Origin of the sequence: Salinibacterium sp. UTAS2018 (genome assembly GCF_004118935.1) — a bacterium.
Lineage (GTDB): Bacteria > Actinomycetota > Actinomycetes > Actinomycetales > Microbacteriaceae > Rhodoglobus.
On record NZ_CP035375.1, the window covers coordinates 2233468 to 2289879 of the forward strand.

The 56412-nt window shown below is 62.8% G+C and carries 52 protein-coding genes and 2 tRNA genes (1 of these 54 only partly in view); 30 read left to right on the top strand and 24 right to left on the bottom strand.

Going from position 1 to position 56412, the window contains the following annotated elements:
• From ESZ53_RS10635 to ESZ53_RS10645, 3 genes are all read right to left on the bottom strand, one after another.
• On the bottom strand, positions 1 to 84 hold the 5' end (the start) of the coding sequence (locus tag ESZ53_RS10635; RefSeq protein WP_246837296.1) for an MFS transporter. 1143 nt of this gene lie to the left of the window's left edge; 84 of the gene's 1227 nt are visible here — the first part of the coding sequence; the start codon lies at positions 82 to 84; its stop codon lies beyond the left edge, outside the window.
• 112 nt (positions 85 to 196) lie between these two features.
• Positions 197 to 1579: an alpha-hydroxy acid oxidase gene (locus ESZ53_RS10640; protein ID WP_129072805.1), complete on the bottom strand. Its 1383-nt coding sequence runs from the start codon at positions 1577 to 1579 to the stop codon at positions 197 to 199.
• Positions 1580 to 1587: 8 nt separating this feature from the next.
• The gene (locus ESZ53_RS10645) at positions 1588 to 2232 is read right to left on the bottom strand and encodes a GntR family transcriptional regulator (protein WP_129072806.1); all 645 of its coding nucleotides are present in this window, start codon (positions 2230 to 2232) and stop codon (positions 1588 to 1590) included.
• Positions 2233 to 2350: 118 nt separating this feature from the next.
• Between ESZ53_RS10645 and ESZ53_RS10650 the strand changes: the two genes are divergently transcribed.
• Positions 2351 to 3343 carry a Gfo/Idh/MocA family protein gene (locus tag ESZ53_RS10650; protein WP_129072807.1) on the top strand — a complete coding sequence of 331 codons (993 nt, stop codon included), beginning with the start codon at positions 2351 to 2353 and terminating at the stop codon, positions 3341 to 3343.
• A gap of 163 nt (positions 3344 to 3506) precedes the next feature.
• Here the strand turns inward: ESZ53_RS10650 and ESZ53_RS10655 are convergent, their stop codons facing one another.
• Genes ESZ53_RS10655 through rhaI form a run of 3 tightly spaced genes read right to left on the bottom strand, consistent with a single transcriptional unit; the run spans position 3507 to position 8154 of the window.
• Positions 3507 to 4901, bottom strand: a complete 1395-nt coding sequence (locus ESZ53_RS10655; RefSeq protein WP_129072808.1) for a rhamnulokinase family protein — start codon at positions 4899 to 4901, stop codon at positions 3507 to 3509.
• Positions 4898 to 6934 carry a bifunctional aldolase/short-chain dehydrogenase gene (locus ESZ53_RS10660; RefSeq protein ID WP_129072809.1) on the bottom strand — a complete coding sequence of 679 codons (2037 nt, stop codon included), beginning with the start codon at positions 6932 to 6934 and terminating at the stop codon, positions 4898 to 4900. The genes ESZ53_RS10655 and ESZ53_RS10660 overlap by 4 nt, the downstream gene beginning before the upstream one ends.
• 53 nt (positions 6935 to 6987) lie before the next feature.
• Complete coding sequence (gene rhaI / locus ESZ53_RS10665; protein ID WP_129072810.1) at positions 6988 to 8154, bottom strand: L-rhamnose isomerase; 1167 nt, start codon at positions 8152 to 8154, stop codon at positions 6988 to 6990.
• 208 nt (positions 8155 to 8362) lie between these two features.
• On the opposite strand from rhaI, the gene ESZ53_RS10670 reads away from it, so the two are divergent.
• Complete coding sequence (locus tag ESZ53_RS10670; protein WP_129072811.1) at positions 8363 to 9385, top strand: LacI family DNA-binding transcriptional regulator; 1023 nt, start codon at positions 8363 to 8365, stop codon at positions 9383 to 9385.
• A 29-nt stretch (positions 9386 to 9414) separates the two neighbouring features.
• Here ESZ53_RS10670 and ESZ53_RS10675 read toward each other — a convergent pair whose 3' ends face one another.
• The 4 genes from ESZ53_RS10675 to ESZ53_RS10690 all read right to left on the bottom strand — a co-directional run bounded on the left by ESZ53_RS10675 (position 9415) and on the right by ESZ53_RS10690 (position 13081).
• Positions 9415 to 10623 carry a cytochrome P450 gene (locus ESZ53_RS10675; RefSeq protein ID WP_129072812.1) on the bottom strand — a complete coding sequence of 403 codons (1209 nt, stop codon included), beginning with the start codon at positions 10621 to 10623 and terminating at the stop codon, positions 9415 to 9417.
• The gene (locus ESZ53_RS10680) at positions 10620 to 11852 is read right to left on the bottom strand and encodes an NAD(P)/FAD-dependent oxidoreductase (RefSeq protein ID WP_129072813.1); all 1233 of its coding nucleotides are present in this window, start codon (positions 11850 to 11852) and stop codon (positions 10620 to 10622) included. Before ESZ53_RS10680 ends, ESZ53_RS10675 begins: the two co-directional genes overlap by 4 nt.
• A gap of 3 nt (positions 11853 to 11855) precedes the next feature.
• A complete protein-coding gene (locus ESZ53_RS10685) occupies positions 11856 to 12047 on the bottom strand; it encodes a ferredoxin (protein WP_129072814.1) in 192 nt (63 codons plus the stop codon).
• Between the two features lie 65 nt (positions 12048 to 12112).
• On the bottom strand, positions 12113 to 13081 hold the full coding sequence (locus ESZ53_RS10690; RefSeq protein WP_129072815.1) for a hypothetical protein: 969 nt from the start codon (positions 13079 to 13081) through the stop codon (positions 12113 to 12115).
• A 143-nt stretch (positions 13082 to 13224) separates the two neighbouring features.
• Here ESZ53_RS10690 and ESZ53_RS10695 point away from each other — a divergent pair, with 143 nt between their 5' ends.
• Positions 13225 to 14064, top strand: coding sequence for an AraC family transcriptional regulator (locus tag ESZ53_RS10695; protein ID WP_129072816.1), 840 nt, complete (start codon positions 13225 to 13227; stop codon positions 14062 to 14064).
• A 93-nt stretch (positions 14065 to 14157) separates the two neighbouring features.
• Here the strand turns inward: ESZ53_RS10695 and ESZ53_RS10700 are convergent, their stop codons facing one another.
• The 3 genes from ESZ53_RS10700 to ESZ53_RS10710 form a co-directional block, all read right to left on the bottom strand.
• On the bottom strand, positions 14158 to 14988 hold the full coding sequence (locus tag ESZ53_RS10700) for a carbohydrate ABC transporter permease (RefSeq protein WP_129072817.1): 831 nt from the start codon (positions 14986 to 14988) through the stop codon (positions 14158 to 14160).
• On the bottom strand, positions 14985 to 15920 hold the full coding sequence (locus tag ESZ53_RS10705; protein WP_129072818.1) for a carbohydrate ABC transporter permease: 936 nt from the start codon (positions 15918 to 15920) through the stop codon (positions 14985 to 14987). The genes ESZ53_RS10700 and ESZ53_RS10705 overlap by 4 nt, the downstream gene beginning before the upstream one ends.
• 93 nt (positions 15921 to 16013) lie before the next feature.
• Positions 16014 to 17324 (bottom strand): ABC transporter substrate-binding protein, encoded by a 1311-nt coding sequence (locus ESZ53_RS10710; protein WP_129072819.1) that lies wholly within the window; start codon positions 17322 to 17324, stop codon positions 16014 to 16016.
• A 248-nt stretch (positions 17325 to 17572) separates the two neighbouring features.
• Here ESZ53_RS10710 and ESZ53_RS10715 point away from each other — a divergent pair, with 248 nt between their 5' ends.
• The gene (locus ESZ53_RS10715) at positions 17573 to 20248 is read left to right on the top strand and encodes an alpha-L-rhamnosidase (RefSeq protein WP_129072820.1); all 2676 of its coding nucleotides are present in this window, start codon (positions 17573 to 17575) and stop codon (positions 20246 to 20248) included.
• A 36-nt stretch (positions 20249 to 20284) separates the two neighbouring features.
• Here ESZ53_RS10715 and ESZ53_RS10720 read toward each other — a convergent pair whose 3' ends face one another.
• Positions 20285 to 21202 (bottom strand): NAD(P)-dependent oxidoreductase, encoded by a 918-nt coding sequence (locus ESZ53_RS10720; protein ID WP_129072821.1) that lies wholly within the window; start codon positions 21200 to 21202, stop codon positions 20285 to 20287.
• A gap of 132 nt (positions 21203 to 21334) precedes the next feature.
• Here ESZ53_RS10720 and ESZ53_RS10725 point away from each other — a divergent pair, with 132 nt between their 5' ends.
• A complete protein-coding gene (locus tag ESZ53_RS10725) occupies positions 21335 to 23905 on the top strand; it encodes a LuxR C-terminal-related transcriptional regulator (RefSeq protein ID WP_129072822.1) in 2571 nt (856 codons plus the stop codon).
• A gap of 44 nt (positions 23906 to 23949) precedes the next feature.
• On the opposite strand, the gene ESZ53_RS10730 is transcribed toward ESZ53_RS10725, so the two are convergent.
• Positions 23950 to 24441 (bottom strand): hypothetical protein, encoded by a 492-nt coding sequence (locus tag ESZ53_RS10730; protein WP_129072823.1) that lies wholly within the window; start codon positions 24439 to 24441, stop codon positions 23950 to 23952.
• Between the two features lie 95 nt (positions 24442 to 24536).
• Here ESZ53_RS10730 and ESZ53_RS10735 point away from each other — a divergent pair, with 95 nt between their 5' ends.
• Entirely contained in the window at positions 24537 to 24977 is a 441-nt protein-coding gene (locus ESZ53_RS10735; protein WP_129072824.1) for a nitroreductase family deazaflavin-dependent oxidoreductase, read from the top strand.
• A gap of 37 nt (positions 24978 to 25014) precedes the next feature.
• Here ESZ53_RS10735 and ESZ53_RS10740 read toward each other — a convergent pair whose 3' ends face one another.
• Both ESZ53_RS10740 and ESZ53_RS10745 read right to left on the bottom strand, forming a co-directional pair.
• Positions 25015 to 25389 carry a CrcB family protein gene (locus ESZ53_RS10740; RefSeq protein ID WP_129072825.1) on the bottom strand — a complete coding sequence of 125 codons (375 nt, stop codon included), beginning with the start codon at positions 25387 to 25389 and terminating at the stop codon, positions 25015 to 25017.
• Positions 25386 to 25967 (bottom strand): CrcB family protein, encoded by a 582-nt coding sequence (locus tag ESZ53_RS10745; protein ID WP_129072826.1) that lies wholly within the window; start codon positions 25965 to 25967, stop codon positions 25386 to 25388. The genes ESZ53_RS10740 and ESZ53_RS10745 overlap by 4 nt, the downstream gene beginning before the upstream one ends.
• A 90-nt stretch (positions 25968 to 26057) precedes the next feature.
• Between ESZ53_RS10745 and ESZ53_RS10750 the strand changes: the two genes are divergently transcribed.
• Positions 26058 to 27416, top strand: coding sequence for a TrkH family potassium uptake protein (locus ESZ53_RS10750; RefSeq protein WP_129072827.1), 1359 nt, complete (start codon positions 26058 to 26060; stop codon positions 27414 to 27416).
• The gene (locus ESZ53_RS10755) at positions 27409 to 28107 is read left to right on the top strand and encodes a TrkA family potassium uptake protein (protein WP_246837297.1); all 699 of its coding nucleotides are present in this window, start codon (positions 27409 to 27411) and stop codon (positions 28105 to 28107) included. Before ESZ53_RS10750 ends, ESZ53_RS10755 begins: the two co-directional genes overlap by 8 nt.
• A gap of 73 nt (positions 28108 to 28180) precedes the next feature.
• Here ESZ53_RS10755 and ESZ53_RS10760 read toward each other — a convergent pair whose 3' ends face one another.
• The gene (locus ESZ53_RS10760) at positions 28181 to 28825 is read right to left on the bottom strand and encodes an alpha/beta hydrolase (RefSeq protein ID WP_129072828.1); all 645 of its coding nucleotides are present in this window, start codon (positions 28823 to 28825) and stop codon (positions 28181 to 28183) included.
• Positions 28826 to 28910: 85 nt separating this feature from the next.
• Here ESZ53_RS10760 and ESZ53_RS10765 point away from each other — a divergent pair, with 85 nt between their 5' ends.
• The 3 genes from ESZ53_RS10765 to ESZ53_RS10775 are packed head-to-tail and all read left to right on the top strand — an operon-like array spanning position 28911 to position 32349.
• Positions 28911 to 30578 (top strand): circularly permuted type 2 ATP-grasp protein, encoded by a 1668-nt coding sequence (locus ESZ53_RS10765; protein WP_129072829.1) that lies wholly within the window; start codon positions 28911 to 28913, stop codon positions 30576 to 30578.
• On the top strand, positions 30572 to 31504 hold the full coding sequence (locus tag ESZ53_RS10770; RefSeq protein ID WP_129072830.1) for an alpha-E domain-containing protein: 933 nt from the start codon (positions 30572 to 30574) through the stop codon (positions 31502 to 31504). Before ESZ53_RS10765 ends, ESZ53_RS10770 begins: the two co-directional genes overlap by 7 nt.
• On the top strand, positions 31501 to 32349 hold the full coding sequence (locus ESZ53_RS10775; protein WP_129072831.1) for a transglutaminase family protein: 849 nt from the start codon (positions 31501 to 31503) through the stop codon (positions 32347 to 32349). Before ESZ53_RS10770 ends, ESZ53_RS10775 begins: the two co-directional genes overlap by 4 nt.
• A 62-nt stretch (positions 32350 to 32411) precedes the next feature.
• On the opposite strand, the gene ESZ53_RS10780 is transcribed toward ESZ53_RS10775, so the two are convergent.
• The 3 genes from ESZ53_RS10780 to ESZ53_RS10790 all read right to left on the bottom strand — a co-directional run bounded on the left by ESZ53_RS10780 (position 32412) and on the right by ESZ53_RS10790 (position 34945).
• The gene (locus ESZ53_RS10780) at positions 32412 to 33749 is read right to left on the bottom strand and encodes an MFS transporter (RefSeq protein WP_129072832.1); all 1338 of its coding nucleotides are present in this window, start codon (positions 33747 to 33749) and stop codon (positions 32412 to 32414) included.
• On the bottom strand, positions 33746 to 34162 hold the full coding sequence (locus ESZ53_RS10785; protein WP_129072833.1) for a MarR family winged helix-turn-helix transcriptional regulator: 417 nt from the start codon (positions 34160 to 34162) through the stop codon (positions 33746 to 33748). The genes ESZ53_RS10780 and ESZ53_RS10785 overlap by 4 nt, the downstream gene beginning before the upstream one ends.
• A 66-nt stretch (positions 34163 to 34228) precedes the next feature.
• Complete coding sequence (locus ESZ53_RS10790; RefSeq protein ID WP_129072834.1) at positions 34229 to 34945, bottom strand: hypothetical protein; 717 nt, start codon at positions 34943 to 34945, stop codon at positions 34229 to 34231.
• A 349-nt stretch (positions 34946 to 35294) separates the two neighbouring features.
• Here ESZ53_RS10790 and ESZ53_RS10795 point away from each other — a divergent pair, with 349 nt between their 5' ends.
• The 5 genes from ESZ53_RS10795 to ESZ53_RS10815 are packed head-to-tail and all read left to right on the top strand — an operon-like array spanning position 35295 to position 39629.
• Positions 35295 to 36296, top strand: a complete 1002-nt coding sequence (locus ESZ53_RS10795) for an alpha/beta hydrolase (RefSeq protein ID WP_129072835.1) — start codon at positions 35295 to 35297, stop codon at positions 36294 to 36296.
• A complete protein-coding gene (locus ESZ53_RS10800) occupies positions 36296 to 36757 on the top strand; it encodes an HIT family protein (RefSeq protein WP_129072836.1) in 462 nt (153 codons plus the stop codon). Before ESZ53_RS10795 ends, ESZ53_RS10800 begins: the two co-directional genes overlap by 1 nt.
• 33 nt (positions 36758 to 36790) lie before the next feature.
• Positions 36791 to 37840: a biotin/lipoate A/B protein ligase family protein gene (locus ESZ53_RS10805; protein WP_129072837.1), complete on the top strand. Its 1050-nt coding sequence runs from the start codon at positions 36791 to 36793 to the stop codon at positions 37838 to 37840.
• Positions 37819 to 38877 carry an iron ABC transporter permease gene (locus ESZ53_RS10810; protein ID WP_129072838.1) on the top strand — a complete coding sequence of 353 codons (1059 nt, stop codon included), beginning with the start codon at positions 37819 to 37821 and terminating at the stop codon, positions 38875 to 38877. Before ESZ53_RS10805 ends, ESZ53_RS10810 begins: the two co-directional genes overlap by 22 nt.
• On the top strand, positions 38874 to 39629 hold the full coding sequence (locus tag ESZ53_RS10815; RefSeq protein WP_129072839.1) for a heme ABC transporter ATP-binding protein: 756 nt from the start codon (positions 38874 to 38876) through the stop codon (positions 39627 to 39629). The genes ESZ53_RS10810 and ESZ53_RS10815 overlap by 4 nt, the downstream gene beginning before the upstream one ends.
• 21 nt (positions 39630 to 39650) lie before the next feature.
• On the opposite strand, the gene ESZ53_RS10820 is transcribed toward ESZ53_RS10815, so the two are convergent.
• Entirely contained in the window at positions 39651 to 39935 is a 285-nt protein-coding gene (locus ESZ53_RS10820) for a GNAT family N-acetyltransferase (protein WP_129072840.1), read from the bottom strand.
• 76 nt (positions 39936 to 40011) lie between these two features.
• Between ESZ53_RS10820 and ESZ53_RS10830 the strand changes: the two genes are divergently transcribed.
• Together ESZ53_RS10830 and pheA are read left to right on the top strand one after the other, a co-directional pair.
• Positions 40012 to 40833 (top strand): M15 family metallopeptidase, encoded by an 822-nt coding sequence (locus ESZ53_RS10830; protein WP_168187233.1) that lies wholly within the window; start codon positions 40012 to 40014, stop codon positions 40831 to 40833.
• Positions 40834 to 40858: 25 nt separating this feature from the next.
• Positions 40859 to 41815: a prephenate dehydratase gene (pheA, locus tag ESZ53_RS10835; protein ID WP_129072843.1), complete on the top strand. Its 957-nt coding sequence runs from the start codon at positions 40859 to 40861 to the stop codon at positions 41813 to 41815.
• Between the two features lie 9 nt (positions 41816 to 41824).
• Here pheA and ESZ53_RS10840 read toward each other — a convergent pair whose 3' ends face one another.
• Positions 41825 to 42814, bottom strand: a complete 990-nt coding sequence (locus ESZ53_RS10840; protein WP_129072844.1) for a diacylglycerol kinase family protein — start codon at positions 42812 to 42814, stop codon at positions 41825 to 41827.
• Positions 42815 to 42851: 37 nt separating this feature from the next.
• Here ESZ53_RS10840 and serS point away from each other — a divergent pair, with 37 nt between their 5' ends.
• Entirely contained in the window at positions 42852 to 44117 is a 1266-nt protein-coding gene (gene serS, locus ESZ53_RS10845) for a serine--tRNA ligase (RefSeq protein ID WP_129072845.1), read from the top strand.
• Positions 44114 to 44950 carry an HAD family hydrolase gene (locus tag ESZ53_RS10850; RefSeq protein ID WP_246837298.1) on the top strand — a complete coding sequence of 279 codons (837 nt, stop codon included), beginning with the start codon at positions 44114 to 44116 and terminating at the stop codon, positions 44948 to 44950. The genes serS and ESZ53_RS10850 overlap by 4 nt, the downstream gene beginning before the upstream one ends.
• An 87-nt stretch (positions 44951 to 45037) precedes the next feature.
• Here the strand turns inward: ESZ53_RS10850 and ESZ53_RS10855 are convergent, their stop codons facing one another.
• Complete coding sequence (locus ESZ53_RS10855) at positions 45038 to 46357, bottom strand: aspartate aminotransferase family protein (RefSeq protein ID WP_129072846.1); 1320 nt, start codon at positions 46355 to 46357, stop codon at positions 45038 to 45040.
• A 131-nt stretch (positions 46358 to 46488) separates the two neighbouring features.
• Between ESZ53_RS10855 and ESZ53_RS10860 the strand changes: the two genes are divergently transcribed.
• From ESZ53_RS10860 to ESZ53_RS10905, 10 genes are all read left to right on the top strand, one after another.
• The gene (locus ESZ53_RS10860) at positions 46489 to 48075 is read left to right on the top strand and encodes a PucR family transcriptional regulator (RefSeq protein ID WP_129072847.1); all 1587 of its coding nucleotides are present in this window, start codon (positions 46489 to 46491) and stop codon (positions 48073 to 48075) included.
• A gap of 87 nt (positions 48076 to 48162) precedes the next feature.
• Positions 48163 to 48247, top strand: a tRNA-Ser gene (locus ESZ53_RS10865).
• A 45-nt stretch (positions 48248 to 48292) separates the two neighbouring features.
• Positions 48293 to 49603 (top strand): LCP family protein, encoded by a 1311-nt coding sequence (locus ESZ53_RS10870; protein ID WP_129072848.1) that lies wholly within the window; start codon positions 48293 to 48295, stop codon positions 49601 to 49603.
• Positions 49604 to 49725: 122 nt separating this feature from the next.
• The gene (locus ESZ53_RS10875) at positions 49726 to 50778 is read left to right on the top strand and encodes an acyl-CoA dehydrogenase family protein (protein WP_129072849.1); all 1053 of its coding nucleotides are present in this window, start codon (positions 49726 to 49728) and stop codon (positions 50776 to 50778) included.
• Positions 50775 to 52139: a PIG-L family deacetylase gene (locus ESZ53_RS10880; RefSeq protein ID WP_246837299.1), complete on the top strand. Its 1365-nt coding sequence runs from the start codon at positions 50775 to 50777 to the stop codon at positions 52137 to 52139. The genes ESZ53_RS10875 and ESZ53_RS10880 overlap by 4 nt, the downstream gene beginning before the upstream one ends.
• Complete coding sequence (locus ESZ53_RS10885; RefSeq protein WP_231595096.1) at positions 52136 to 52837, top strand: glycosyltransferase family 2 protein; 702 nt, start codon at positions 52136 to 52138, stop codon at positions 52835 to 52837. The genes ESZ53_RS10880 and ESZ53_RS10885 overlap by 4 nt, the downstream gene beginning before the upstream one ends.
• 152 nt (positions 52838 to 52989) lie before the next feature.
• Positions 52990 to 53078, top strand: a tRNA-Ser gene (locus tag ESZ53_RS10890).
• Between the two features lie 119 nt (positions 53079 to 53197).
• Complete coding sequence (locus tag ESZ53_RS10895; RefSeq protein ID WP_129072851.1) at positions 53198 to 53737, top strand: YaeQ family protein; 540 nt, start codon at positions 53198 to 53200, stop codon at positions 53735 to 53737.
• A 14-nt stretch (positions 53738 to 53751) separates the two neighbouring features.
• The gene (locus tag ESZ53_RS10900; RefSeq protein WP_246837300.1) at positions 53752 to 54312 is read left to right on the top strand and encodes a redoxin domain-containing protein; all 561 of its coding nucleotides are present in this window, start codon (positions 53752 to 53754) and stop codon (positions 54310 to 54312) included.
• Positions 54313 to 54498: 186 nt separating this feature from the next.
• The gene (locus tag ESZ53_RS10905) at positions 54499 to 56409 is read left to right on the top strand and encodes a DUF1800 domain-containing protein (protein ID WP_129072852.1); all 1911 of its coding nucleotides are present in this window, start codon (positions 54499 to 54501) and stop codon (positions 56407 to 56409) included.
• Positions 56410 to 56412 lie beyond the last annotated feature (3 nt).

The window sequence follows — 56412 nt, forward strand, 5'->3', positions numbered from 1 at the left end:
GCCAGCGGCCGTGAGCACCAGCAGTGCTGGCATTCCGGGTGCTCGCCAGACGGGAGTAGGGACATCGACAGAGTTCTGAGTCACGATGCTTAACCCTATGCCCCGCCGGGCTTCAACCGACCTCAGTCAGAAGCTGAAACCCGGCGGGGGAGAGAACTCGCGCGGCAGCCCACCACAGCCCGCGGCACGAGTGGCCTTACTTCTTTACAGCGGCTTTCTTTGTGGCCGGCTTCTTCGCGGCAGCCTTCGTGGGTGCGGCCTTAGCTGCGGCCGCGGCCGAAGCGGATGCAGCAGCCTTGCGCGGCGCAGCACGCTTGGCGGGAACCGCAGCGGCGGCGCTCGGCGCGACGGCACGGGGTGCCAGTCGCTGCAGCTGAGTGACGTGCTTGGGCTCGAGCTCTTCGATGCTCGTGACTTCGAGCAGCTTCATGGTGCGCACGATCTGGTCCGAGAGGATCTCGATGGTGCGGTCGACGCCCTGGCGGCCTCCGGCCATGAGGCCGTAGAGGTAGGCGCGGCCGATGAGGGTGAACTTGGCGCCGAGCGCCATCGAGGCCACGACATCCGCACCGTTCATGATGCCGGTGTCGACCATCACTTCAACGTCGTTGCCGACTTCGCGAGCGACCTCGGGCAGCAGGTGGAACGGGATGGGCGCGCGGTCGAGCTGGCGGCCACCGTGGTTCGAGAGCAGGATGCCGTCAACACCGAGTGCGGCGAGGCGCTTCGAGTCTTCGAGGTTCTGCACTCCCTTGATGACGATCTTGCCCGGCCACATGGCGCGGATGATCTCGAGGTCTTCGTAGTTGATCGACGGATCCATGGCGGAGTCGAGCAGTTCGCCCACGGTGCCGCCGGTGGTCGCGAGCGACGCGAACTCGAGCGGGGGAGTCGTGAGGAAGTCGAACCACCACCACGGGCGGGGGATCGCGTTGAGGATCGTGCCGGCGGTCAGCTGCGGTGGAATCGAGAAGCCGTTGCGCTTATCCCGCAGTCGCGCTCCGGCAACGGGGGTGTCGACCGTGAACATGAGGGTGTCGTACCCGGCAGCGGCCGCGCGCTCGACGAGTCCGTACGAAATCTCGCGCTCGCGCATCACGTACAGCTGGAACCAGTTGCGCCCGTTCGGGTTTTCGGCTTTCACATCTTCAATGGATGTCGTGCCGAGCGTCGAGAGCGTGAAGGGAATGCCTGCTGCCGCTGCTGCGCCCGCGCCCGCAATCTCGCCCTCGGTCTGCATGAGGCGCGTGAATCCCGTGGGGGCGATTCCGAAGGGCATGGCGGAGGTGCCACCGAGAATTTGCGTGGTGGTCGACACGTTCGAGGCATCGCGCAGGATCGACGGGTGAAACTCGATGTCCTCGAACGCCTGGCGCGCCCGGCTCAGCGAGATTTCGCCTTCGGCCGAGCCATCCGTGTAGTCGTAGGCAGCCTTGGGGGTGCGTCGCTTCGCGATGTCTTTGAGGTCGTAGATCGTGAGCGCACCGTCGAGGCGGCGCTTTTTACCGTTGAGCTCGGGGGCCTTGAACTTCATGAGCTTCGCGAGCTCTACGGGGTTCGGAAATTGACGCTTAACCATGAGGTGCCTTAGCTGTCGGTGTCGAGGTCGGTGTCGAGGTGTGTGAGGAGGCGATCGCGCGCCCCCAAAATGTGGTCGCGGGTGAGGCGCTCTGCGGTGGAGGCATCCCCGGCGGTGATGGCATCGAGGATGCCCTGGTGTTGCTCGGCCACCTCGTGAGCGGTAATGAGCTGGGCGGACTGAACCTGCCCAATGCACAGCTCAACTTCACCCATGAGCAGTTCGTGCAGACGGGTGAGGCGAGAGCTGGGCTGACCGGCGACAAGCGCGCGGTGAAACTGGATGTCGTGGTGCGCGAAATCTTCGGTGGCGGTGAGCGCGCGGTGGGCTGCCAGCGCCTCCGCCGGGATCGCGCCGGCTTCGGCTAACGCAGCCATGGCGGCGGTCTCCACGATGGAGCGGGTGTCAAAGAGGTCGAGCACATCGTCATAGCTGAGCTCGGGCACGCGCGCGGCGCGGTGGGCTTCACGGCGCAGGATGCCGTCGGCAACGAGGCGATCAATCGCGAGGCGCGCGGTGGGGCGGGCGACGCCGAAGCGGAGGGCAACGGCCGACTCGGTGATGGCAGAGCCGGGGGCATCGCGCTGAGCAATGATGTCGGCACGAAGTTTTTGGGCGACGGTTTCGGGAAGCACGGCGGCGTTCTCGATCATGGTTGCTCCTTCTGCACTGACGGGGATTGTCAGACAATCTAACAGAATGTAAGACAAAGTGAAATAGCCTCCTGCTACATTGGCGACGTATGTTTTCGTGCGCAACAAAGGAGATGGCATGACGAAGCAAGTGGCATGGGGAATCTTGGGCACCGGGTGGATTGCGACGCTGCAAACCAGTGACCTGAAGGAGCACGGCCACAAGGTCGTCGCGGTCGGATCACGCACTCAAGAATCGGCAGACAAGTTCGCCGCCGAGTACGGCATCCCGACCGCTCACGGCAGCTACGAAGACCTCGTTGCTGACCCCAACGTCGACGCCATCTACGTCGCAACGCCGCACCCCTTCCACGAAGAGCACGCCCTGCTCGCGCTCAACGCCGGTAAGCACGTTCTCGTGGAGAAGGTGTTCACGATGAACGCGGCGCAGGCTGAGAACGTCGTGGCCCGGGCCAACGAACAGAACCTTGTTGTGTTGGAAGCCATGTGGACCCGCTACCTGCCGCACATGGTGCGCATCCGCGAGCTCATCGCCGAGGGCGCACTGGGAACGATTCGCAGCGTGATCGCGGACCACAACCAGAACCTGCCCAGCGATCCGCTGCACCGCATCAACAACCCGCTCTTGGGAGGTGGCGCGCTGCTCGACCTCGGCATCTACCCCGTGTCGTTTGCCTTTGACATTTTGGGGGCACCATCCAGCCTGGTGGCCGTGGCCACTAAGACTGGTACGGATGTCGACCGCCAGACCTCGATGATCTTCAGCTACGGCACCGAAGCTCAAGCAGTGCTGCAGACTACCCTCGACCTGCGCGGCCCCACGCGCGCCGTCATTGTAGGCACCGAAGGCCGCATCGAAATCGATGAGACCTTCTACGCCCCCACGACCTTCACTCGCTTCGACGGCGAGGGTAACCTCGTCGAAGAGTTCGACGGCAGCACCACGGGTCGCGGCATGCAATTCCAGGCCGCCGAACTCGAGCGCCTCGTTGCCGCTGGTGAGCTGACCAACGACATCCTCTCGCCGACCGAGAGCATCGAGATCATGCACACGCTCGACGAAATCCGCCGCCAGATCGGGCTCACGTACCCGATGCTCGACGAGGGCTAACGAGCTCACTCGCGCTAGCGCGGGCTGCCCAGACTTCGCCCGTTAACCAACACAGCGCCAGCCACCGAACTGATCGGTGGCTGGCGCTGTGTTCGTTAAGCGCACACGAGGGCGTTGTGCATGCCGCGGGTAACGCCGGCGTGCACAGCGCCCCTACGGTCTACTACGAACGCGGCAGATACTGCTTCGGCGAGAACGCGGTAGCGACGAGGCTGCGCAAGCTCTCGAGCGAACCTTCGACGAACCCCTGGGCGCGCGCCTGAACGAGCACGTTGCCAATGGCCGTGGCCTCCACGGGGCCGGCGAGCACCGGCATTCCGCTGCGGTCCGCGATCAGCTGGCAGAGCAACTCGTTCTGCGAGCCACCGCCGACGATATGGATAACCGACACCGACTTTCCGGAGAGATCTGAGGCCGTGTGTACGGCATCCACGAAAGCAACGCTGAGGCTTTCGATAATGCTGCGCACAAACTCCACGCGCGACTGCGGAACAGCCACATCGAGTTCGGTGCACCAAGCAGCAATGCGCGCGGGCATTCCCTCGGGAGCAAGGAAGCGTGGGTCGTTCGCGTCGAAGATTGGCACCGTTGTCGTGAGAGCGGATGCCGCCGCCAGCAGTTCGAGAAGGTCGACGCTGGCGTCTTCCTTCTGCCAGTCGCGCACGCACTCGCTCAGCAGCCACAGGCCCATGACGTTGTGCAGGTAGCGCACGCGTCCGTCGACGCCGCCCTCGTTGGTGAAGTTCGCGGCTCGGCTAGCTTCGGTGAGCACGGGGGAGTTCAGCTCAACGCCCACGAGCCCCCACGTTCCGCACGAGATATACGCGAAGTCGTCGTTCGTTGCCGGGACCGCGACGACAGCGGATGCCGTGTCATGCGATCCAACAGCGACCACATCGGCACGGATGCCGAGCTCGTCGCGCACCGGCCCCAGGGTCGTGCCGGGAGTAACCAACTCAGGGAAGAGGCTGCGGGAGTATCCGAGCTTCTCGATGAGCGCGTCATCCCACTGGCCGGTCGCCAGATTCAGCAGCCCCGTCGTCGACGCGTTGGTCTGCTCGGCAACCTGTCGCCCCGTCAACCAGTAGTTGATCAGGTCGGGGACGAGCAAGAAACCATCGGCATCGGCAAGGTTCTGCTCGGCCGCGAACTGGTACAGCGTATTAAAGGGGAGGAACTGCAGGCCGTTCGAGGCATAGAGCTCAGCGTGATCAGCGATCGTGTGCACGCGCTCCACGCCTGCGGCCGTGCGGTCATCGCGGTAATGGAACGGGGGAGCAATCATCTGCCCGCCCGCCATCAACGCATAGTCGACCGCCCACGAGTCCACTCCGATGCTCGACAGTTGCGGTTCTTCGCGAATAGCAGCCGCCAAACCGGCGAGCACGCTCGAGTAGAGCGCATCAATGTCCCAGTGCAAACCGTCTTCACGGCGCACCGGACCATTGGGAAAGCGCGCTACCGGGCGAACGCTGAGCTCGTTGTGACCCACGAGGCCGAGCATGACTCGGCCACTGGTCGCACCGAGATCAACCGCAGCGACCACTCCCGCATTCATCGGAGGAAGGCTGCCGCAACACCAGCATCAACGGGGATGTGGAGACCGGTGGTGTGGCTGAGGTCGGGGCCCGTGAGCACCGATACAGCGTTGGCGACGTTCTCGGGCAGAACCTCACGCTTGAGGATCGTGCGCTGAGCGTAGAACTTGCCGAGGTCTTCTTCTTCAACGCCGTAGGTTTTGGCGCGGTTGGCGCCCCACCCTGCAGCGAAGATTCCGGAGCCGCGCACAACGCCGTCGGGGTTGATGCCGTTGACCTTCACGCCGTGCTCGCCGAGCTCGACTGCCAGCAGTCGCACCTGGTGAGCTTGGTCGGCCTTCGTGGCCGAGTACGCAATGTTGTTCGGGCCAGCAAAGACCGAGTTCTTCGACGAGATGTAGATGACGTCGCCGCCCATGGCCTGGTCGATGAGCACTGGCGCGGTGGCCTTCGACACCAGGAACGAACCCTTGGCCATGATGTCGTGCTGGAAGTCCCAATCCTTCTCGGTCGTCTCCAGCAGGGGCTTCGAGAGCGAAACTCCGGCATTGTTCACGACGATGTCGAGCCCGCCAAAGGCGAGTACGGCATCCTGCACCATGCGGTCGATCGCTTCGGCGTCGGTCACATTGACCTTCAGGCCGATCGCGACATCCGTGTTTCCGATCTCGGCAGCAGCGGCCTGAGCCTTCTCAAGGTCGAGGTCGGCAATGACGACGCAGGCGCCATCCGCAGCGAGGCGGGTAGCGATGGCCTTGCCGATACCGGATGCTGCGCCGGTCACGAGCGCAACGCGGGTGGCGTGCGACTTGGGCTTCGGCATCCGCTGCAGCTTGGCTTCTTCGAGTGCCCAGTATTCGATGTTGAACTTCTCAGCATCGCTGATGGGAGCGTAAGTGGAGAGGGCTTCGGCGCCGCGCATCACGTTGATGGCGTTGACGTAGAACTCGCCAGCAACGCGGGCGGTCTGCTTGTTGGCGCCGTAGCTGAACATGCCAACACCGGGAACGAGAACGATGAGCGGGTCAGCGCCGCGGATCGCGGGGGAGTCGGCGGTGGCGTGCTTGTCGTAGTACGCGGTGTAGTCCTTGCGGTACTCCTCGTGGAGTTCCTTGAGGCGCTCGATGCTCTTCTCGATCGAGGCGTCCGCGGGAAGGTCGAGCAGCAAGGGCTTGACCTTCGTGCGCAAGAAGTGGTCGGGGCAGCTCGTGCCGAGGGCGGCAAGCTTCGGAGCGTTGGCCGAAGCCAGGAAGTCGAGAACGACATCCGCGTCAGTGAAGTGGCCGACCATGGGGCGGTCGTGGCTGGCGATGCCGCGGATGGTGGCAGCGAGGGCGGCGGCCTTGGCGCGGCGCTCGTTTTCGGGCAGCGCAGCGTTGGCGGCTACTGCCTCGCCGAACGGGGCATCCTTACCCTCGGCGGCAATGAAGTCTTCGGCGGTCTTAACGATCCAGAGGCTGTTGGCTTCTGCTTCGTCGCTTGTGTCACCCCACGCGGTGATGCCGTGGCCGCCGAGGATGCAGCCGATTGCTTGGGGGTTTGCCTCCTTGATAGCGGCAATGTCGAGGCCGAGTTGGAAGCCGGGGCGACGCCACGGCACCCAGACAACTTTGTCGCCAAACGCCTTCGTCGTGAGTTCTTCGCCGTCTTTCGCGGTCGCGATGGCGATACCGGAGTCGGGGTGCAGGTGGTCAACGTGGGCGGCATCGACGAGGCCGTGCATGGCGGTGTCGATGGAGGGCGCGGCGCCACCCTTGCCGTGCAGTGTGAAATCGAACGCGGCAACCATTTCATCTTCGCGGTCGATGCCGGGATAGACGTTGGTCATCGAGCGCAGTCGGTCGAGGCGCAGCACGGCGAGGCCGGCTTCCTGAAGCGTGCCGAGGTCTCCGCCGGATCCCTTGACCCACATGAGCTCGATCGGCTCTCCGGTAACGGGATCCGTTTCGGTGCCCTTTGCCGACGTGTTGCCGCCGGCGTAGTTGGTAACGCGCGGGTCAGAACCGAGGCGGTTCGACCGTGCGATGAGCTCAGCGGCAGTGGGGTTCGTCATGAGAGATTCCTAAGAGGTCAGTGAAGTGAGAGGGCTGAGGAAGACCGCGAGGGCTAGGCTCCCCACCCAGCCTGAACGCCACCCACGCGTTCTTCAGCGATCTTCTGCTGGTAACCAGATGCCGCATAGGCGGCCATCGGGTCGGCCGGCAGGCCGCGCGACTCGCGCCACGCAGCGAGGTCAGCGCGCACGTCGGTGTAGAAGGCATCCATCAGAATTCCGTTGGCGCCGAGAACATCGCCGGCATCCTGGGCCGCGGTAAGCGCTGCCGAGTCGACGAGAAGCGCACGCGCCGTCATCTCCTGCACGTTGAGCACCGAGCGCATTTGACCGGGAATCTTGTCTTCGACGTTGTGGCACTGGTCGAGCATGAAGGCCACACCGCTGTCGGCGCCGTAACCGCCACCACGAACAACTTCGTAAATGATGCGGAACAACTGGAACGGGTCGGCGGCACCCACAATGAGGTCGTCATCGGCGTAGAAGCGTGAGTTGAAGTCGAACGAGCCGAGCTTGCCGACTCGCAGCAGCTGCATGACGATGAACTCGATGTTGGTACCGGGGGCATGGTGACCGGTGTCGAGGCACACGAGGGCACGCTCGCCGAGGGCAGTGACCTGCGCGAAGCTTGTTCCCCAGTCGGGAACATCCATGTGGTAAAACGAGGGCTCGAAGAACTTATATTCGAGCACCAGACGCTGCTCGTCGCTGAGGCGGGCGTAGATCTGCTCGAGCGAATCGGCGAGGCGATCTTGACGACCGCGGATGTCGGCCTGGCCGGGGTAGTTCGAGCCATCAGCGACCCAGATCTTGAGGTCACGTGAGCCAGTCTGATTCATCACATCGATGCACTCGAAGTGGTGATCGATGGCCTTTTGGCGAATTGTGGGGTCGACGTTGGTGAGCGAGCCGAACTTGTAGTCGTCTTCTTGGAAGGTGTTGGAGTTCACTGTTCCGAGGTCGACACCGTGGTCCTGGGCGAAGCTGCGGAGGGCGCTGTAGTCCTCAACCTTGTCCCACGGGATGTGCAGAGCCACGGTCGGCGACAGTGCCGTGTACTTGTTGACCTGGGCGGCATCCGCGATCTTCTCTTCGGGGGTGCGGGGAGTGCCGGGGGTACCGAAAACCTTGAACCGGGTTCCCGCGTTGCCGAAGGCCCACGAGGGGAGTTCGATGGCCTGCTCTTCGAGGCGGGATGCGATTGAACTGAAGCTGGTCACTGCTGGGTCCTTTGTTCTGCGGAGTGCCGCGTCTCGCCCTCCGATGCGGAGAACGAGACGCCTCACTCATCAACTCGTCATTGAATCGTTTTAAGTCGTTCCCACGAGAATACGTTCTTTTGCCTCATTCCGTCAAGAACTGGCGAATCGTGGCACAATTGAACGATTCAATAAAATGGGGCGATTTCGCCCTCAGGAATGGGATTCAATGAGTACCGTTAGCGTCAAAGATGTCGCTCAGCACGCAGGCGTTTCCGTCGGAACGGTCTCGAACGTCATGAACCATCCGGCCAAGGTCGCGCCGGCCACCGTCAAGAAGGTGCAGCGGGCCATCGAGGCCCTCGGGTTCGTTCGCAACGACGCCGCCCGCCAACTGCGCGATGGCCACAGCAAAACGGTAGGCCTCGTCGTCCTCGACGTGCGCAACCCCTTTTTCACGGATGTCGCTCGCGGTGCCGAAACCCGCGCTGGTAAAGAGGGACTTTCGATCATCTTGGGCAACAGCGACGAAGACCCTTCGCGCGAGCTCGCCTATCTCGACCTCTTTGAACAGCAACGTTCCCACGGCGTCCTGATCTCGCCGATCGGTGAGATCACGCCACGGTTGACGGCGCTGCGTGATCGCGGCATTCCTGCCGTTCTTGTCGACCGGGCAAGCCCCGACCGCAGCTTCAGTTCGGTCACAGTGGATGACGTGGCAGGCGGACGAATGGCCGTGAAGCATTTGATCGCCGAGGGCCGAACGCGCATAGTGTTCGTCGGTGGCCCGCTCTCGATCCACCAAGTCGCCGACCGTCTCGAGGGCGCGCGTCTGGCCGTGCGCGAACATGATGACGTCACCCTTGAAGTGATTGACCTTGAGTCGCTCAGTGTCATCGCGGGCCGTAAGGCGGGAGCGAGTATCGCAGCGCGTACCGAACGGCCCGACGCCGTTTTCGCCGCCAATGACTTGGTAGCCATGGGCGTTTTGCAAGCGCTCATGCTCCAGGGGTCGGATGTGCGGGTTCCCGAAGACATCGCCCTTATCGGCTACGACGACATCGACTTTGCCTCGGCTGCCGTGGTCCCGCTGTCGTCGATCCGTCAACCAGCAGGCATGATCGGGCACACCGCGCTAGAGATTTTGCTGGAAGAAGTCGAAGCGCCCGACATGGCCGCGCGCCACGTCGTCTTCCAGCCGGAGCTGGTTGTACGCCGCTCCACCTCAGCAAGCGCTATCGACTCGATGTAGCCGCGGCGCGGGATGATCGGGGCCGAACGCTACCAGGTGACGTTAACCGGTGGCGCTTCGTAGGTGGGCAGGTATGACGCGAGCGGGTAGGGTGACTCGAACTCGGCATCGATCAGCGTGAGGTCGGGCACGCGCGTCAAGAGCTGTGTGAGTGCTTCGGTAATCTGCACGCGCGCGAACTGCTGCCCGACACAACCGTGGGGGCCGTGACTGAAGCCGAGGTGGCCGGCAGAGTCGCGCGTGATGTCGAAGGTCGAGGGGTCGTCGAACCGCTCCGGGTCACGGTTAGCGCCCACCGGGGAAACCGTCACGGATTGCCCCTTCGGGATCGTCACGCCCTGAATTTCCATGTCCTCAAGTGCTGTCCGGCTGAAGACGGTGAGGAACATCGTGTTGTAGCGCACGAGCTCTTCAATTGCGCCCGGCAGAAGTTCGGGTTCGCGCTTGAGCAGTTCCCACTGTTCCGGGTGCTTCAAGAGTGTCAAGACCGACATCGAGATCATGTACGCCACAGAGTCGCGACCGGAGACGGACAGCACCCACGCGAGTCCTTCTACTTCGGCAGCAGTGAGGTCAGAGGCGATGAGGTCGCTAAAGACGTTGTCGCCGGGGGAGAGGCGGACGAGTTCGAGAAGTTCGCGGATGACATCGAACTTGCGCTGCGTCGTGGTCGGCTTAGCGAAGGTATCGCCGAAGAGTTGCACGTGGCTGTCGGGGACACCGAGAACGAGGCAGTGGCTCCGCACCGAGATGGGGGCGGCGAGGTCGTTGGTCACATTGCCGGGGTTGGGGCCGGCAAGGAAGGCGTCGAGTGTTTCGGTGACGAAACCGCGCACCGCTTCACGACGTCCGCGGGCGGCCTTCACCGAGAAGCGAGCGGTGACCGAACGGCGGATGCGACGGTGCTGGTCTCCATCGAGAGAGAGGATGTCGGCGACGGCCAGGGCATCCTTCGCTCGCTGATCGACGTCGTGGACTTCGCCCTCGGGTGGTCCTAGGAGAAAGCGGCGAGGGTTCTGCGTAAAGCGCGGATCTTCGAGCACTGCCTGCGCCATCCCGAACTGGGTGACGAGCAGGCCTTCGTGGTCATCGGCGAAACGAATCGGCGTGGCCGGGCCATTCTCGCGGAATTCGGCGAGAGCCGGGGTGGGAACGTGCGGGTTGCCGTCGAGCGGAAGTGCCGAGGAGCGCCCGGTGAAGGGGCATACTCCGGCGGCGGCAGCGGGGGTGGTTGTCATGACTGTCCTCCTAGAGGGGCGGTCGAAGGTGTGGTGGTTGTCGCTGGGGCGGGAGTGCCCGAGAGGGTGGCATCGACGGCTGGCCTGGCCTGCCGAAAGTCGCGGGACATGTTGCTGGCGACGACTCCGTGGGGGAGCCCATCGAGCATGCTGAGGGCTACGAAGTCTCCGCTTTCGCGGTCGCCGTGCGTCGTGACGAGTTCGGCCTCTGCGGGGAATCGCCCGTAGGCCTGAAAACGGACGCCGTAGAGCTCGCTCCAAAAGAAAGGAACCGGGGGTTCAGCCTTCTCGCCCGTAGCGATGTGGCGTGCAACGGCTTGACTGTGTTGGAGCGCTGTCAGTTGGTGCTCGTCAGGGAGCCAGCGGCCGGTGCGAGAGTCGTGCCAGGCGGCGACGTCGCCGACGGCATAGATGTTTTCCGCGCACTGTCCGTGCGAGTCACAGTTCAGTGCTGGGGAGGTGGTGAGGCCGCTCGATTCGAGCCACTCCACATTCGGGATGGCGCCAACAGCGGCGACAACGGTGTCAGCGTCGAGCTGCTCACCCGAGGTTAGAGTCACGTGGGCCGTCGTGCCGTCGTGCGTGATCGAGGCGACGCCCTCAGCTAAACGCAACTCAACATCATTCTGCGCGTGAAGTCGTTCGAGACGTTGTGTCAACAGATCGCGAACCGAACCCAACGTCAGGGCCCCGGAGCGGCCGACGATTGTCACGGCGCACCCCTTCTTGCGAGCCGCCGCGGCGATTTCTGAACCGAGAACTCCGGAGCCAATGACAACGACGGAGCGGGAGTTTTCGAGGCGTTCGCGAAGCAGCACCGAGTCTTCGCGAGTGCGCAACGTGAGCGCTACGTGGTCTGGGTCGACGCTGGCCGGTAGCTGGCGAGCCCGGGCACCGGTGGCGATCACAAGCGCGCCGTAAGAAATGTCGCCGCGGCTCGTGGAGACACTGCGCTCGGCCGTGTTCAGCGCGTGAGCGGTCACGTCAGTGTGGAGGTCGATGCTGGCACGCTCCGCTGCACCGTCGGTGAAGATATCTGCCTTCTCCGATTCCCATTCCCCGAGCAATACGTGCTTCGAGAGCGGAGGGCGATTGTAGGGTGCTGAGGTCTCGTTGCCGAGCACGGTGATCGAGCCCGTAAAGCCTTCGTGGCGCAACGACTCTGCTGTGGCGCATCCGGCGGTCGAGGCGCCGATAATCAGCACATCAGGGTGCGACTTCAGTTCCACGATTTACTCGTGAATGGTGATCGCGCGTGCGGGGCACAGCGCGGCGGAGCGTCGAGCGGCGGCGTAGCGAGATTCGTCAGGCTCAGCGTTGAGCAGCAACACGATTCCGTCGTCGTCCTGGTCGAAAAGGTCTTCTGCCGTGAGAACGCACTGGCCGGCACCGACGCAAGCAGCGGCATCAATTTCGATTTTCATGGGAACTCCTGTGTTCGGTTTCGTGCTGAGGTGCAGTGAGGGTGCTGTGGTTGAGGGCGCGGTGGTTAGGGGGTGCCGACGATGTCGTGCCCGAGCAAGATAGTGCGCCCGCCGATGATCCATTCGGTCAGAACAACGCCGTCCTTGGTCGTGGCAATACCGTGTGGGCTATTGATCTGGCCGGGGATGACTGCCGGGCGCAGCAGGTTGTCGCTGTCGCCTTCGTTCGGCCAGGCGCCAACGCGCTCGCGAGGGGAGCGGTTCAGCAGATCCGTCACGGTGTCGTCGGATGCCACAGCGATCAGGCCGCCGAACAGCTCGGTGACAATAAGACGGTTGTCATACACGGTGATTGAGCTCGGGCTCGTGATGAGGGGGCTGCGCAGCTCGCGAACGTACGCGCCGGTGAGGTCGAACCAGACCAAGCGTTCATTCGAGCGGTCGGCGACGACCACGAGGGTCTCGTCGCCGCGATCTTCGAGCGCGATACCGTGCGGGCAATCGAAGGCTTGGCCAGAGGCTGAGCCATCGATCGTCAGGGTAATGCGACCGTCTTCGAGGCGGTGCACCAGCGAGTGACCGTAGCCATCCGCCACCCAGAGCACGGAACCGGCCGGATCGGTGATGCCGCGCTCCACAGCGAGAGCGGTGGGTCGCCAGCCGACGACGTGCGCTGTCGTGCGGTCGTCGGGGCCGACATCCGTCAGTTCCTTCGCGTCGACGTCAAAGAGGAAGAGCCCGCCGCCGTCAGCCTCGACGCCGATGTCGGCGAGCCAGACTGCAGAGCTAGAAGCACCGGGGTCGGTGGCCATGCCGTGGTAGATGCCTGCGCCACAGGGGAGCGTGGTCACGGAGCCGTCGGGCGTGATCACGCTGACGTGTGCGCTGCCCGGAGTCGACACGACAATGCGGCCGTCTGCCAGCACTGCGGCGCCGGAATGCGACCACTCGGCGATCTGCGTGAGTTCAGGAGCAATTTCTCGCCAGCCGTTGCTCGACGCATCGGTGGTGCTGGTCGTGTGCAATGCCGACATCGTTGTCTACCCTTCAGGGCTGAATCCAGCCAAGTTCAATACTTCGATTTGATCGCACATCGCGCACAACTGTTAGCAACCGCTGGTCACGGACTAGCATTTTTCGCGCTTAGTTGTGGGCGCGATGCTTTAGAGTTGCACGCATGGACCGCTACGCGCTCACGGGAGTTCTCGGCGCCGATTCCCGCCGAATCGGGGCAGAATCCGTTGATGTGCCCGAGACGATCGAGCCACATGCTCACGATTTCGTCGAAATCGCCCTCGTCGTGAGCGGCCACGGCACGCACATCTCGCGCACGGGAACGGATGACGCGGTTGCGGGTTCGGTGTTCCTTGTGCGGCCGGGAAGCTGGCATTCGTTCGAGCCCATCACCACCATGACGGTGGTGAATGTGTACTTCGATGAGCGAGTGCTTTTCGAGCACTTGCCGTGGCTCTTTACTGATGCCACCTCGTCGCGGCGCCTGCTTTCAGCCGGCACCTCAAGTTGGACCGCACCGGCCGGTGTCTTCGGCGATGCCGTGGCCTGGGCGACATCGCTCGAGCAACGCCCGCAGGCGCCTTTCATGATCAGCGTGGGCCTGTTGACCTGCATCATGGCGGTGCTCACCGACTTCGGGGATCCGGATCGGGTGGAGCAGGTGGCGACCTCGTCGAGTGACCTGGTGTGGAGTGCCGTGGCACAGATCGTTGCTGATCCGGCCCACGAGTGGTCTGTGCCTGCCGTGGCCGCGGCGGCTAATCTCTCGCCCTCCCACTTCACGCGAATCTTTCGGCGTGAGCTGGGAACGTCTCCCGCACGCTTCGTCGCGCAGGTGCGGCTCGAGCGCGCGGCTCTGCTACTCGTGTCGACCGATCTGGCGGTTGCGCGCGTGGGGGAGCAAGCCGGGATCGACGACGCGAACTACTTTGCTCGCATCTTTCGCAGTGCCTACGGCATCAGCCCCAAGGAGTACCGGGCGGGAATCCACCTTCTCGACTGATCGACGTCAGTGCAGATTAACCACGTCAGTGCAGCTTAACGACGTATGGGTGCCGCCCCGAAGGACAGCACCCATACGTGGTGGTTATGCGGATTAGCCCTTGACGGCGCCACTCGTCATACCGGCCACGATCTGCCGCTGGAAGAAGATGTACATAATCAGGGGTGGGATCGTGATGAGAAGAATGTTCGTAAACAGCAGGTTCCACTGAGTATTGAACTGGCTCTGGAAGTTGTAGAGCGTCAGCTGCACGGTGGCGTTTTCGTCACCGGGCAAGAAGTACAACGGGTTCTGGAAATCGTTGAAGACGAAGACTGCCTGCACCACGATCACCGTGACGATGACGCTCCGCAGCAGGGGGAACGCAACCTGGAAGAAGAGCCGGATGGGCCCTGCTCCGTCGATGGTCGCCGCTTCGTCGAGTTCACGAGGGATGGCGGCAATGAAGGCACGGAACATCAGCACGGAGAACGAGAGTCCGAATGTGACCTCAATGAGGATCAAACCGGGGAGCGTTCCGAAGAGCTCGAGGCCCTGCAGCACCCAGATGGTCGGCACGACGGCCGGCGGGATGATGAGCCCAGCGAGAACCATGAGGTTGATCGCGGGGTTCCAGCGTGACTGGCGTCGCTGGAGTACCCAGCCCACCATGGCGGAAAACAGCACCATGAGGGTGACGCTTGCCACTGTCAGCACGGTGGAGTTGATGAACGCCGTGATGAGCATGAAGTCGCGAGTTTGGATGACCTCCACGATGTTCTCGAAGAGAGCGAACTGCTCCGGCCAGGAAAACTCGAGGGCTGCAGACTCTTGGCGGGTCTTTGATGCCGTGATCAGGATGAAGGTGAACGGCACGAGGAACACGATGACCGACGCGATGATTGCGAGGGTTCCGGTCAAGATCGAGCGGGTACGACGTTTCATTGGTCTGCCTCCTTACGGTTGAGGAACCAGAAGATGGGCACAATGATCGCGGTGACGACAACGAAGAGCACCACGTTTCCGGCGCTCGAGAGGCCGTAGAACCCCGCTTGGTATTGCTTGAAGATCACCGAGGCAATCACGTCGCTGGTGAAGCCAGGGCCGCCACGCGTCATCGCCCAAATGAGGTCGAACGATCGCAATCCACCGATGAGGGAGAGGATGACGACGGTCACCATGGCGGGGCGAACCAGCGGCAGTGTGATGTGCCAAAAATTCTGGAAGGGGCTCGCACCATCTGTGGTGGCCGCTTCGAAGTACTCATCCGGGATAGCGACGATTCCGGCGATGAAGATCAGAGTCGCGAGTCCGACGCCGCGCCAGACTTCAACGAAAGCGACGGAGAGCAGGGCGTAGCTGGGGTCGGTGAGCCAGCCTGGGCCGTCGACGCCGATGCCGGCAAGGGCCGTGTTGATGAGTCCGTCGAAGGGATCCATGAGCACGCGGAAGGTGATGCCGACGCCGACAACTGAGACCAGCACGGGGAAGAAGACGACTGAGCGAAGGAAGGTGCGGCCCATGATCTGGCTGGAAAGCAACACAGCCAGCAGCAGGCCGAAGACGACTTTCAGCCCCGAGGTGATGAACCCGAAGATGAAGGTGTTCACGAACCCTTGAATGAGCATGGGCTCACGGAAGAACTGGGCGAAGTTGTCAAAGCCGATGAACTCGATGTCGAAAAGTGACCAGCGAGTAAGGCTGAAGTAGAAGCTAGCGATCGTGGGAACCACAAACAGCGTGAAGAAGAGCACGGCCGCCGGGATGTAGAACCACATCGGGTACTGGCTCTTCTGGCGGCTTTTGCGGGGTTTTTCGGGAAGGCGCCCCGGTCGTTTCGACTGGCGCGCGAGCCGCCGCTCGGTGGTTATGGCCATGATGTCTCCGTTGACTGTGATGGATGAATGCGGGGGCCGACTCGAAGTCGAGTCGACCCCCGCGATTGTTTCAGCGTATTGCCGAAGTGCTGGTTACCAGCCTTCGAGTCCGAGCTGCTGTGCCTGCTTGGTGACGTCCTGGTCGTAGAGCGATGCGCCCTCGGCGGCGGAACGGATGCCCGAACCTACCTCAACGGTGATCTGCGGCAGCGACGGTCCCTTGACGGGAGAGAGGAACTCGAGAGCTGCTGCGGTTCCGCCTTCGGTCTCGAAGTAGGGGAGCAGGTCGGCGGTGGCGTTCGGAACGTCATCGGGAAGCACGCAACCTTCGATGAAGTACGGTCCGGTTGCTCCGACGGCGTCAGACTGCACGTCGCAGGCCTCTACCGTTGCGATGAATGCCATGAAGCTCTTGACTTCGTCGGGGTGCTCGGTGTCGGCGGGAGCGTAAATGCCGTTTGCGAGCCACGTGGTGAGACCGTTTGACGGGCCATCTCCCGGCTGGGCGAAGAATCCGATGTCGTCAGCCTGGTCGGGGTAGAGCTCAACGATGGTTGAGACTGCGAAGCTCAGCATGGGGTAATGAGCACCCTCACCCTGAGCAAGCATGCGCAGTCCGTCATCGAGGGTCGACGAGGCGAAGTCTTCGTTGAGGTAGCCGGCTTCGTAAACTTCTTGGAGACGCTCGAAGCCACGGATGGCTACGTCGTCGTCGGCGTAGTTCACCTTGTTGGCGGTGTAGTCGTCTGCCCAGTTGGGCTCTTCTGCGAGAACGTTGTAGAAGTCGCCGAGAACGAAGAGCTGTGAAGTCCACGCGTCGGTGTAGGTCTGGACGACGGCGTCGTAGCCAGCGTTCGAGATGGCTTCGTTGTTGTCCATGAACTCATCCCACGTGACGGGGACTTCGAGGCCGAGTTCGGCGTAGATGGCCTCGTTGTAGAGAATTCCGCCACCCATTCCGGTTCCGGCGGGAACAGCGTAGACACCGTTCGGCGTGCTGACGCCGTCAATGAAGGTTGACGTGACGGCGTCCATGAAGGGCTCGTCTGCGATGTTAAGCAGCGTCTGGTCGGGGTTGAGCGCCTGCATGAGCGAACCCGAGTTGTACCAGAACAGGTCCGTCATTTCGCCGGTAGCAAGTCGCGTCTTGATGAGGTTGTCGCCCTCTTCGCCACCGGGACGAGTCTGAACGTCGATCTCGATGTCGGGGTTCTGAGCGGTGAATGCTTCGGCGAGCGCCTCTACCGTTGCAATGTTGGCGTCGGTGTTGTCGACGAGCAGCGAAAGTTCAACTTTCCCGTCTGTCGTTGCTCCGCCGGTTGAGCAGCCGGCGATCGTGAGCGAAATTGCTGCTCCAGTCACGAGTGCCGCCATGAGCTTGCTGCGCTTTTTGAATGCGTTCATTTGCTTTACCTCCTTGTAAAGTCGGAATGTTTCTTGGTGCTACATAATTGAATCGGTTCAACGTCCTGAAAGAATACGGGCGAATCCCGAGGCTGTCAATCGGAGTCGATAAATATGAGAATCTATGAGCTTCCGCGGCCCCGATAATCCTTCCCCGCGTGACAAAAAACCCGTAATAAACGTATTTTAATTGAAACGTTTTATGTAGGCTGGAACTCACAACGACGTAAACGAAAGGGCCCCCACCTGTGGCATTCCTACCGACTTTTGATAAGTCTGATGATCGACTTCGGGCAACGCACCTGCGGACCCAGTACACCGACGACCTGATCGGCGTACCGCGAACGGGGCTGCGCTTGACCTGGTCGCTCGAAGGCGAACAAGCTGCGGCGGTACTCGGGTACCAAATTTCCTGGCGCAACGGCAACGGCAACGGCAACGACACCGAAGAGTTGGTGACCGACCCGACCGAGGGTGCAGGGACATCCGGAGTTCTCGCTCCCGGGGGAGACCTTCCCGCTGCGGGGGTGCGTCACTTTCGCGTTCGCGTTGCAACAGCCGCCGGCTGGACCGCGTGGAGCAGCGAGCTCGCCGTCGAAGCAGGCGTTGACACTCTCAGCGCGGCCGTCATTAGCGTGCCAGCCCCACTTGCCGGCGTCTCGCCGTACTTCCGCCGCTCGCTCACGCTGGCCAGCAAGCCCGTGCGGGCGCGGTTGCGCGTGAGTTCGCTCGGCGTTCACGAACTCGCAATCAACGGCACTCGCGTCGGAGAAGAGCACCTCTCTCCAGGCTGGACCGCCTACCAAGAACGCATCGTTGTCGCGACGCACGACGTCACCGCTTTACTCACGGAAGGCGAGAACGTGCTCGGCGCGATGCTCGGCGACGGGTGGTACCGCGGCCGCCTCGGCTGGCGCGACCGCGACGCGATCTACGGCACCGAGTTGGGCCTCATCGCTCAGCTCGAGGTGGAGTTCGCCGATGGCAGCCGTGAGGAGTTCCGCACCGATGACTCGTGGCGAGCATCCACGGGCGAGGTCACGGCGTCGAGCATTTATGACGGCACCGACATCGACTTCTCGTTGGAGCCCACCGGCTGGAGCAGCCCCGGATTCGACGACAGCGCGTGGAGCGCCGTGCAGGTTCTGGATGTCGACCCGGCACTCTTCGTTCCCCGCATTGCGCCCCCGATCCGCACCATCGCCGAATTTTCGATGACCACGGTCTCCACCGGAGAACGCACCGTGCTCGACGGCAGCCAGAACATCGCGGGCTGGGTGCGCTTGGTGGTTCGCGGCAAGAAGGGCGATACCGTCACGGTTCGCCATGCAGAGGTGCTCGAGCCCGACGGCGCTCTGCACGTTGCGGCGCTCCGCTCGGCGAAGGCAACAGACACCTACGTGCTCGACCGCGACGGCGGGCACACGCTCGAACCGCGCTTCACCTTCCACGGTTTCCGGTACGCGGATGTGCTGGGTAATGTTGAGATCGTCAGTGCGGTCGGCATCGCCATCAGCTCCGATACCCCGCGCCGCGGCCACTTCGAGAGCTCACACACCGCGCTGAACCGCTTGCACGAGAATGTGCTCTGGTCGCAGCGAGACAACTTCGTTTCAGTTCCGACCGACTGTCCCCAGCGCGATGAGCGCATGGGGTGGACGGGTGACGCCCAAGCCTTCGCCATGACCGCCAACACTATCTTCGACACCGAAAGCTTTTGGCGCTCCTGGCTTCTCGACCTTGAGATTGATCAGGATGATGACGGTGCGGTCGCTGCCGTGGTGCCCAACATGCTCATCGACTCCGACTTCCTTCTCGATGGCGTTCCGACGTCGATCATGGGGCGTGCTGGGTGGGGCGATGCGGCGACAATCGTGCCGTGGTCGATCTACGAGTCCTACGGTTCGACCGAAGTTCTCGAGCAGCAGCTCTCGAGCATGCGCCGCTGGGTGGAGTACTTGGCCAACTGGGCGGGCGACGGCATCGTGCTGTCGACCGAGTTCCAGTTCGGTGACTGGCTCGACCCTGATGCCCCGGGCGACCGTCCGTGGGAAGCCAAGGTCTCGGCGGACTTCGTGGCGAACGCGTTTTACGCGCACTCGGCTCGACTGCTTGCTCGCTCTGAGCGCTTGGTCGGTGACGCGGACGAAGCCACGCGGATTGACGCGCTCGCTGATGCCGTTGCGGCCGAGACGTGGAAGCGCTGGGGAACCGACGCGCGCAACAGCGCCGCCGGACTTGCGATGGCCATTGAGTTCACGATTGCGCCCGTTGCTGAGCATGAGACTCTCGGAAACGAGCTCGCTCAGCTCGTGCGGGACACCGCCGGTCGCATCACGACCGGCTTCCTCGGCACTCCATTGGTCTTGCCGGCGCTGACGCGCACGGGCCACAACGACGAAGCATTCCTCATGCTGCTGCGCCGCGATGCTCCGTCGTGGTTGTACCAGGTCGACCGCGGAGCCACGACGATTTGGGAACGCTGGGATGCCATCCAGCCCGATGGTTCGATCCATCAGGGCGACATGGACACGGGCGACTCGATGATCTCGTTCAACCACTATGCGTATGGCGCAGTAATTGACTGGGTTTACCGCACGGTGGCCGGCATCGCTCCCGACGCAGAGCGCCCCGGTTACGAACTCGTGCATGTCGCTCCGCGCCCGGCAGTGGGAATCGACTGGGCACGAGCCTCTGTCGAATCGCGCGCCGGTGAAGTTGCCATCGACTGGCGTCTCGAGAACGATTCGCTGCTGGCTACGGTCACGCTTCCCATGGGAAGCACCGGCCTACTGGATGCCCCAGTCGGCGATTCATCGGTGATCACCGTCGACGGCGTCACGGTAGAGAACGGCGTCTCGTTAAGTGCCGGAACTCACGCCATCGTTGTCACTCAGCCGGTGATTGCTCAGCCCGCTAGCTAGTAGTACGGAGTGGTCGGGCGTTAGCGGGGTAGACCGCTAGCGCCCGTCAACCACCACGTGCGCGAGGGGCTCGCCGGCTACTAGGCGGCGGGCCTGCTCGCGCATGACGGCATCTACTCGGGCGTGCATCGCTGAGGTTGCCCCGCCGATGTGCGGCGTGATGGTCACACCAGGGATCGACCAGAGCGGGTGGTCGCTGGGTAGCGGCTCAGGGTTGGTGACGTCGAGCGCTGCTCGAACATGACCCGCGGATGCCGCAGCAACGAGCGCGTCGGTATCGACGATTTTGCCTCGAGACACATTCACGAGCAGCGCGCCGGGTTTCATGGCGTCTAAGAAGGCGGCATCGACGAGCCCCGTGGTGGCTTCGTTGAGGGGCACGGCAATAGCGACGATGTCGGCGCGGGCCAGCAAAGCGGGCAGTGCATCCATCGACTGCACGGCTCCGCGTTCGTCACTGCGATTGGTGCGGGCGACGCGCACAACGTTGGCCTCGAAGGGTGCCAGCTTGTCGGCGATCTGGTTTCCCACGCCGCCAGCTCCGACAATCACGACGGTCTTGCCGGCGACACCGGGCTGTTCGTGTTGGCTCCAGGTGCCGGTCTGCTGGTTCGCAAAGTGCTCGGGAAAACCGCGCTGTTCCGAGATCATCATGCCGACGGCGAGTTCCGCGGTGGAAGATTCGTGCACTCCCACAGCGTTGCAATAGGTGATGCCCGCGGGCAGGCGGCCCTGCACGCCGTCGTACCCGAGCGATTGCGATTGAAGCGCGGCGACGTCTAGGCCGGCAAACCCTCTCAGGCCGCCGGAGGCACCCAGGTAGCCCAGAAGGGCCAAGTCAATGTGCCGTGGCGGTGCGCCATCGGCGAGAGCCCACACAATCACATCAACGTCGGACAGTTGCGGCGCCAATCGGTCGAACGTCTGCTGGTCGGGAAGAGCGATAGTGATCATGGCGCAGGTCTCCTGAACAAGGCGGTGGGCAACAGCGTATCCAGCATGCCTCACGCAATCGTTATTTAGTCCGCAACACCCGGCCGCTATGCTGGCGGCGACGTCGACTATTGCGTGCAGGAGGGGGACATTATGGCTCGCTGGCCCGTTCTCCCTCGCGAAAGTGAGCGGGATGCTGTGCTCGCGGCCCTTCGCGGCCCGCATTCGCGGTCGGTCATGTTGCGGGGCCCGAGCGGCGTCGGTAAGACAACATTGGGCGCCCACATCTCACACGCACTGCGCGCCGACGGACGAACCGTGATCCCCATAATCGGTCTCGCTGAGCTGGCGGAGGTGCCGCTCGGGGCCCTCGCTCCCGTACTGGCCAGCGCCGGCAGGCACGATATCGAAAGCGTGAGCGATCGGGTGCAAGCGCTCGTCGGGGTGGTGGGGGAGAACCCGCACAAGTTCGTCCTCGTCATCGATGACGCTCCGCTCCTGGATGCCGTCTCGGCCGGTGTGCTCTACCAACTGGTGCGAGTCTTCGGCGTCACGACGCTGCTCACCGCTCGCGACTCGCACGAGGTCGACGGCCCCATCGCTCGCCTGCTTCACGAAAATCTGATCGACATTGTCGAGCTTGAGGGTCTGAGTCTCGAGCACAGCCAGTCGATCCTCCAACAGTATTTAGGGGGCACCGTGCGCCCAGAGAGCCTTCGCGCCCTGTTCGAGGCGAGCCGCGGAAACCCACTGATGCTGCGGGAACTGATCTTTGCGGCGGGGCGAGCGGGCGGCATCCGCACCGGCGATTTTGGTGTTGAAGTCTCGGTGGCCACGCTGCCGAAGCATGTGCGCGCCACCATTGCAGACCGCGTGGAGCAACTCGCTCCCGCTCCGCGCCGATTGGCGCAACTGATCGCGATCGCGCAACCGATCCCTCGCTCGGTGATCGCTGCCGACGAAATCGACGCACTGGCTCATCTCACCAGCGAGGGCATCGCCGAGGATGCCGGCACCGAGACCACGCCGCTTGTGCGCCTGGCTCACCCGCTGTTTGCCGAGGCGCTCACGATCGATCTCGAACAGGCCGCGCGTGCCGAGCTTGTGAAGGACGTCGCCGGGCGACTGATGCCGATGCACGATCAGCAACTGCGCTTCACCGCGACCGTGTTGCTGACCACCACCGATGCCGAAATCAGCAACGACGATCTGGATTGGGCGGCCAGCTACGCGCATGCGGCTGGCGACCATGCGGTGGCGGCTTCGCTCGCGGAACGGGCTCAGCTCACCGAACGCCGTTTTGCGCCCGAACTCGTTCTCGCGAGTGCCCTCTCGGCGCTGGCCGAATCTGAGCGCTCATCGGTTGTTTTTGAGTCCGCTATCGCCTTGTCACGGGACGAGGAACAGCGTGCCATCGCTCTGGCCCGCTGGGGACAGCACATGGTTTATCGTCTCTCCCGACCCTCGGATGCCGTCGATCGCGTGACGTGTGAGCTGTCGAGAATGGATCCGGGCGCCCAAGCCGTGCTGCGACCGGAACTCGCGAAATGGCAGCTCATGACCGGAGACGCTCATGCCCTGACCGAGGTCGCGGGCCCGGTATCGCCCGACGGCGGACTCGGCGCCGTGAACGCCGGGCTCACGGCCGCCATGATCGCGACAATGGCCGGCAATCCGGCCGACGCGTTTGCGGCAATTCTGCAGACCCGCCCCTTGGCCGACGCCTACCGGTTCGAAGCTCCCTTTGCCGGTTCGCTGCTCGACCTTTCCGAGTTCTTGGCGCTCGTTGCTGATGCTGAAATTGGCCGTGCTCGTGATTTCGCAACTCAGCGCCGTCTCGACCGCTTTGCCGACTCTGCGGGAGTGTGGTCGTATGCGCTGGCCATCGTGCGCCTGCACGAAGGGCGCGTCGGTGATGCCCAAACTCTCGCTTCGCTCGCGGTCGAACAGCTCAAGTGGCGTGACTTCACCGGGCTCTTGGGCACCGCCGTAGCCCTTCACGCCACCGTCGACGCGCAACTGGGCGATCCCGAAACGGCACGCGAATTGCTCTCCGAGGTTTCCCCCGAACAGGCGGGCGACGCCAAAGTCATTCTGCAGCGCGCGGAGTGTGAGGCCTGGTTGCTCGCCGCCGAAGGCCGCCATGACGAGGCCGCGGGCGTCATCGTCGCGGCCGTCGCCGAGGCGATCATGCTCGGTCACTTCCTGCTGAGTGCCCTCACACTGACCGTGGCGATCCGGGTCGGGCATCCGGCTGCCGCGCTCGAACAACTGCAACTGCTGACGCAACTATCGCCGTCACCGCTGATTGCCCGCATCCGGGAATGGACCGAAGCGGCAGCGGCAGCGGATGTTGCCCGCCTCTGTAAACTCGCGCCTGCTCTTGCTGCCTCGGGAGTGGCTGCGCTCGCGGTCGACGGCCTTCTCGAAGGTGCGCGTGTCGCGGCCAAGGCAGACCGCCGCGAGTGGGAGCGTAAAGCCACGCTGCTCGCCCGCCGCCTGGCCGCCGACATGGATCGCGTACCGGGCGAGGTACCCGCCGACGAGCTCACCGAGCGGGAGTGGACAATCGCTCGAGCCGCTGCCGGTCGAAGGCGAAGTCGCGAAATTGGCGAAGACCTCGGGCTTTCCGTTCGCACCGTTGATAACCACTTAGCCCGCATCTATCGCAAGCTGGGCGTCAAGGGTCGGGTGGAACTCGAAGAGTTTCTTTTTGAGCTGTAGTTGCGGCGATCACTCAAAGGATGCGCCGCAACTGGCGCTAGTTCCTACTCATCGACGCCCGTCAGAATCATGTTCACGAGAGTTCCATCTTCTTCGTTCGTGCCCCACGAGTACTGAACGATCCAGCTGTCGCTCTCGAGGCCGTACATGACCCCCTCGTCTCCCAGCGAGAATTCAGAGATCATTTCAAAGCCACTCGAGACGAGCGCTTCGTAGCCTGCCTCGGCTGCCGCGTCGGAGTCCACCTGAATCGTGGCGCTGTAGCCATCGTCGATGCCGAGCGAGAAGAGGATGTTGCCATCGGGGGCGGGAACTTCTGCCGGCCACGACTTGGGCAACGATCCTCCGGAACCATCCCCATCAACGTCGACGTCTACTCCCGTAGCGCCCTCAATCGCGTTCTCCACGGTGTCCTCGATGAGGTTATCGGTGAAGCTCTCGAGGGGGTTGGCGAAGCAACCGGAGAGGGAAAGGCTGAGGCCGGCCGCGATTGCGATGGCGGTTGCGCTTGTCAGCGCGCGCTGTGAGGTAATCATGTAACCAGTAAAGCCCTCACACCCACGCGAGCGCGTGAGTAGAAACTACCTATCTCTGAGTAATGTCTTCAGGCGCCGGAAGGTAACGTGGAAGCATGCCGCTAACAGGAGAATACGAACCCAGCACGTCGGAGTGGGCCCGCAACCAGGCCGACGTTTTCGAAGCCAGCAATGGCCACGAAGGCAACCTCATGAGAGACATGCCGATCATCGTGCTGACCACGGTTGGTGCCAAGTCTGGCAAGTTGCGCAAGACCGCGCTCATGCGGGTGGAACACGACGGCCGCTATGCCGTTGTTGCTTCCTTGGGCGGGGCTCCCAAGCATCCGGTCTGGTTCTACAACATCGTTTCCAACCCGCATGTCGAACTGCACGATGTGGGCTTCAAGGGCGATTTCGAGGCGCGAGAAGTGACCGGCGACGAAAAGGCGCTCTGGTGGGAGCGCGCGGTTGCGGCCTATCCCGATTACGAGGATTACCAAGCCAAGACTGAGCGCGAGATTCCCGTCTTCGTGTTGGAGCCGATCAGCGCCTAAGCGAGCGGCTGGGTGCTGCGCTCTGACTCAGCTGCAGCTACAGCGCCCGCCCGAGCATGAGTCCGAGCGCCGCCATCAGCACGGCGACGGCAAGCATGCCGAACGAGTTGAGAATCGCGAGCCACACGCGACTCTCTTGCAGCAGCCGCAGAGTCTGAAAGCTCGTCGTGCTGAACGCGGTGAAGCCACCCACCATGCCGACGCCAGCGTAGAGGCCAAGCTCTTCGGGCACGAAGTGGCCCGCTGTCATCCCCGTGATGAGGCCGAACAGAAACGACCCGGTGATGTTGATGATCGACATCGCCACGGGATAGTTGGTGCGGATGCGGCGGTGCACGAATGCATTCACGGCCAGGCGCAGGGCGGCGCCGAGCCCGCCCGCAACGGTGATGAAGAGCGCTCCGATAATCATCGAACCAACCGTTCGTGCTGGCGAATAATGCGGAACCAACTCTTCGATGTGAAGACGCCCAGCCACACGGCTCCCGCTCCGGCAATGAGCGTTGCGCTGCCATAAGCAACGGCGAGCAGCACATGATGGCGTTCCGAGACGATCACAATGTCGATCGCGAGCTGCGCGTAGCTGGTCAGGGCGCCCAAGAAGCCAACGGCGGTGAGGAGGCGGATGACGCGCATCCGTCTCGATTCTTGGCGTTCGGCCAAGGTTTGAAGCAGTAACCCGAGCAGAAACGGCCCCGCCACGTTCACGATGATCGTGCCGAGCGAGAGCGTCTCCCAGATCGGGGTTGTCTGCGCGATGATGAATCGCACTGCCGCACCGAGACCGCCGCCGAGAGCAGCCAGCGCGAGATGCCGGGGGCGGATGCGGATCATCTCGGGCATGCCCACGACGGTGCGAGTGATCTCGATGTCGCTGTTCATCGGCAAGCGAGCCCGCAGGCGACGTCGCCAGCGGGGGAAGTGCCACGGGCGGCGCACGGGCGCTCGAAGCTCCTCGGCCTGCGTCCGGTCGTCCGGGGCGTGGGGCACGGTGAGATCTCCGGTCGTTGCGGTGGTTGATGTTAAGCGTAGCGAAAGAAAACCGTACGACTTTGCCCGAAACAGGCGTACTGTATCCCGGTGCACAACATCCTTCGCGGGACAGGGAGCAAGCGAAAACTGGTTCACCCAGCGCAGCTCACTCTTCTCGGGTTTTTGATTGGTATCGCAGCGGGCACAACCCTGCTGGCGCTACCCATTTCGCGTACCGGTCCGGGTGGCGCAACCCTCGTGGAGGCGTTCTTCACCGCGGTCTCCGCGATGTGTGTGACCGGCCACGTGATCGTCGATACGTCGACCTACTGGACGGGCTTTGGCCAGGTCGTCATCATGGTGCTGATCCAGGTCGGCGGCTTCGGCGTCATGACCTTCGCCTCCATCATCGGTATCGCGGTTGTGCGAAGACTGTCGCTGCGTTCGCGCATTACGGCCGCCGCCGAAACCAAAAACGTGGGCTTTGGAGACGTGCGCAGCCTCGTTCTTGGTGTGCTCAAGATTTCGCTCGTCATCGAGGGCGTCGGCGCACTCATCCTCTTCTTCTGGTTTTTGCTGCGCTATGGCTACAGCGTGGGGGAGGCGGCGTGGTTTGCACTCTTCCACGCGGTGTCGTCGTTCAACAACGCGGGCTTTGCGCTCTTCAGCGACAACATGATCTCGTTCGTTGACGACCCGGTGGTCTCACTCACACTGTGCGCCGAGATCATCCTGGGCGGCCTCGGCTTTCCCGTGATCGTTCAACTGCTGCGCTTTGGGGGTAACCGCCTCAAGTGGAGCATGAACACGCGCATCGTTCTCGCGGCGACTCCGCTGCTGCTGGTCGCTGGCGCCGCCTACATCACCCTCATCGAATGGAACAACCCCGCCACCCTCGGCCCGCTCGACTGGCCTGCCAAGCTTTTGGCGGGCTTCTTTCAGTCGGTCCAAACTCGCACCGCTGGCTTCAACAGCGTCGATATCGGCGCCATGAGTGAAGCAACACAGTTCGGGATGACCGCGCTCATGTTCATCGGCGGCGGCCCCGCCGGCACTGCCGGCGGCATCAAGGTGACGACCTTCGCGGTGCTGTTCTTCATCCTCCTTGCGGAGGTCCGCGGAGACGGCGTCGTGAATGTCTTCGGCAAGCGACTGTCGCGCGCCGTGCACCGCCAGGCGATCGCGGTGGTCTTGCTCTCGGTCGGCGTCGTCGCGACATCCACCGTCACGATCATGCTGCTCTCCGGGTTGCCGTTGAGCCCCGTGCTGTTCGAAACAGTATCGGCCTTCGGCACCGTCGGTCTCTCGGAGGGCATCACGCCCGAGCTGCCCGTGGCCGCGCAACTTATCTTGGCCGTGCTCATGTTCGTGGGCCGCCTTGGCCCCATCGGTTTTGCTACCGCGCTCGCTCTGCGTGAGCGCGCTGTCCTGTATGAACTTCCCAAAGAAAGGCCGATCATTGGCTAAATTGCGTATGTTCTCTGGTTCGGATGCCGCTACCGTGGCCGCAGCAGATTCTGTGGCGGTCATCGGGTTGGGGCGTTTCGGTCGCGCTCTGGCGCTGGAGCTGATGGCTAACGGCACCGAGGTGCTCGGCATCGATCTGGATGAGTCGATCGTGCAAGAACTCAACGGGCAACTCACTCACGTGGTCGCCGCTGACTCTACCCGCGAGGAGGTGCTGCAGCAGTTGGCGGTGCCCGAGTTCGATCGTGTGGTCGTGGCGATCGGCAGTGACATTCAGGCGAGCATCCTGACGACGTCGTTGCTGTTGCGATACAACGTGGCGCACGTCTGGGCCAAGGCCGTCAGCGATGCCCACGGCACGATTCTCGAGCAGCTCGGCGTGGGGCACGTGATCTACCCCGAGAAGGAAATGGGGCGTCGCGTTGCTCACCTCGTGCGGGGATCGATGCAGGACTACCTCGAGATCGGCGATAACTTCTCACTCGTCAAGATGGCGCCGCCCGCCGCGATTATCGGCAAGACACTGGGGGAGTCGCGGGTGCGATCAACGGCGGGAGTCACGGTTACGGCTGTTCGCCCGCTCGGCGGCACCTGGACCTACACCGACGAGAAAACCGTCATTGCCGCCGACGACACCATTCTCGTTTCGGGCCCGACCAACAAGGCCGAAGCCTTCAGCTTGCGCCGCTAGAGCGCGACGCAGCGTTTGCGCCGCTAGGCGCGGGGTTCCGGACGCAGCAGCAGAGCAGCACAGCGGCCTCTCGCTAGCGCAGCGAGCTCAACCAGATTTCGCAGAGTGCCTGCCACGCTTCCGCCGGCGTTCCCTCGGCGAGGCCAAGCCCGTGCTTGCCGTCGGAGAACACGTGCAGTTCGTGGCGTACGCCCGCCGCCGCCAACGCTGCGGCAAGCGGGTAGGAGTGTTCTCCGACCGGAACCGGCGCGTCAGCAGCCGTATGCCAGATGAACATGGGTGGAGTAGCGGGCGTCACCAACAACTCAATCGAGGTGTCTTGGCGGAGGTAGTCGTTGGCATCCAGCCCGATGAGTTCTTCGCGAGACCCGGCGTGCGTGGGTGTCACCATGCTGACCACGGGGTAGCCGAGCACGGCGAAGTCGGGGCGTTCGTTGTCTTGTGCGACGGGCGCGACGGCGGCGTGGCCGGCCAAATGGCCGCCGGCGGAGAAGCCCAAAACGCCCACGAGCGGGGCCCCTAGCGCACGTTCCTTCGCAATTTCAGACTGAATTGCCAGCAACGGGGCGGGATGCTTCGTGCTCACGGGGTACTCCACGACGCGAGCATTCCAACCGATTGAGCGCAACCAGGCAGCAACCGGCTCGCCTTCGTGGGGTGCGAGGTGCGAATACCCTCCACCGGGGAGAACGAGAATTGTGGGGAGGTGTGCAGCCATTACTTAACTGTAAATTGTGCAAGACATTTCGGTGGAATCAACGCACGTGCGAGCGAAAATGCTTCAATCGGCCTAGTGTCTGTACATGGCAGATTTGTTTGACGGATACACATCAAGCGCCTCCAAACGCACCGGACCAGCCGCGTGGGATGAGATGTTCTCTGCCGATAGCGAGATACGTCGCCCCTACCGCGAGATCCATGACGCGCTGGCGCAAATGACGCAGGAAGAACTGCGCGGACGTACTGAAGCACTCGCCGACAGTTACCTCGCCCAGGGCGTTACCTTCGACTTCGCTGGCGAAGAGAGACCCTTTCCTCTGGATGCAGTTCCCAGAGTTATTGACCTCTCCGAGTGGAAACAGGTGGAGTCGGGAATCAAGCAGCGCGTTCGAGCGCTCGAGGCATTCCTGGCCGACATTTACGGGCCCCAGAATGCGATCAAAGATGGTGTGATTCCGGCTCGGATGATCACCTCATCCAGCCACTTCCATCGTCAAGCGGCGGGAATCGACCCCGCGAATGGCGTTCGCATTCAGGTCAGCGGTATCGACCTCATCCGCGACGAAGTGGGTGCGTGGCGCGTTCTCGAAGACAACGTGCGCGTGCCCAGTGGTGTGAGTTACGTGATCTCGAACCGTCGAGTCATGGCCCAAACGCTTCCCGAGTTGTTTGTCTCGATGCGGGTTCGCCCCGTCGGCGACTACCCCCACAAGCTGCTGCAGGCTCTGCGTGCCAGTGCGCCGGGCGGCGTGGATGAACCCAACGTCGTTGTGCTCACTCCGGGTGTCTACAACTCGGCGTACTTCGAGCACACGCTGCTCGCTCGTCTCATGGGCGTTGAGCTCGTGGAGGGTCGAGACCTGTTCTGCTCCGGCGGTCGAGTCTGGATGCGCACCACGGCCGGTCCCACCAGGGTCGACGTGATTTACCGCCGGGTTGACGATGAGTTCCTCGACCCGCTGCAGTTCCGTGCCGACTCCATGTTGGGTAGCCCCGGCATGATGCTCGCGGCTCGCCTCGGAAATGTGACGATCGCCAACGCGGTCGGAAACGGCGTCGCCGACGACAAGCTCGTCTACACGTACCTGCCTGATCTCATTGAGTACTACCTCGGCGAGAAGGCGATCATCCCCAACGTCGACACCTGGCGTCTTGAAGATCCGGGGGCGCTCGAAGAAGTGCTCGACCGGCTCGATGAGCTCGTCGTGAAGCCTGTGGATGGCTCCGGCGGTAAGGGACTGGTCATCGGCCCCGCCGCAACGAAGCCAGAGTTGGAGACACTGCGCAAGCAGCTTCTCAAAGACCCGCGGGGCTGGATCGCGCAGCCCGTGGTTCAGCTTTCGACAATCCCCACCGTGATTGATGACGGCATGCGCCCGCGTCACGCCGACCTTCGCCCCTTCGCCGTCAACGACGGAAATGATGTCTGGGTGCTGCCGGGTGGTCTCACTCGCGTCGCGCTGCCCGAGGGCCAGCTCGTCGTCAACAGCTCGCAAGGTGGCGGCTCGAAAGACACGTGGGTGGTGGGCCGCGAGAAGGTCGCCGAATCCGACAGCACCGTGCAGGGGCTCGTCGAGCGTCAGGCCGATACGGAGGCGATCTCCGTCATCACGCCCGAGATGTTGCTCGAAGCGGGTATTCACGAGGACCACGCTGAAGATCAAGACAGCACGCGAACGCTCACTCAGCGTCAACGTCAAGAAGAGCAACAACAGCAGAGTGTCGACACCGAGGGAGGTCAATCATGCTGAGCCGCATCGCAGAATCACTGTTTTGGATCGGTCGCTACATTGAGCGCGCCGACGGTACCGCACGCATCCTCGATGTTCACCTTCAGCTGCTTCTCGAAGATCCCTGGATTGAAGAGGATGACGCCTGCCGTGCGCTCCTGAGCGTGATGGGTAGTGAGGCCCCGGCCGACGTCACGCTCACTCGCGGTGACGTGCTCTCGATCCTCGCGGTCGACCGCACCGAACCGGCCTCGATCGCCTATTCGCTCGGCGCCGCTCGAGAGAACGCACGTCGTGCTCGCGAGATCGTGTCGACCGAACTGTGGGAGTGCCTCAACACCACCCAGACGCGGATGCCGCGCCGCATTTCTGGAGACAAAGTCGCCGACTTCTTCTCTTGGGTGCGCGAGCGCTCCGCTCTTGCCGTCGGCATCGTGGAGTCCGCGACGAGCCGGGACGAAGCCTGGCAGTTCTTCACCCTCGGTCGCAGCCTCGAGCGTGCGGACATGACCGCACGACTCTTGGCGACGCGAAGCCTCACCGAAGCGAGTGGTCCGTCGTGGACCACGATTCTGCGGTCGTGTGGCGCGTACGAGCCGTACTTGCGCACCTACCGCGGTGTGCCGAGCGCGAGCAATGCCGCCGAATTCTTGTTGCTCGATCGACTGTTCCCACGCAGCATCCTCTTCTCCGTTTCTCGGGCCGAGGACTGCATGCGTGAGCTTGAGCCTCACCGCATGAACCGTGTCGGCGTGAACGATAATGCGCAGCGTCTGCTGGGCAAGATTCGCAGTGAGCTTGAGTACCGGCCGATCGCCGAAATTTTGGATGACCTGCCTCACCACATGGATCGAGTGCAGGCAGCAACGAGTGCGGCTTCGGAGGCAGTGCGTCATCGCTACTTCCCCACGAATGCCGCTCCCGAGTGGGTTGGAGAGGTCTCATGAAGCGTCTACGGATCGTCCATTCCACCGGTTTCAGTTACGGCGGAGAAGTTACGGCGTCGTACAACGAGGCCCGAATGCTGCCCGCCAGCGTCGAGAGTCAACTGGTGCTGTTCTCCAACCTCGACATTCTGCCGCTCTCGAGTCAGAGCAACTATGTCGACTACTGGGGTTCGCGGGTTGCCTCGTTCGAGGTGCTGACGGGCCACAAAGAGTTGTCACTGACGGCCACGAGCCTCGTTGAGGTTCATGAGCGCGAGCACGAGTCGGAGTGCATGTCGTGGGCCGACCTGCATGCGGCCGCCGAGCTCTCAATGGATGCGGTTGAAAACCTCAGCCAGACGCGTCGCACCGAGCCGCCGAAAGAGGTCGTCGCACTCGCGAAAGATATTGCCGCGAAGTCGGATGACGCGTGCGAGAGCGCGCTCGAAATCTCAAAGGCCATCGGTAACGCCATCGAGTACATGAGCGGCGTCACGGGAGTGGCAACGACTGCGACAGAAGCGTGGACCGGGGGCAAGGGTGTCTGCCAAGACATCGCTCACCTGGCGCTCGGCGCTCTGCGTTCGGTCGGCATCCCGGCTCGCTACGTGTCTGGTTACCTTCACCCCAAACCGGATGCCGCTATCGGCGAGAAGGTTACGGGCGAATCCCATGCGTGGATCGAGTGGTTCTGCGCTGGGCAGTGGCGCGGCTATGACCCCACGAACCTCATCGACATTGGCGATCGTCATGTGCTGGTGGGTCGCGGTCGCGACTACAACGACGTGCCGCCGCTCCGTGGTGTGTACGCGGGGCCGTTCGGTTCAAAGCTGTTCGTGAGCGTGGAGATCACTCGCGAGGCCTAAGCGGCCATAAGCGATAACGACAGAGAGGGGCGGATGCTGCGAGCATCCGCCCCTCTCTGCGCTTAGCTCGTGCGGCGCGTGGTGGTCTCGACGATCGCGATCTCTTGCGTCGCGAGTTCGCGCTCTTCGTCGGGCGTGGGCTCCGGCGGGAAGCGCAAGCGCAGGCGGAAGCGGCTTTCGGGAACGCGGCCGACCCGCATCCCGCGACTGTAGAACAACCAGATGAGCGCGGCGGCTGCAGCGAGTAGCCCCGAAAGGGAGCCGATGCCGAGGGCCCAGCGAGCGCCGAGTTCGTTGGCGGCCCAGCCGACGATGGGGGCGCCGATCGGGGTGCCGCCGGCGAAGATCGCGAGGTAGAGCGCCATGACCCGGCCGCGCATAATCGGTGTTGTTGAAGTCTGCACGTAGGCGTTGGCGGTTGTCATCATCGTCAGCGAGGAGACGCCGACGATCGTGAGGGCGGCGCCGAAAGTCCAGTAGCTGGGGGCAAGAGCGGCGATCATGCACGCGATGCCGAAGAACGCTGAGCCGACCACCACGACGCCCAGGCGGGCGCGCTCGCGGCGAGCAGCCAAGAGCGAGCCGACGATTGCGCCGACGGCCATCATCGACGAGAGCAAGCCGAACTCGGCGGCGCCCTTGCCGAACTCGGTGGTCGCCATGGTGGAGATGAAGACCGGGAAGTTGAACCCGAAGGTTCCGACCAAGAAGACCATGACAAGCACGATCAGGATGTCTGGCCGATTGCGAACGTAGCGCAGCCCATCCCGAATTTGGCCTTTCGCTCGCCCAAGCTTGGCCACCGGGTAAAGCTGGTTGCGGCGGATGAACCACAGCGAGGCGAGAACGCCTGCAAATGAGGCGGCGTTCACGAGGAACACGGGTCCGGAGCCGATCGCCGCTACGAGCACCCCGGCGATGGCGGGGCCGATGAGGCGTGCGCTCTGGAACGACATGGAGTTGAGAGCGACCGCGTTCGGCAGGTCTTTGTCGCTCACGAGTTCCGAGACGAAGGCCTGGCGAACGGGCGCATCGATCGCGGTAGCCACACCAAGAAGGAGCGCGAAGACGTAGACATGCCAGAGTTCGACGTAGCCCGAGATCACGAGGATACCGAGGCCGAGCGCGAGGATGAACTGGCTGAACTGCGTCCAGAGCAACACGACGCGGCGGTCGAAGCGGTCGGCGATGATTCCCGCGATGGGCATGAGCAGCAGCAGGGGGCCGAACTGCAGTGCCATCGTGAACCCGAGAGCGGCGGCATCGTGGTCGGTCAGTTCGGTGAGAACGATCCAGTCCTGGGCGGTGCGCTGCATCCACGCGCCGGTGTTGGAGACGATCGCGCCAATGGTCCAGAGCCGGTAGTTGAAGAAGCGAAGCGAGCGGAACATTGCGCTCACGAATTGGCCAACTTCAGGAGAACGGGAATGGCGGCGTGGAGGGCGGCGTGCTCGTCGGCCGAGAGGGTCGAGAGTTCGGCAGCGAACCATTCGGCGCGGCGCTGGCGAGTCTTGTCGACCAGCTCGATGCCGGCATCCGTCGCTTCAATAAGCACTTTGCGGCCATCGTCGGGCGAGCTGGAGCGCGTGATGAGGCCGTCGTCGCTGAGGCAGTTCACGGTGCGATTCATCGAGGGCGGGGTGACGCGTTCGTGCTCGGCGAGGGCGGCAAGCGTGCTGCCGCCGTGTTGGCTGAGCACGTAGAGAACGGAGAGTTGGCTGTCGCTGAGGGTGTCGTCGTGGCGTTGCTGCCGGATGCGACGGGCGATGCGCATAAACGCGATGCGGAGTTCGTCGTCAAGTTTGTCAGGCATATTCGTTAGCCTAGCAAATTAGTCTTGCTAACGACTTTCATGCTCCTGGAATGAGCCAGTGGAAATTTAGATCCAATTGTCCCGGGCATTCACTGACGTGAGCGTGAGGAGAATCTGGCCTCGGTAATCCGCTCTTTCAGAGCTGTACACGAGGTCGGTGACAGCGAGTTTAAGTCGCCTCATCACCTCGAGCGCTGCTTCCGGGGAGTGCCCAGCGATCCACGGACCGTGCAACTCGCAGTAAAGGATGAGTGCCAACGTGAGGGCTGATCGCTCGCTGAGCCCAAGCGGGGCAGCTTCCTTTCCTAAATCGAGGTAGGAGTTGATCTCTTCGCTCAGCTCGGCTCGCACGCGAATTCCTTCGGGCGTCAGGAGATCCCGTGTGATGAACGCGCCACCTTGTGTCAGGAGCCCCGCAGCGGTTAGGCGTTCGTGGAGCTTTCCCGTCGGCATGGAGTCCAACAAAGACTCTGTGAGCCGAGGTTTGCTTTGTTTGTGCAGCGCCTGCCACAGCGGCAGGAGGAGAGGATTGCGCGGCTCGTTGAGGCCCACGCGCGCCGTGGAGGTGCGACGCCTGTTCTGAATTCGGGGGAATTCTATGTTCTCGATCACAATGGATTCGTCATCCGCGAGCTCCATAAGCATTGCAGCGGCCTCTGTGCGCTCCGGACGTCCAGCGCAGGTTTTGTTCTGCCGAAGTCGTTCACCGGTGACCGCTGCGTAACACGCCACCAGCGAGACGGACTCGGCGAGGCTCAGATCGTGCGGCGCAGGAGTAGCCATGTGATTCCTTTGGGGTGCAAGCGTCGAGGAGTCGAGCAATCTCCACGTTAGCCGATCGTGGAGATCTCCTTCGGGGAGGCCGCGAGGGTTATCCGTTGCTGTAGTGGATTCTCTCCGCTTGGAGAACAGCGGCTATCGTTTCGCGGCTCTGGGGCGGATACCATTCCCAGCGAATAACGGGGTGGAGCCCTTGCTCACCGGTATAGCTCGGTGCGCCGTTCCGAAGAACATCGATGAACGCGCCGGTTGATGGGTCGCTCACCTCCGCGCGTGCAGCGTCGCAGCGACTAATTTTGCACTGCCTCTCTTCAGCGCACCGCCGTAGAATGGCAGCAGCAAGGAGGCCCATATGCCCACGTTTACGGCGCCACGAACTGACCACTCCTACGTTGACGCGCACGGAGTCACGATTCACTACTACGTGTGGGAATCACCGAAAGCCCACGCAGTGCTGCAGCTCACGCACGGACTAGGTGATCACGCCCGCCGCTACGAGCACGTCGCGCAAGCCCTCATCGCTGCCGGCTACACGGTCTACGCCGATGACCACCGCGGCCACGGTGCCACAGGTCTCGACCAGAACGCGGGCGATGCCAGCAAGCTGGGCAAGCTCGGCAAGGGTGGGCTGCGGGCGGCTACTGAAAACATCCGCGAACTCTCGGCCATCATCCGCCGCGATCACCCCACACTTCCCCTCGCGCTCCTCGGCCACTCGTGGGGCTCGCTCATGGTGCAAGACGTGCTCAACGCGCACTCCGACGAGTACGAAGTCGCGATCCTCACGGGCACCGCGCACCGCACCTTCGCCCACATGAACAGTGGCAACCTCAACGCCAAGCACAAGAACCTCGGCACCACCGGCTACGAGTGGCTCAGCCGCGATCCCCAGGTTGCTGAAGACTTTGTGAACGACCCGCTGACGTTCTACGCGGATGCCCTCAAGCTCTTCGGCCCCGTCGACGGAATGCGCCTCATGGGCCGCCCGGCGAAGCACTTCGCCCGCGACATCCCGCTGCTCATCATGATCGGCGACGAAGATTCGCTCGGCGGCGAGGCAAGCATTGAGGCGCTCGCTTCTGACTACGTCGTGCGCTCCAAGCTCACCGACATCGAAGCGATCGTCTACCCGGGCGCACGCCACGAGATCTTCAACGAGACCAACAAAGACGAAGTGATCGCCGACCTCGTGGCGTGGCTCGATGCGCGGCTCAAGCCCGTGCATCCGGATGCTCCGCTGCCGCCCGCAGCTCAGAACGAGGCTACTCAGCCCGGCTCAGCGAAGTCTGACGCAGCACCGAGCGACGCAGCACCATCCAAACCAGCACCATCCAAACCAGCACCATCCAAATAATGGCGTCAATTTTCACCGAGATTCTCAACGGTCGCTCGCCGGGGCGCTTCATCTGGGCGGATGACCGTGTCTTTGCCATTCTCACGATCGAGCCCCGCAAGCCGGGGCACATCCTTGTGATTCCGCGCATCGAAGTGGATCGCTGGAGCGACCTCGACGAAGAACTCGCGCTGCACATCTTCCGCGTCGGCCGCCTGATCGGTTTGGCTCAGCGTGACGAATGGGATGCCGATCGTGTCGGGCTCATGTTCGAGGGCTACCGGGTTCCGCACGCACACTTGCACGTCTGGCCGTCGTGGAACGTGTACGAATACAGCCACACCGGCATCAATCGCGATCCCGGTACCGAGGCGCTCGACGAAGCTTTTCAGCGTTTGCGCGGCCGGATGATCGACCACGGGCATGGGGAGTTTGTGCCTCCGCTCGACTGGTCAATTCCGCAGCCCGACGCAGGCCAGTAGGCTGGATTGAGTACAACTAGACAGGGGTAAGCGATGCACGGCGAATTCAAGGTGCCCGGCGGAAAACTCGTAGTGGTCGATCTCGATGTTGTCGACGACGCCATCACTAACTTTCGTCTTGCTGGTGACTTCTTCTTAGAGCCGGATGAGGCCCTCGAAGATATCAACGCCGCCGTCGAAGGCCTGCCGGCCAACTCAGACGCGAAGACCATCACGACCGCGATTCAGCGGTCGCTGCCCGAGGGCACCGTGATGCTCGGCTTCTCTGCCGAATCAGTAGCCACCACCATCCGTCGCGCCCTGCAGCGTGCCACGACGTGGAAAGACTACGACTGGCAGATCGTCACCGGCCCGCCCCTCGAGCCCCGGATGCAAATGGCGATGGATCAGGTGCTCTCCGAAGAGGTCGCCTCCGGTCGCCGCAAGCCCACTCTGCGCATCTGGGAGTGGAATAAGCCCGCCGTCGTGATCGGCAGCTTTCAGTCGCTGCGTAACGAGGTCGACCTCGAGAACGCCAAGAAGTACGGCTTCGAGGTGGTGCGACGCATCTCCGGTGGAGGCGCGATGTTCATGGAAGCCGGCACCGTCATCACGTACTCCATCTATGTTCCGGTCGAGCTCGTACAGGGCATGACCTTCGCTGACTCCTACGCCTTCCTCGACGAGTGGGTCATCATCGCCCTCAAATCTCTGGGCATCGACGCGAGCTACCAGCCGCTCAATGACATCGCGAGCCCCACCGGCAAGATCGGTGGAGCCGCCCAAAAGCGCCTCGGCGCGGGAGCCGTCCTGCACCACGTCACCATGAGCTACGACATGGACGGCGAAAAGATGGTTCAGGTCTTGCGCATCGGTCGCGAGAAGATGAGCGACAAGGGCACCAAGTCGGCCTCAAAGCGGGTCGACCCTCTGCGCAGCCAGACCGGCATGGAGCGCGCCGACATCATCGACACCATGGTTGAGACCTTCCGTGGGCTCCATGGCCTTGCCGAGAGTGAACTGACGAGCGACGAGATTGCGCGCGCTGAAGAACTCGTTGCCGAGAAGTTCGGTACCGAAGAGTGGTTGCAGCGCGTTCCGTGAAACACACCCTTCGCGGCGTGACCCTCACGCTCACTCTGGCCGCGCTGCTGCTCGGCGGCATCGTGGCGTCGGCAGTGCTCGGGCAACTACCCGTAAGCCCGGCCGAAGTGGGCGGGTCGTTGCTGCGCGCTCTCGGCATCCAGAACGAATGGGCGCCGACAGATTCGATCGTGGAATCCACGCTCTGGGTCGTGCGCTTTCCCCGCATCGCGATGGCGCTGGTCGTCGGGGCGGCGCTCGCCGTGGCGGGTGCTGTGATGCAGGCAATCTTCGGTAACCCGCTGGCCGAACCCGGCGTCGTGGGAGTCTCATCCGGTGCTGCGCTCGGTGCTGCAATCGCCATCGTCGTGGGCGTAGCCGCTCTCGGCGACGGCGCGATTGCCCTCTTCGCGTTCGTCGGTGGTCTTCTCGCCACTCTGCTCGTCTACTTCGTGTCGCGCGCCAACGGCCGCACGGAAGTCGTCACGCTCTTGCTCACGGGTATTGCCGTCAACGCCTTTGCCGGCGCGGGCTTAGCCTTTCTGCTGTTCGTCGCCGACTCGGGCAGCCGGGAACAGATCGTGTTCTGGCAGCTGGGCTCGCTGAATGGATCGCGGTGGAGCGAAGTGCTCATCGTCGCCCTCGTGACCGCCGTGGGCCTCACGGCTGCGATCGTGCTCGCTCGCCCCTTCGACCTTCTGGCGCTGGGGGAGCGCAACGCCCGCCACCTCGGCGTCAATGTGGAACGCCTTCGCATCGTCTCGATCGTGATCGTCGCGCTACTCACCGGCGTGGCCGTGGCCTTCGTCGGCATCATCGCCTTCGTTGGTCTTGTGGTGCCGCACGCCATGCGCATGGCGATCGGCCCGGCCCACCGCCCGCTCATCGTTGCGAGTGCCATCGGCGGTGGCGTGCTGCTCGTGCTCTCCGACCTGCTCGCCCGCTCGGTGGTGGCCGGTGGCGACCTGCCGATCGGCTTGCTCACTTCGCTCGTCGGTGGCCCGTTCTTCTTCTACTTGCTCTTCCGCCAACGTCGTCAGAGCGGAGGCTGGGCATGATTAGCGCGCGCAATATTGGCGTGCGGCTCGGTGGCCGCGCGATTCTTGATGACGTCAGCCTCGACGTGGCTCCCGGCGAAGTGCTTGCGCTTGTCGGCCCGAACGGTGCCGGAAAGTCCACGCTGCTCGCGGTGTTGAGCGGCGATCGAAAGCCCGACAGCGGCATCGTGACCATCGACGGCCGCGACGTGGGCGGCATCCGCCACGGCGAGCTCGCTCGACTGCGTGCCGTGCTTACGCAAGAGAACAGTGTGAGTTTTCCGTTCCGTGTCTCCGAGGTTGTGGCGATGGGGCGTAGCCCCTGGGCGCGCGAACTTGAGGGTCGCGACGATGTGGCCGTCGTCAACGAAGCTTTGGAAGTGACGGATGTCGCTCACCTGGGTGACCGTCGCTACACGACGCTCTCGGGTGGTGAAAAGGCGCGCGTCTCGCTCGCGCGCGTGCTCGCTCAGCACACCCCGGTCGTGTTCTTGGACGAGCCGACAGCCGCCCTCGACCTCCGTCATCAAGAAGATGTCATGCGCGTCGCGCGCTCGATCGCTCAGGATGGCCGGGCCGTCGTCGTTGTTCTTCACGACTTGAGTTTGGCCGGCGCCTACTCCGACCGGCTCGCGCTCATCGCGCATGGCACGCTCGACGCCATCGGCACTCCCCGCGAGGTGCTCACCGCCGAGCGAGTCGAGCGGGTGTACGGCCTCGCGGTCGACCTGCACGACGTGGGTGGGCATCCGGTCGTCGTCCCTCGCCGCTGACGGCGCTGCGTGCGGCGGCTGTTAACGACTCAGCAGGTCGCGGTACTCAGGGTTGTCGGTGATGAACTTGTCGATGAACTCACACTTGGCTACGACGCGGCAGTCGCTTTCGGCCCGCACCAGATTGAGCGCACCCCGAGCAAGATCAGCGCCGAGGCCCTGACCGCGGTGCTTGGGGTCGATTTCGGTGTGAACGAAAACGATCTGATCATCGCGCAGCTGGTAATCAGCAAGGCCCACCTGAACACCATCAACGAGCAACTCGTAGCGGTTCATCGCGGGGTCGTTGATAACTTCGCTGGCCATAGGACAAGACTACTCGTGGGCGTTCACTTGGGGATGCGTTCCGTGGCGTTCCTGAGCGGGGGAATAGTATCGACGGGTGTCTGATTCTGTGCCCCCCATCACCTCTGCCGGTTCCAACCGCCGCTTGATCATCATCTCGGCTATCGGGCTGGTATTGATTGTTATTGCGCTAATTGTGTCGATTGTGGCCCTCGAGCCCACGCCCGAAGCGGCCGTAACAGCCACCCCGACGGTGTCGTCCACGCCGACCCCGACTCCGACACCGACCCCCACGCCTACTCCGACACCGACCTTCGACAAGAATCAGTTCTCCATCGACGAGGCGAGCAGCCTCTGGGTCGTGGCGAACAAGCTGCGTCCGCTCAACCCCGACACCTACGAACCTGAGCTCGTCTTCGTCGATGTTCCCTACGCCAATGAGCCGTACTTACGACCGGAAGCCGCGGCTGCCGTCGTCGACATGTTCGCCGCCTACCAAAACGACACGGGACTGCAAATGCAATCGCAGAGCTCGTACCGAAGTTATTGGTCGCAAGAGAGCGTGTACGCCGGCTGGGTCGCGCAGTATGGCCAAGAGGGCGCGGACCTCACGAGCGCGCGCCCGGGGCACAGCGAGCACCAAACGGGGCTCTCCATTGACATCAGCGCGTTGCCCGCCTACTGCTCTCTCGAGCAGTGCTTCGGAGATACCCCGCAGGGTCGGTGGCTCGATGAGAACGGGTGGAAGTACGGCTTCACCGTTCGCTACCCCGAGGGTAAAACCGACATCACCGGTTACGAGTACGAACCGTGGCACTTGCGTTTCGTCGGTAAGGCGCTCGCCGCTGAACTGCACAGCACGGGCATCCAGACTCTCGAAGAGTTCTTCGGGCTGCCCGCCGCACCGAACTACGGCTAGGCGCTCGCCCCTCTAAACTCGTGACATGACTTCGACGCCGCGCCCTGACTCCGTGAGCTACAGCTACCTCGGGCCGGCCGGAACGTTTACGGAGGCCGCACTCAAGCAAGTGCCCGAAGCGGTCGGCGCGCACTGGAAGAGTGTCAACAATGTCGGAGAGGCGCTCGACGATGTGACGAGCGGCCGCAGCATCGCGGCAATGATCGCCATCGAGAACTCGATCGATGGCGGAGTCAGTGCTACTCAAGATGCGCTCACCACGACCCCTGATATCCGCATCCTTGGCGAGTATTTGGTGCCCGTGAATTTCGTTCTCGTGGCCAGGCCAGGCACCACGCTCGCCGACGTGACAACCGTCAACGCGCATCCGGTGGCCTATGGGCAGACGCGACGCTGGCTCGACGCCCAGTTGCCTCAGCACGGCTACATCCCCGCCAGTTCTAATGTCTCGGCCGCGGCCTCGCTGCTAGAGAACTCTGTTGCGGATGCCGCCGTTGCCCCGCCCGGGATCACCGAGCACTATCCGCTCGAAGTGCTCGCGGAAAACATCGCGAACAACACAACTTCGGTGACGCGTTTTGTTCTGGTCTCCTCGAGTACCGAACTCCCCGCCCCCACCGGCGCAGACAAGACGAGCGTGATCGTCGAACTTCCCGACAATGCCCCCGGCCGATTGCTGGAGATGCTGGAGCAGTTCGCCACCCGCGGTGTGAACATGAGCCTGATCGAATCCCGCCCCATCGGCGACGAGCTCGGTCGCTACCGTTTCGTCATCGACCTTGAGGGTCACATTCTCGATGAGCGCGTTGCAGACGCTCTCTTGGGTCTCAAGCGTTTCAGCCCCAAGGTCATCTTCTTGGGAAGCTACCCGCGTGCTGACAAGCTCGCGACGATGGTCACCCCGCGGTATGGAAATGACGTGTTCGTTGAGGCGCGAGACTGGCTGCGCGGGATTGTCACGAATGAGCCGAGCGCGAGCTAACGAGCCGCCCTATTTCGTGCGCGACTTGGATACGCGCACGATGAGCGCGAGCGGGTCGACCCAGGTGTGCACTGACTTGGCGAGACCGAACTCGTCGCCGTCGAGCTGAAACTCCTCGGGGTTGTCGACGATCATGTTGAGGTCGCTGCCCTTGGCATAGCGCACGTCGCGCACGTCTTTCGAGAGGTCGATGATGCGGCGACCCATGACGCTCTTGCGCAGCACGCCGTTTTCCCACGCGATCTTGTTCCAGATATTGAGCCAGCCGAAGCGGCCGCGGGGCACCAACGCCGCCATGTCGAGGATGCCGTCATCCGGTTGGGCATCGGGCATCAGTAGCAGACCACCCGGCAGCGAGCCGCAGTTGCCGATGATCACGGTATGCGCGCTGAGGGAACGGTTCGGCGCGCCATCCACGCTGTAGCGCAGTTTCACGGGGTGCAGCTCAGGGATCGAGCGGGCAATGCCGTCGACGTAGGCGAGCCAGCCCACAGCTTTCTTGAGCTTGGTGCTCGTGTTCTTGATCATCTTCGCATCAAGACCAAGGCCGGCCATCACGAGAAAGGCATGCTCTTCGTGGTTTCCGTTGTCGCGAACGATGTTGACGATGCCGAGGTCGATCGCGCGGTCGTAGCCGTTGAAGGCGATGTCCACGCTGTCGTGCATGTTGCCGGCAGGGAGATCGAGGTTGCGGGCGAGCAGGTTGCCCGTGCCTGCCGGGATGAGTCCCATGGAAACACCGCTGCCGCGCAAGGCCTCGGCAACCGCACGAACAGTTCCATCGCCGCCAGCTGCAATCACCATGGAAGCGCCGCGACGGATGGCGCTACCCGTGACACCTTGACCCGCATCCACCTCGGTCGTAGAGAACCACAGCGGGGTAGCCCAGTCAGCGGCTTTCGCTGCTGCGTTTACCAATTTGGTGAGCTTGGCAAGATCGACCTTGATGGGGTTATAAACCACCGCCACTTTGGGCTTGGAGTTTCGAGGCGAGGGCACAGATAAACGCTACGCCATGAATCGGTAGGCTGTACTGGTGATTGACCCCCAAATTCTCCGAGAAAACCCCGACGCCGTGCGGCAATCGCAGCTCGCTCGCGGGGCGTCCGTTCAGCTCGTCGACGACGCTATCGCCGCCGACCACAACCGCCGTGCCCGCATCGGCGAGTTCGAGGCGTTACGTGCTGAGCAAAACAGCTTCGGCAAGAAGGTTGCTCAGGCTCCAGCAGATGAGAAGAAGGCCCTGGTGGCGCAAGCCCAAGAGCTGTCAGCTCAGGTCAAGCTGGCCCAGCAGGCGTCGACCGAGGCCGAAGTTGAATTCACTCGCATCGTCGGGTCGCTCGGCAACATCGCCGTCGAAGGCGTTCCCGTCGGTGGCGAGGATGACTGGGAACTCGTGCGCGAAGTGGGCACGCCCGCGACGTTCGACTTTGAGCCCCGTGACCATGCCGACCTCGGCGAGCTGCTCGGTGCTATCGACATCCCCCGCGGAGTGAAGGTTGCGGGCAGCCGCTTCTACTTCCTTAAGGGCGTCGGCGCGCGACTCGAACTGGGCCTCATGAACATGGCGCTCGATCGCGCTATCGCTGGCGACTTCATCCCGCTCATCACTCCCACCCTCGTGCGCCCCGAAATGATGGCCGGCACCGGGTTCTTGGGGGAGCACGCCGACGAGATTTATCATCTGCCTGCCGACGACCTGTACCTCACCGGTACCAGTGAAGTTGCGCTCGCCGGGTACCACTCCGATGAGATTCTTGATCTCTCGAAGGGCCCGCTACGGTACGCCGGTTGGTCGACCTGCTACCGCCGCGAAGCGGGTTCGGCTGGTAAAGACAACCGTGGCATTCTGCGCGTTCACCAGTTCAACAAGCTCGAGATGTTCAGTTACGTGCTGCCCGAGAATGCCCAGGCTGAGCACGAGCGCCTGCTGTCGTTCCAAGAGTCAATGCTGCAGGCGTGCGAGCTCAGCTACCGTGTGATCGATGTTGCCGGTGGCGACCTCGGTTCCAGCGCTGCCCGCAAGTACGACATCGAGGCGTGGGTTCCGACCCAGGGCACGTACCGCGAGCTCACGTCCACCTCGAACTGCACGACGTATCAGGCACGTCGACTCGACATCCGGTATCGCACCGAGTCGGGAAAGACAGCCCCTGTCGCCACCCTCAACGGAACCTTGGCTACCACGCGCTGGTTGGTTGCCATCCTCGAAACTCACCAACAGCCCGACGGGGCAGTCGTGGTGCCAGAAGCACTGCGGCCCTACCTCGGTGGGCTCGAAATTTTGGAGCCACTCGCGTGACAATCGCCGCACAGGATGACCGCTGGATGATCGCACTCGACATCGACGGCACTCTGCTGCTCGAGTCGGGGGAGATGAACGCCGCCGTAATCGAGGCTGTTGCCGCAGTGCGGGATGCCGGTCACGAGATCATGCTGGCCACCGGTCGCTCGGTTGCGATGACCTTGCCGATCTTGCGCAAGCTAGGGCTCACCCCTCAGTACGTGGTCTGCTCGAACGGCGCGATTACGCTCAAGCGTGATCCGCTGGCTGAGGGCGGATACGCCCGCGAGTTCGTCGAGATGTTCAATCCCAAAGACGTTCTTACGAGCATCAAGCAGCATTTGGCGTCGGCCAACTATGCGGTCGAAGATTCCACGGGCAAGTTCTTTGTCGACGGCAAATTTCCGGATGGCGCGCTCGGCGCAGTCATCGAAGATGTGTCGTTCGATGAACTCACCAAGGTGCAGGCCACCCGTGTTGTCGTCATCTCTCCCCAGCATCAGGTTGACGACTTTCTGGCCGTCGTCGAGAAGATGGGGCTCCACAAGGTCAGCTACAACGTCGGGTGGACAGCCTGGCTCGACATCGCGCCCGATGGCGTCAACAAGTCAACGGCGCTCGAAAATGTGCGCTCGCGCCTCGGCATCCCGCGCTCGCGCGTGTTCGCCATGGGTGATGGCCGCAACGACATCGACATGCTCGAGTGGGCAGCCTCGCGCGGTCGCGGCGTAGCCATGGGGCAGGCTCCGGATGACGTGCTCACGGTCGCCAATCAGGTCACCGAAAGCGACGTCAACGACGGCGCCGCGCTCGCCCTCACCGCTCTTCTGAAATCACTTCCCGCTTCGTAGTAAGCAGGCCTACGTCTTACAACAAAGGGGTGCGACCGAGCTTGTGGCTCGGGCGCACCCCTTCGTCGTTAACGGCGGTGACGCGGGCTAGAGCTCGCTGAGCGCTTCGTCGTAGATGGCCATGGCGCGGGCAACTTCTTCTGGCGTCACAACGGCCGGTGGCACGACGTGGATGCGGTTGTCGGCGATGAAGGGCAGCAGTCCGCGCGCGATGAGCGCACCCTTGACCTTGCCCATGTCGGCAGCGCTGAGTGGTTCGCGGGTCTCGCGGTTGGCGACGAGCTCGAGCGCCCAGAAGACGCCGCTTCCGCGGACGTCGCCGATGCAGTCGTGCTTCTCGGCGAGCGCGGCGAGGCCGGGTGCGATGTGGTCGCGACCGATCATGGCGGCGTTCTCCACGATGCCTTCCTCTTCCATCGCGGTGATGGAAGCGACGATGGAGGCGGCAGCGATGGGGTGGCCCGAGTACGTGAGGCCGCCGGGGAAGACGCGCTCGTCGAAGGTGGCCGCAATCTCGTCAGAGATGACGACACCGCCCACGGGGATGTAGCCCGAGTTGACGCCCTTGGCGAAGGTAATGAGGTCGGGCTTCACGTCGAAGGCTTCGAACGCGAACCAGTGCCCGGTGCGGCCGAAGCCGACCATGACCTCATCCAGGATGAGCAGGATGCCGTACTTGTCGGCGATCGCGCGAACACCAGCCATGTAGCCGGGCGGCGGGGTCAGCACGCCGGCGGTGCCGGGGATGCTCTCAAGCAGAATGGCGGCGATCGACTCAGCGCCCTCTGCCTGGATAGTGCGCTCGAGGTGGTGCAGGGCGCGCTCTGATTCTTGTTCGGGGGAGTCCGACCAGAATTCGGAGCGGTACTCGTAGGGGCCGAACACGTGCACGTGGGCACGAGCGTACTCGTTGGGGATGCGGCGCCAGTCGCCGGTAGCGACGACGGCCGATCCGGTGTTGCCGTGGTACGAGCGGTAGCGCGAGATGATCTTGTCGCGGCCGGTGTGCAGGCGAGCCATCCGCATGGCGTTTTCGTTGGCATCCGCTCCACCGTTGGTGAAGAAGACCTTGTTCATGCCCTCGGGCGCGTGGTCGGTAATTTTGCGGGCTGCTTCACCGCGGATGTTGATGGCGTGCGCGGGAGCAACGGTGGCCATGATGTCGGCCTGTGCCTTGATGCCCGCAATCACGGCGGGGTGCTGGTGCCCAATATTGATGTTCACGAGCTGGCTCGAGAAGTCGAGGTACTCGTTGCCTTCGTTGTCCCACACGGTGCTGCCGAGGCCGCCTTCAAGCACGAGGGGCTTCAGCGCGCCCTGCGCAGACCAGGAATGGAACACGTGGGCACGGTCGAGCGCGACGGTGTCGGCGTTGCTGGGCAGGGGCGATGCGGGCGCAGAGTTCATGAGGCACCTTTCAAGACGGAACGAATGTCTCCACTATCGTCCGCGCAGAACTACGTGTGGTTGCCAATTTGTATAAAAAACTGTCATTTGTTCGACATAATGTGAGAGCGTGACGATGAGGGGATATCCGGATGCTTCCAACGCTTGAGTGGCTCCTCACTAAACGCACCCTGCGGCTGAGTCTCGTTGCCGCCTCAGCGGATCTCACCGACGCGGTCGCGGTCACGGCGGGCACCGCTCTCGCTGACCGAATGGCAACCCCGATCTCGTGGGTTCACAGCTCAGATCTCGACGACCCGACTCCCTTCTTGAGCGCCGGCAATGTGCTCCTCACAGACGGCGCGCAGTTCGGATTTGCTGCCGCAACGGAGACCTACGACTACAACTCTTATGTGCGCCGCCTCGTCGACGCTGGCATCGTGGGCCTCGGCTTCGCCACGCACTTTCTTCATCAGGGCATGCCACCGGGGCTTGCCGTCGCATGTGCGCGGGCGGGGCTGCCGCTCATCGATGTGCCTGACAGGGTTCCCTTTATTGCCGTCATTCGTGAGGTGGCCGATCAGATTGCGGCCGAGCGCAGTCGTCGCATGGAATGGTCGATCGCCGCCCACAAAGCGATCTCCTATGCTGCGCTCAAGCCCACCGGATTACGGTCGACCCTGATCGAACTCGAGCGTCAGCTCTCCTGCTGGGTCGGTCTCTTTGACGCAACCGGGCATCCGGTGCCGGTGCCGGGGCAACAGCGCTCGGGTGACCGATTCGCCGAACCGGTGCGGGATGAAGTGGCGCGGGCGCTGCGCAAGGGCAGCCGGTCATCCACGGCTCTCACTCTCGATGCGGGCCAGGTCACGATTCAGACCCTCGGCCAGAGCGGTGCTCTGCGCGGCGCCCTTGCTCTGGGGCGCGGTGTGCCTCTCGATCGCGCCGAGAATGAGTTGGTCACGAGCGTCATCGCTATGGCAACGCTCGCCCTCGAACAGAACCGCGCTCTCGACGCGACACGGGGGCACTTGAGGTCGTCGCTCGTGGAGCTGATGCTTGAGGGCAGGGTAACTGCCGCCCGCTCGATCGCTACCGAGGTGTGGGGTGGTTTGCCCACCGAGCCGCTAAGCGTCTTCGCGCTCGCTCGCCACACCCAGAGTCACTTCATTCTCGATGCTCTCGACGTGTGGGCCCTCGATGCTGACGGCCACGGATTCTTCGCTGTGCGCGGCGAGGTAATCGTCGTGCTGGTCGACGGTGCCAGCGACTCACGTACGGCGATCTCGGCTCTCCACGCGCTCGAAGAGCTCGTCGACGACCACCACCTCGTGGCGGGTAGTGCGCACGCCGCCAATTACTCCGAACTTGCTACGGCTGTCGGGCAAGCATCTACCGCGTTACAGGCCCGCGGCAAGCAACCTGGCCTTACCGCGTTCGCTGCGATCGCCGATTCCGGGATGCTCGGGGTGCTGCATGCAGCGGGTGCTGAGCGAGTGGCGCATCGAGTGCTCACGCCACTCACCGATCTCGAGCCCGAGCACTCGGCAGCCCTCGTTCAGACGCTGCGCTCCTGGTTCGCGCACGATTGCTCGTGGGGCGCGACCGCCGCAAGTCTGGGCGTGCACCGGCACACCGTGCGGTCGCGCATCGACCAGGCGGGCAGCATCCTGAATCTCAATCTCGAGTCTTTCGAAGGGCGACTCGAGCTCTGGGCGGCACTGAGGTTGAGCGTCTAGGGCACGTACCCCCATTTCGCGCGTTCTGGCCTTCTTTTCAGGTACACCCTGCGGGCATCCGTTACACTCTGAACTTGCGTCACGCAAGGAGGGCTGTCCGAGCGGCCGATGGAGCCAGTCTTGAAAACTGGTGGGCAGAAATGTCTCGTGGGTTCGAATCCCACGCCCTCCGCTCCGCGTGCCATGGCTAGTTTCCGGTAAATGAAAGGGGAGTGCGATGAGTGAACTTCGTCCGCGCTCAGAGTTGCGTTCGCGCTCTGTCGACCGCACTGACCCCAAGCAGAAGCCTGAAGTTGAAGGTCTGGCACGCCACGGCCGGTTGAAGAAACCGGGGCCGTGGGGTTCAATCGCCAAGATTGTGGCGGCTTCTCTTGCCGTCGTCTTGGTAAGCGGTGCTGCCGTGGGCGCTGTCGCCTTCGACAGCATTTATGGTCAGCGCGACACCGTTTCTCTTGTGGGAGAAACGGATGGCCCGCCGCCCCAGATCGGAAGCTTCGAGGGCGGCTTCAATATCCTCATTGCCGGTAGCGACACTCGTGCTGGCCAGAGCGGTATCGGCGGTTCGGCGGATTCTGACTCTGGCGAACTCAACGACGTCAACATGATTCTGCACGTTGCGGCAGACCGTCAGTCGGCCGTCGCAATCAGCTTTCCTCGCGACATGGTGATGGGCATTCCCGAGTGCCCGAGCACCGACGGCGAGTACACCAAGTACTACTCCACTGAGCCCCTCAATACAGCCTTGTCGTACGGTGGGCTCGCCTGCGTCGCACTGACTCTCTCAGAGTTCACGGGCCTTGATATTCAGTTCGCCGGCCTCATCACCTTCACCGGTGTTATCGAGATGACGAACGCCATCGGTGGTGTTCCGGTGTGTATCGACGGACCGCTCATTGACCCAGAGGCCGACATCAATCTTCCCGAGGCTGGCACGTACACGCTTAAGGGGGAAGAGGCTCTCGGCTTCTTGCGCTCGCGCCACGGCGTTGGTGACGGAAGTGACTTGACGCGAATTAGTTCGCAGCAGGTCTATCTGTCGTCTATGGTGCGCACCCTGAAGAGCTCCGACACTCTTGGCGACTACAAGAAGTTGTACAACTTGGCGGATGCCGCCATCGCGAACATGCAACTGTCGAACAGCCTTGCAGACGTGCCCACTATGGTGTCCATCGCCCTCGCACTCAAGGACATCCCGCTCGAACGAGTTCAGTTCGTCCAGTACCCCGGTACCACCGGCGGCTTTGGGGTCTACGAAGGCAAGGTTCAGCCCAACGAGTACCTCGGCGAGCAAATGATGGATCTCGTTCGTGCTGATACGCCGTTCACGACTGCCGACGACACTGATGGCACCGGCGCAACCATTGACCCTAACGCTCCCGAGCCCGAGGCGACGGATGACGCCGCTGACGGTGCGACGGGGGAGCCCACAGACGCTTCGACTGCTACTCCCGAAGAAGACATTGACGTCATCGACGTCCGCGGCCAAAGCGCCGCAACGTACAGCTGCTCGATCACCAACAGCTACTAAAGCGTTTAATTCTCAGCAGTTCTCAGGGCCATTTGGTACAACTGCTACAACAAGTGGTTGCTCGAAGGCAGCCGATATGACACTGCCCTCAGCGGCACTGAGTACAAGGGTGATAGCTAAGCGTGAAGAGGACTCTATCGATTTCGCTCGCTGAAGACGAGAGAGATCGAGAGCTAGCAGAGTGGGCTAGCCACGAGGCTGCTGAATGCGGTAGCGAAATTAATCGAACTCTGGCATTTGCGCGCTCGCTGGGGCGAGTTCCGCATCTTCTCGAGGGAGCCACTGCCTCCCTGTGGAGCGTGCTCGCGACGGTGGGAGCAGTCGACCTCACTGTCGCCCGGGCGGTCGAACCGCACCTCGATGCTCTGAGCATTCTCAAGGAAGCGGGAGTCTCGGCCGAGGACGATCTCGATGTTGCTGATGAGGCCACTTGGGGCGTATTCGCAGCGGAATCGTCGACCTCCGGAGTAAGCGCTAGCTTCTCAGACGGTGAATGGCGACTGGTCGGAACGAAGGCGTGGTGCTCCCTGGCCGGATCGCTCAGCCACGCTCTCGTGACGGCACAGACGTCCTCTTCGACCAGGCGGCTTTTCGCTGTCTCCCTCACGCAAGACAGCGTCGTTGTGCGAGACGGCGAGTGGCACGCGCGAGGGTTGACGGCGATCACGAGCGGCAGCGTCGACTTCAACGGTGCGTTTGCCCGGCCCATCGGCGCCGACGGCTGGTATCTCGAACGCCCCGGGTTCGCTTGGGGCGGTATCGGAGTGGCGGCATGTTGGTGGGGCGGTGCCGTTGGCATCGCTCGGAGGGCGATCTCTGCGAGTCGAGAACGGGAGCCCGATCAAATCGGGCTGATGCAGATCGGGGCTCTCGACCTTGCAATTCAGTCGTCACGCCTTGCGTTGGCGGCGGCGGCGGATGCTGTGGACGGCGATGATCTCGATCGCGACGCCGCAAGAATCGTTGGCTACCGAACTCGCGCGCGAGTGGCGCGGGACGTCGATGACGTGATCGAACGAGTGGGGCACGCGTTGGGCCCTGCGCCTCTCGCGCTGGAAGAGGAACATGCCCGTCGGGTGGCTGACCTCCAGCTCTATGTGAGGCAGCATCATGCGGAGCGCGACTACGCGAGTCTGGGGCGCAAGCTGCTCGCGGACGGACACTTCGCGTGGTGAAGTTCGATCACCGCGACCCGGGAACGTCTGAATCGCGGTGGCGGTCAAGCGCTTCGTGGCGCGCGGTGGAAGAGTTTGATGCGACCGGCATCGAGCGGCTCATCGTGGTGTCTGCTCATCCCGATGACGAAACCCTCGGCGCCGCCGGACTAATGAAGAGGGTCTCATCGACCGGCGGCAGTGTCACAGTTATCCTCGCGACGGACGGTGACAATTCTCATCCCTCGTCTCCGACGCACAGCGCCGCGCAGCTTCGAGCACGCCGTATTCGAGAGGTTCAAGAAGCGGTTGAATACCTCGCTCCGGGAAGCTCGATTGTGCGCCTGGGGCTTCGCGATGGCGCGCTCAAAGAAGATCCGGATGCTGTGCGCTCGGGAATCGAAAAGGTGATTGCTTCGGCAGAGGGCGAAGCGACGATCGCGGCGACGTGGCGGGGGGATGGCCACGGTGACCACCGGATTGTGGGAGAAGTGAGTGCCGAAGTAGCGTTTGCGCATCGCGCGAAATTGGTTGAATATCCGATTTGGCTGTGGCACTGGTCGTCGCCTGAAGACCGCGATATGCCCTGGGCTCGACTGCGCGCCTTTTCTCTCGACGACGAGGAACTAGTGGCTAAGCGTCAAGCAATTGCAGCGCACGCAAGTCAAGTCGCGCCACTGTCGGATGCCGTCGGGGATGAAGTCGTTCTTCGACCAGAGTTTGTTGAGCACTTCGAGCGGCGGGTAGAAGCGTTCATCGTCACCGCTGTCGAGGAGAGCGAGACTCTGAACCAGGGCTTCTTCGACAACTTCTACGGCGACAAAAAGGATCCCTGGGGCTTCGAAACTCGCTGGTACGAAGAGCGAAAAAGAGCGATCACTATGGCTAGCCTGCCCCGAGAGAGGTTCGGTCAGGCGCTCGAGGTCGGATGTTCGATCGGGATGCTGAGCGCGCAACTTGCTCCACGGTGCGACAGTCTTCTCGCCACCGATCTTTCGGCTAAGCCGCTCGAGATCGCCCGCGAACGGTTAGCCAACCACCCACAGGTGTCCTTTCATCACGCGGCTACCGCAGAAGAGTGGCCGGATGGCGCGTTCGACCTCATCGTGCTGTCTGAGGTGGGGTACTACTTCGACGTCGCTGCGCTCGACCGGGTGCTTTCTCGCGCGGCTGCCAGCCTGACCCCGGATGGCGTTCTGGTCGCCTGCCACTGGCGACACCCCGTCGCGGAGTATCCCCTCAGCGGCGATCAGGTGCATCAGCGGCTCAGCGAGGTCGAGCAATTGGAGCGCATCGTGCAGCATTGCGAAGAGGATTTCATCCTTGAGATCTTTGGCCAGCGTCCGGCGCGCTCGGTAGCCCAGCAAACGGGGCTCGTATGAGTGCGCCGCTTTCAGGGATGGGGATCGTCGTTCCGGCCAACAACGAAGAAGAGCTCCTAGGGCCGGCGATCGCGGCGTTAGCGGTCGCGAGAGAGACTCTGCGGCAGCACGCATCAGATGACGTGCCGTGGGTGCGCCTCATCCTCGTGTTGGATAACTGCACTGATGGCTCAGCTTCGATCGCGACCCAATGGCACGATGTCGAGGTGCTCCGCGTCGACTACGGCGCTGTTGGCGCTGCGCGACGCCACGGTGTTCATCATTTGCTCTCGACCTGTGGCGCCCCGCCTTCCGAGCTGTGGATCGCAAATACCGACGCGGACTCTCAAGTGCCGGCCAACTGGCTCGTGCATCAGTGGGAGCTTGCCACTGCGGGTGCTGAATTGATGATTGGCACGGTGCGACCAGACTTCGCCGACCTAAGCGAGGGGCAGCGCCAGCGGTGGCTGGCGACGCACACTCCCGGTGAAGCGAACGGGCATGTGCACGGGGCAAATCTTGGTTTTCGCGCCGATGTCTATCAACAGGTCGACGGATATTCGCCGGTTCCGGAGCACGAAGATGTTCGACTGGTCGAGGCGCTAGCGGCGGCGGGGGTGCGTTCAGTGGCGACGGCTGAGTGCTGCGTCCTCACTTCGGGGCGCGCCTACGGGCGCACGCCAGGCGGCTACGCATCGCACTTGCGGGAGCGGCTCTAGGGCCGGTGGCGAGCCGCAGGGTGAGTCGGAAGTGCGGAACGAGGGGCGGGACGCGGTGCGTGTCGAACGCCACGGGTGCTGCGCGAAAGCAGCCCATGCCGTATTCGGTTCGTCGTTCAGCGGATGAGCGGTTATGATTGCTGAGCACGTCTGGAGACGTCGCATAGTCCGGCCTAGTGCACCACCCTGCTAAGGTGGAGTACCCGTAAGGGTACCGAGAGTTCAAATCTCTCCGTCTCCGCAGAAGAAAGCCCCCGACCAGTCGGGGGCTTTTCTGCTTTAACTTCGCGAGAGTGCAGGTGATCGTGATGGTGGGCGGCGGTCATCACGTACGACCCCCAGCAGCTAGGCTCAGTCGCTATGGCAGCAGGCGCAACGATTCACACTTTCGCGGTTCAACTGGCCGATGTGGATCGCGGGGTGTACGACGACTTCACGCTGCGGGTGGCACTGCATCCATCCGAAACGATGCCGTATATGGTGACGCGCTTGCTCGCGTACTGTCTCGAGTTCGAAGAGGGAATCGCGTTTAGCGAAGGGATCTCGTCGACCGATGAACCTGCTGTTCTCGTGCGCGACCTCACGGGCGCTGTAACGGCCTGGATCGAGGTAGGCGCTCCAGATGCCGCCCGCCTCCACTTTGGTAGCAAGCTGGCCGGGCGAGTGGCCGTATACACGCATAGGGATCCCGCGAAGGTCGCGGCACCGTGGGCCGGCAAGCGCATTCACAATTCGAATGAGATCGTTTTTCGCAGCTTTGATGCGAGCTTTATCGAGGACGCCGTGGCGGCAGTCGAGCGCCGCAACAGCATGACGCTGTCGGTCACGGAAGGCCAGCTCTACCTAGAAATGAATGGAACAACCTTGACGACTGAGCTGCACGCTCACGAGGTCCACTAGCTAGCGAGGAATGAATGTGGCCTCGGGTCGCGTTGGAAGCAATGATGACTATCCTGCCGCGCACCCAGCCTCCCGCTCTCTCCTTGCCGCTCGCTCGCGGCGGCACGATCGACGATCTTGAACTCGGCACGGGGGCCGATGGCCGTTTCACGCTCATGGTGTTTTACCGCGGGCTGCACTGCCCGGTGTGCCGCAAGCAGCTGCGCGAGCTCGATGCCGAGCTCGATGCACTCCGCGAGGCCGGGGTGGGCCGCGTAGTAGCTATCAGCATGGACACCCTCAAGCGCGCCTCGATCTCTATCGAGGATTGGGAGCTGTCTCGACTGCCACTTGCCTATGGGCTGAGCGAAGAACAAGCGCGCCAGTGGGGGCTGTTCATCTCGAGCGGTTTCAAGAAGGGCGAGCCCGAGTTGTTCAGTGAACCGGGCATGGTCATTCTCGACTCTGACAACACGGTGTTCTGGGCCACGGTGTCGAGCATGCCGTTCGGGCGGATGCCGATTAAGGCGATCATCCATGGCATCGAATACGTGACCGAGGAAAAGTATCCCGCACGCGGAGTAGTCGCGCCCTAATATGTGATCGTCGGTTGTCATCTTTCGATCTCGATTCCGCCGATCACCCTCATGTCCCCCCAAAGGGGGTAGACAGGGCGCTCATGCCCCGCATAGTATCGGCACGAATCGTTATTCAAAGTGCGCTTTCGGCGGTCGAAACCTAGTCGGCGGCCAGCGCATGTGAGCCCGACGAAGGACTGTGGCGTGAATCCTCCCGTAAATCCCGACGTACCCGCCGGCGGTGAAGGGGAGACTCTCCTCGCCCGCCGCATGATCATTACGAGCGGTGTTGCTGCGTTAGCGGCGGTGGGCGCCGCAGCAGCAAGTAGCGCGGTCTTTGGCCCCTCGATCGAAACCGCGTCCTCCGACGGGCTCCTCGCCCCGGTCAAGCCCGGCGGGTCGACTCCGCTCAATACGCCCGTTCCGACCACTCCAACTCCGAGCGCGACTCCCACCGGTACCCCGAGCGCATCGCCGTCAACACCGCCGAGCGCGGTTGGTAGCGGGCGCAGCATGAACCCACCCGCCACTGCCGACCCACGTTCGCCAGCGACTTCCAACCCTCCCGCTGACCGTGACCAGAGCTTTGCAAAGCCGGGGGCCGGATCGGGTGACGCTCCTCGAGCGGATGCTCCTTCGGCTGCCAAACCAGCGGCGAAACCTACCCCACCGCGAGGGTCTACTAAGCCGGAAAGCATCACGACGGCAGTAGCAAACAACCCGCAAACCCACGCGCATTTACTTTCCCGTGCAACCTTTGGTCCGCGTCCGAGCGACTTCGTCGACTTGTCTGCCGCGGGCATCGATTCGTGGCTAGGCGCACAGCTCGCTCCGGCATCCATTTCTGATCCTGACGGGGATTCCGCGTGGGCAGCATTTCCGCTGGCGAAGAAGTCCATTTCCGGTGTGATCTCCTCGGTGAAGCAGTATGGCTGGGATGCTGCCCGCGAAACGGGGCAGGCAACACTCGCGGCTCAGATCTTCAGCAAGCGCCAGCTCTTCGAGGTGGTCGTTGACGTCTTCGCTAACCTGCTCAATGTGACGACGCCGTCAGATAGCGTCTGGGCCACGGCGCCCGACTATGCGAATTCTGTTATTCGCGCCAATGCTTTCGGCAGCTACTCCACCATGCTGCATGCCGCAATGCGCCACCCCGCGATGCTCACGTACCTCAACAACGAACAGTCGAATAAGACGAACGTCAATGAAAACCTCGGCCGAGAGCTGCTCGAGCTGCACACGCTGGGTGTCACCTCCGGCTATACCGAGGCTGATGTGCGCAACAGCGCGATGATCCTTTCGGGGCGAGCCATCGATTACGACACTCGTGAATTCCGCTATCGCCCTGAACGCCACTTCGTCGGGCCAGTTACCACGTCGTTCTTTAGCGACGAGAACGCCTCGGCCGATGGTGGTCTCGAGATGGGCGACCGCTACGTCAGTGTGTTGGCGCATCACCCAGCTACGGCAGCCACTGTTGTTCGTAAGCTGGCCGTGCGATTTGTCTCCGATTCGCCGCCGCAAGCGTTGCTCGATCGTCTTGCCCAGATCTATCTCGACAATGACACGGCGATCATGCCAGTGCTCAAAGAGCTGTTCGCGAGTGCGGAGTTCTGGGATTCGATCGGTGAGAAGACACGACGTCCTCTTGAAGACGCCGTAGGTTCAGCGCGCGCGGTGAACGTTCAACGAAGCGACAAGCTCGCCCAGGGGGTCAAAAACCTGTACTGGGTGCTGCAAAATCTCGGCCATGCACCGCTGACCTGGACTCCACCGAATGGCTTCCCCGACGTGACCGGCGCGTGGCTCTCTGCGAGCCAAACTGTGGCGCGTTGGAACCTTCACCGCGGTTTCACCGGGGGCTGGCTCACAGGCCTCACGCCGCCAGTGAAGTTAAGCGAGGCGTTTGCTCCGCAGGAGGGGCAGAGTTACTCAGCCTGGGTAGACGCGATTGCGGAGGGTCTGATCGGTCGCCCGTTGAGTGCGCAGCATCGCGGCGTCTTGCTCTCGTATCTCGATGTCGAGGGATCTGCAGAAGCCGAGGCGAGCAACGCCTGGCAAGTGCCAGCGCTCGCCGCTCTCGTTCTTGACTCGCCTTATTTTCAGCTGCGCTAGCCG

Bases quoted from the DNA above. Each gene is read 5' to 3' on its own strand.
- ESZ53_RS10645 (WP_129072806.1), bottom strand. From the start codon at position 2,232: ATGATCGAGAACGCCGCCGTGCTTCCCGAAACCGTCGCCCAAAAACTT.
- ESZ53_RS10700 (WP_129072817.1), bottom strand. From the start codon at position 14,988: ATGAAACGTCGTACCCGCTCGATCTTGACCGGAACCCTCGCAATCATC.
- ESZ53_RS10900 (WP_246837300.1), top strand. From the start codon at position 53,752: ATGTGGCCTCGGGTCGCGTTGGAAGCAATGATGACTATCCTGCCGCGC.
- ESZ53_RS10860 (WP_129072847.1), top strand. From the start codon at position 46,489: ATGCTTCCAACGCTTGAGTGGCTCCTCACTAAACGCACCCTGCGGCTG.
- ESZ53_RS10655 (WP_129072808.1), bottom strand. From the start codon at position 4,901: ATGAATGCGGGAGTGGTCGCTGCGGTTGATCTCGGTGCGACCAGTGGC.
- ESZ53_RS10765 (WP_129072829.1), top strand. From the start codon at position 28,911: ATGGCAGATTTGTTTGACGGATACACATCAAGCGCCTCCAAACGCACC.
- ESZ53_RS10885 (WP_231595096.1), top strand. From the start codon at position 52,136: ATGAGTGCGCCGCTTTCAGGGATGGGGATCGTCGTTCCGGCCAACAAC.
- ESZ53_RS10735 (WP_129072824.1), top strand. From the start codon at position 24,537: ATGCCGCTAACAGGAGAATACGAACCCAGCACGTCGGAGTGGGCCCGC.
- ESZ53_RS10675 (WP_129072812.1), bottom strand. From the start codon at position 10,623: ATGACAACCACCCCCGCTGCCGCCGCCGGAGTATGCCCCTTCACCGGG.
- ESZ53_RS10795 (WP_129072835.1), top strand. From the start codon at position 35,295: ATGCCCACGTTTACGGCGCCACGAACTGACCACTCCTACGTTGACGCG.
- ESZ53_RS10805 (WP_129072837.1), top strand. From the start codon at position 36,791: ATGCACGGCGAATTCAAGGTGCCCGGCGGAAAACTCGTAGTGGTCGAT.
- ESZ53_RS10770 (WP_129072830.1), top strand. From the start codon at position 30,572: ATGCTGAGCCGCATCGCAGAATCACTGTTTTGGATCGGTCGCTACATT.
- pheA (WP_129072843.1), top strand. From the start codon at position 40,859: ATGACTTCGACGCCGCGCCCTGACTCCGTGAGCTACAGCTACCTCGGG.
- ESZ53_RS10640 (WP_129072805.1), bottom strand. From the start codon at position 1,579: ATGGTTAAGCGTCAATTTCCGAACCCCGTAGAGCTCGCGAAGCTCATG.
- ESZ53_RS10710 (WP_129072819.1), bottom strand. From the start codon at position 17,324: ATGAACGCATTCAAAAAGCGCAGCAAGCTCATGGCGGCACTCGTGACT.
- ESZ53_RS10760 (WP_129072828.1), bottom strand. From the start codon at position 28,825: ATGGCTGCACACCTCCCCACAATTCTCGTTCTCCCCGGTGGAGGGTAT.
- ESZ53_RS10820 (WP_129072840.1), bottom strand. From the start codon at position 39,935: ATGGCCAGCGAAGTTATCAACGACCCCGCGATGAACCGCTACGAGTTG.
- ESZ53_RS10650 (WP_129072807.1), top strand. From the start codon at position 2,351: ATGACGAAGCAAGTGGCATGGGGAATCTTGGGCACCGGGTGGATTGCG.
- ESZ53_RS10660 (WP_129072809.1), bottom strand. From the start codon at position 6,934: ATGACGAACCCCACTGCCGCTGAGCTCATCGCACGGTCGAACCGCCTC.
- ESZ53_RS10895 (WP_129072851.1), top strand. From the start codon at position 53,198: ATGGCAGCAGGCGCAACGATTCACACTTTCGCGGTTCAACTGGCCGAT.
- ESZ53_RS10695 (WP_129072816.1), top strand. From the start codon at position 13,225: ATGGACCGCTACGCGCTCACGGGAGTTCTCGGCGCCGATTCCCGCCGA.
- ESZ53_RS10800 (WP_129072836.1), top strand. From the start codon at position 36,296: ATGGCGTCAATTTTCACCGAGATTCTCAACGGTCGCTCGCCGGGGCGC.
- ESZ53_RS10705 (WP_129072818.1), bottom strand. From the start codon at position 15,920: ATGGCCATAACCACCGAGCGGCGGCTCGCGCGCCAGTCGAAACGACCG.
- ESZ53_RS10740 (WP_129072825.1), bottom strand. From the start codon at position 25,389: ATGATTATCGGAGCGCTCTTCATCACCGTTGCGGGCGGGCTCGGCGCC.
- ESZ53_RS10815 (WP_129072839.1), top strand. From the start codon at position 38,874: ATGATTAGCGCGCGCAATATTGGCGTGCGGCTCGGTGGCCGCGCGATT.
- ESZ53_RS10685 (WP_129072814.1), bottom strand. From the start codon at position 12,047: ATGAAAATCGAAATTGATGCCGCTGCTTGCGTCGGTGCCGGCCAGTGC.
- ESZ53_RS10785 (WP_129072833.1), bottom strand. From the start codon at position 34,162: ATGCCTGACAAACTTGACGACGAACTCCGCATCGCGTTTATGCGCATC.
- ESZ53_RS10775 (WP_129072831.1), top strand. From the start codon at position 31,501: ATGAAGCGTCTACGGATCGTCCATTCCACCGGTTTCAGTTACGGCGGA.
- ESZ53_RS10670 (WP_129072811.1), top strand. From the start codon at position 8,363: ATGAGTACCGTTAGCGTCAAAGATGTCGCTCAGCACGCAGGCGTTTCC.
- ESZ53_RS10690 (WP_129072815.1), bottom strand. From the start codon at position 13,081: ATGTCGGCATTGCACACGACCAGCACCACCGATGCGTCGAGCAACGGC.
- ESZ53_RS10790 (WP_129072834.1), bottom strand. From the start codon at position 34,945: ATGGCTACTCCTGCGCCGCACGATCTGAGCCTCGCCGAGTCCGTCTCG.
- ESZ53_RS10725 (WP_129072822.1), top strand. From the start codon at position 21,335: ATGGCTCGCTGGCCCGTTCTCCCTCGCGAAAGTGAGCGGGATGCTGTG.
- ESZ53_RS10870 (WP_129072848.1), top strand. From the start codon at position 48,293: ATGAGTGAACTTCGTCCGCGCTCAGAGTTGCGTTCGCGCTCTGTCGAC.
- ESZ53_RS10720 (WP_129072821.1), bottom strand. From the start codon at position 21,202: ATGATCACTATCGCTCTTCCCGACCAGCAGACGTTCGACCGATTGGCG.
- ESZ53_RS10855 (WP_129072846.1), bottom strand. From the start codon at position 46,357: ATGAACTCTGCGCCCGCATCGCCCCTGCCCAGCAACGCCGACACCGTC.
- ESZ53_RS10730 (WP_129072823.1), bottom strand. From the start codon at position 24,441: ATGATTACCTCACAGCGCGCGCTGACAAGCGCAACCGCCATCGCAATC.